At 70.7% G+C, this 57,271-nt stretch carries 63 protein-coding genes (1 of these 63 cut by a window edge); 56 read left to right on the top strand and 7 right to left on the bottom strand.

All coding sequences use genetic code 11. From position 1 onward, the window contains the following. From H8R17_RS01730 to H8R17_RS01510, 45 genes are all read left to right on the top strand, one after another. On the top strand, positions 1-118 hold the end of the coding sequence (locus H8R17_RS01730) for a DUF6238 family protein (RefSeq protein ID WP_187821293.1). It extends 344 nt beyond the left edge of the window; the window shows 118 of its 462 coding nt (coding positions 345-462); the start codon falls outside the window, past its left edge; it ends in the stop codon at positions 116-118. A 28-nt stretch (positions 119-146) separates the two neighbouring features. Further along, on the top strand, positions 147-1,661 hold the full coding sequence (locus H8R17_RS01725; protein WP_187821292.1) for a VirB4 family type IV secretion system protein: 1,515 nt from the start codon (positions 147-149) through the stop codon (positions 1,659-1,661). 14 nt (positions 1,662-1,675) lie between these two features. Beyond that, a complete protein-coding gene (locus H8R17_RS01720; protein ID WP_187821291.1) occupies positions 1,676-2,245 on the top strand; it encodes a hypothetical protein in 570 nt (189 codons plus the stop codon). Between the two features lie 121 nt (positions 2,246-2,366). Next, the gene (locus H8R17_RS01715) at positions 2,367-2,534 is read left to right on the top strand and encodes a hypothetical protein (protein ID WP_187821290.1); all 168 of its coding nucleotides are present in this window, start codon (positions 2,367-2,369) and stop codon (positions 2,532-2,534) included. After that, a complete protein-coding gene (locus H8R17_RS01710) occupies positions 2,524-3,468 on the top strand; it encodes a hypothetical protein (RefSeq protein WP_187821289.1) in 945 nt (314 codons plus the stop codon). Before H8R17_RS01715 ends, H8R17_RS01710 begins: the two co-directional genes overlap by 11 nt. Before the next feature lie 208 nt (positions 3,469-3,676). Beyond that, positions 3,677-4,456 (top strand): hypothetical protein, encoded by a 780-nt coding sequence (locus H8R17_RS01705; protein WP_187821288.1) that lies wholly within the window; start codon positions 3,677-3,679, stop codon positions 4,454-4,456. A gap of 202 nt (positions 4,457-4,658) precedes the next feature. After that, a complete protein-coding gene (locus H8R17_RS01700; protein WP_187821287.1) occupies positions 4,659-5,243 on the top strand; it encodes a hypothetical protein in 585 nt (194 codons plus the stop codon). Between the two features lie 125 nt (positions 5,244-5,368). Further along, entirely contained in the window at positions 5,369-5,749 is a 381-nt protein-coding gene (locus H8R17_RS01695; RefSeq protein ID WP_187821286.1) for a hypothetical protein, read from the top strand. A 17-nt stretch (positions 5,750-5,766) separates the two neighbouring features. Then, positions 5,767-6,561 (top strand): hypothetical protein, encoded by a 795-nt coding sequence (locus H8R17_RS01690; protein ID WP_187821285.1) that lies wholly within the window; start codon positions 5,767-5,769, stop codon positions 6,559-6,561. 50 nt (positions 6,562-6,611) lie between these two features. Further along, positions 6,612-7,121 (top strand): hypothetical protein, encoded by a 510-nt coding sequence (locus H8R17_RS01685; protein WP_187821284.1) that lies wholly within the window; start codon positions 6,612-6,614, stop codon positions 7,119-7,121. Between the two features lie 32 nt (positions 7,122-7,153). Beyond that, positions 7,154-8,221 carry a hypothetical protein gene (locus H8R17_RS01680; protein ID WP_262504922.1) on the top strand — a complete coding sequence of 356 codons (1,068 nt, stop codon included), beginning with the start codon at positions 7,154-7,156 and terminating at the stop codon, positions 8,219-8,221. A 156-nt stretch (positions 8,222-8,377) separates the two neighbouring features. Then, positions 8,378-8,893, top strand: coding sequence for a hypothetical protein (locus H8R17_RS01675; RefSeq protein WP_187821478.1), 516 nt, complete (start codon positions 8,378-8,380; stop codon positions 8,891-8,893). Between the two features lie 50 nt (positions 8,894-8,943). Then, positions 8,944-9,687 carry a glycosyltransferase gene (locus H8R17_RS01670; RefSeq protein ID WP_187821477.1) on the top strand — a complete coding sequence of 248 codons (744 nt, stop codon included), beginning with the start codon at positions 8,944-8,946 and terminating at the stop codon, positions 9,685-9,687. Next, positions 9,680-10,399, top strand: a complete 720-nt coding sequence (locus H8R17_RS01665; protein ID WP_262504920.1) for a hypothetical protein — start codon at positions 9,680-9,682, stop codon at positions 10,397-10,399. Before H8R17_RS01670 ends, H8R17_RS01665 begins: the two co-directional genes overlap by 8 nt. Further along, complete coding sequence (locus H8R17_RS46180; RefSeq protein ID WP_262504919.1) at positions 10,360-10,785, top strand: hypothetical protein; 426 nt, start codon at positions 10,360-10,362, stop codon at positions 10,783-10,785. The genes H8R17_RS01665 and H8R17_RS46180 overlap by 40 nt, the downstream gene beginning before the upstream one ends. 38 nt (positions 10,786-10,823) lie before the next feature. Beyond that, positions 10,824-11,282: a hypothetical protein gene (locus tag H8R17_RS01660; protein WP_187821283.1), complete on the top strand. Its 459-nt coding sequence runs from the start codon at positions 10,824-10,826 to the stop codon at positions 11,280-11,282. Further along, entirely contained in the window at positions 11,279-12,469 is a 1,191-nt protein-coding gene (locus tag H8R17_RS01655) for a hypothetical protein (RefSeq protein ID WP_187821282.1), read from the top strand. The genes H8R17_RS01660 and H8R17_RS01655 overlap by 4 nt, the downstream gene beginning before the upstream one ends. Positions 12,470-12,728: 259 nt before the next feature. Further along, complete coding sequence (locus H8R17_RS01650; RefSeq protein ID WP_187821281.1) at positions 12,729-13,757, top strand: MFS transporter; 1,029 nt, start codon at positions 12,729-12,731, stop codon at positions 13,755-13,757. Between the two features lie 48 nt (positions 13,758-13,805). Beyond that, complete coding sequence (locus H8R17_RS01645; protein WP_187821280.1) at positions 13,806-14,303, top strand: hypothetical protein; 498 nt, start codon at positions 13,806-13,808, stop codon at positions 14,301-14,303. A 144-nt stretch (positions 14,304-14,447) separates the two neighbouring features. Further along, positions 14,448-15,380 (top strand): hypothetical protein, encoded by a 933-nt coding sequence (locus H8R17_RS01640; protein WP_187821279.1) that lies wholly within the window; start codon positions 14,448-14,450, stop codon positions 15,378-15,380. Next, positions 15,377-16,084 (top strand): hypothetical protein, encoded by a 708-nt coding sequence (locus H8R17_RS01635; protein WP_187821278.1) that lies wholly within the window; start codon positions 15,377-15,379, stop codon positions 16,082-16,084. Before H8R17_RS01640 ends, H8R17_RS01635 begins: the two co-directional genes overlap by 4 nt. After that, positions 16,081-16,614 (top strand): hypothetical protein, encoded by a 534-nt coding sequence (locus H8R17_RS01630; RefSeq protein WP_187821277.1) that lies wholly within the window; start codon positions 16,081-16,083, stop codon positions 16,612-16,614. The genes H8R17_RS01635 and H8R17_RS01630 overlap by 4 nt, the downstream gene beginning before the upstream one ends. 419 nt (positions 16,615-17,033) lie before the next feature. After that, on the top strand, positions 17,034-17,378 hold the full coding sequence (locus H8R17_RS01620) for an effector-associated constant component EACC1 (protein ID WP_187821276.1): 345 nt from the start codon (positions 17,034-17,036) through the stop codon (positions 17,376-17,378). Positions 17,379-17,385: 7 nt separating this feature from the next. Then, entirely contained in the window at positions 17,386-19,086 is a 1,701-nt protein-coding gene (locus H8R17_RS01615) for a caspase, EACC1-associated type (protein WP_187821275.1), read from the top strand. A gap of 118 nt (positions 19,087-19,204) precedes the next feature. Then, positions 19,205-19,642: a hypothetical protein gene (locus H8R17_RS01610; RefSeq protein WP_187821274.1), complete on the top strand. Its 438-nt coding sequence runs from the start codon at positions 19,205-19,207 to the stop codon at positions 19,640-19,642. Further along, positions 19,639-20,484: a relaxase/mobilization nuclease gene (locus tag H8R17_RS01605; protein ID WP_187821273.1), complete on the top strand. Its 846-nt coding sequence runs from the start codon at positions 19,639-19,641 to the stop codon at positions 20,482-20,484. The genes H8R17_RS01610 and H8R17_RS01605 overlap by 4 nt, the downstream gene beginning before the upstream one ends. A 13-nt stretch (positions 20,485-20,497) precedes the next feature. Continuing rightward, a complete protein-coding gene (locus tag H8R17_RS01600; RefSeq protein ID WP_187821272.1) occupies positions 20,498-21,193 on the top strand; it encodes a hypothetical protein in 696 nt (231 codons plus the stop codon). 23 nt (positions 21,194-21,216) lie between these two features. Beyond that, entirely contained in the window at positions 21,217-21,975 is a 759-nt protein-coding gene (locus H8R17_RS01595; RefSeq protein WP_187821476.1) for a hypothetical protein, read from the top strand. Beyond that, on the top strand, positions 21,972-22,619 hold the full coding sequence (locus H8R17_RS01590) for a hypothetical protein (protein ID WP_187821271.1): 648 nt from the start codon (positions 21,972-21,974) through the stop codon (positions 22,617-22,619). Before H8R17_RS01595 ends, H8R17_RS01590 begins: the two co-directional genes overlap by 4 nt. Positions 22,620-22,635: 16 nt before the next feature. Further along, entirely contained in the window at positions 22,636-23,043 is a 408-nt protein-coding gene (locus tag H8R17_RS01585; RefSeq protein ID WP_187821270.1) for a hypothetical protein, read from the top strand. Positions 23,044-23,319: 276 nt separating this feature from the next. Continuing rightward, positions 23,320-23,703, top strand: coding sequence for a hypothetical protein (locus H8R17_RS01580; protein ID WP_187821269.1), 384 nt, complete (start codon positions 23,320-23,322; stop codon positions 23,701-23,703). Continuing rightward, entirely contained in the window at positions 23,700-24,503 is an 804-nt protein-coding gene (locus H8R17_RS01575) for a DUF317 domain-containing protein (RefSeq protein ID WP_187821268.1), read from the top strand. Before H8R17_RS01580 ends, H8R17_RS01575 begins: the two co-directional genes overlap by 4 nt. Positions 24,504-24,528: 25 nt before the next feature. Further along, positions 24,529-24,885, top strand: a complete 357-nt coding sequence (locus H8R17_RS01570) for a hypothetical protein (RefSeq protein ID WP_187821267.1) — start codon at positions 24,529-24,531, stop codon at positions 24,883-24,885. Continuing rightward, positions 24,876-25,697: a DUF317 domain-containing protein gene (locus tag H8R17_RS01565; RefSeq protein ID WP_187821266.1), complete on the top strand. Its 822-nt coding sequence runs from the start codon at positions 24,876-24,878 to the stop codon at positions 25,695-25,697. Before H8R17_RS01570 ends, H8R17_RS01565 begins: the two co-directional genes overlap by 10 nt. A gap of 169 nt (positions 25,698-25,866) precedes the next feature. Next, entirely contained in the window at positions 25,867-26,283 is a 417-nt protein-coding gene (locus H8R17_RS01560) for a hypothetical protein (RefSeq protein ID WP_262504918.1), read from the top strand. A gap of 2 nt (positions 26,284-26,285) precedes the next feature. Continuing rightward, positions 26,286-27,062 carry a DUF317 domain-containing protein gene (locus H8R17_RS01555; protein WP_187821265.1) on the top strand — a complete coding sequence of 259 codons (777 nt, stop codon included), beginning with the start codon at positions 26,286-26,288 and terminating at the stop codon, positions 27,060-27,062. A 32-nt stretch (positions 27,063-27,094) separates the two neighbouring features. After that, positions 27,095-28,891, top strand: coding sequence for a type IV secretory system conjugative DNA transfer family protein (locus H8R17_RS01550; RefSeq protein ID WP_187821264.1), 1,797 nt, complete (start codon positions 27,095-27,097; stop codon positions 28,889-28,891). A 56-nt stretch (positions 28,892-28,947) separates the two neighbouring features. After that, positions 28,948-29,547, top strand: coding sequence for a hypothetical protein (locus tag H8R17_RS01545; RefSeq protein WP_187821263.1), 600 nt, complete (start codon positions 28,948-28,950; stop codon positions 29,545-29,547). A gap of 32 nt (positions 29,548-29,579) precedes the next feature. Then, entirely contained in the window at positions 29,580-30,443 is an 864-nt protein-coding gene (locus H8R17_RS01540; RefSeq protein WP_187821262.1) for a hypothetical protein, read from the top strand. 286 nt (positions 30,444-30,729) lie between these two features. Next, positions 30,730-31,668: a DUF317 domain-containing protein gene (locus H8R17_RS01535; RefSeq protein WP_187821261.1), complete on the top strand. Its 939-nt coding sequence runs from the start codon at positions 30,730-30,732 to the stop codon at positions 31,666-31,668. A gap of 382 nt (positions 31,669-32,050) precedes the next feature. Next, entirely contained in the window at positions 32,051-32,986 is a 936-nt protein-coding gene (locus H8R17_RS01530) for an alpha/beta hydrolase (protein ID WP_316959290.1), read from the top strand. A gap of 23 nt (positions 32,987-33,009) precedes the next feature. Continuing rightward, entirely contained in the window at positions 33,010-33,882 is an 873-nt protein-coding gene (locus H8R17_RS01525) for a hypothetical protein (RefSeq protein ID WP_187821259.1), read from the top strand. After that, entirely contained in the window at positions 33,879-35,153 is a 1,275-nt protein-coding gene (locus tag H8R17_RS01520) for a DNA cytosine methyltransferase (RefSeq protein WP_187821258.1), read from the top strand. The genes H8R17_RS01525 and H8R17_RS01520 overlap by 4 nt, the downstream gene beginning before the upstream one ends. Continuing rightward, on the top strand, positions 35,153-36,271 hold the full coding sequence (locus H8R17_RS01515; protein WP_187821257.1) for a DnaB-like helicase N-terminal domain-containing protein: 1,119 nt from the start codon (positions 35,153-35,155) through the stop codon (positions 36,269-36,271). Before H8R17_RS01520 ends, H8R17_RS01515 begins: the two co-directional genes overlap by 1 nt. Positions 36,272-36,335: 64 nt before the next feature. Further along, entirely contained in the window at positions 36,336-37,706 is a 1,371-nt protein-coding gene (locus tag H8R17_RS01510; RefSeq protein ID WP_187821256.1) for a DUF317 domain-containing protein, read from the top strand. 172 nt (positions 37,707-37,878) lie between these two features. Here H8R17_RS01510 and H8R17_RS01505 read toward each other — a convergent pair whose 3' ends face one another. Together H8R17_RS01505 and ychF are read right to left on the bottom strand one after the other, a co-directional pair. After that, a complete protein-coding gene (locus tag H8R17_RS01505) occupies positions 37,879-38,775 on the bottom strand; it encodes a DUF5655 domain-containing protein (protein ID WP_187821255.1) in 897 nt (298 codons plus the stop codon). Positions 38,776-39,111: 336 nt separating this feature from the next. Then, on the bottom strand, positions 39,112-40,200 hold the full coding sequence (ychF, locus tag H8R17_RS01500) for a redox-regulated ATPase YchF (protein WP_187821254.1): 1,089 nt from the start codon (positions 40,198-40,200) through the stop codon (positions 39,112-39,114). Between the two features lie 175 nt (positions 40,201-40,375). Between ychF and H8R17_RS45545 the strand changes: the two genes are divergently transcribed. Beyond that, positions 40,376-40,972: a DUF6542 domain-containing protein gene (locus tag H8R17_RS45545; protein ID WP_187821253.1), complete on the top strand. Its 597-nt coding sequence runs from the start codon at positions 40,376-40,378 to the stop codon at positions 40,970-40,972. Positions 40,973-41,085: 113 nt separating this feature from the next. On the opposite strand, the gene ppgK is transcribed toward H8R17_RS45545, so the two are convergent. Both ppgK and H8R17_RS01485 read right to left on the bottom strand, forming a co-directional pair. After that, a complete protein-coding gene (ppgK, locus tag H8R17_RS01490) occupies positions 41,086-41,829 on the bottom strand; it encodes a polyphosphate--glucose phosphotransferase (protein WP_187821252.1) in 744 nt (247 codons plus the stop codon). 56 nt (positions 41,830-41,885) lie between these two features. Beyond that, a complete protein-coding gene (locus H8R17_RS01485) occupies positions 41,886-42,914 on the bottom strand; it encodes a 4-hydroxy-3-methylbut-2-enyl diphosphate reductase (RefSeq protein WP_187821474.1) in 1,029 nt (342 codons plus the stop codon). A 283-nt stretch (positions 42,915-43,197) separates the two neighbouring features. Between H8R17_RS01485 and xseA the strand changes: the two genes are divergently transcribed. The 3 genes from xseA to H8R17_RS01470 all read left to right on the top strand — a co-directional run bounded on the left by xseA (position 43,198) and on the right by H8R17_RS01470 (position 45,415). Continuing rightward, positions 43,198-44,406 (top strand): exodeoxyribonuclease VII large subunit, encoded by a 1,209-nt coding sequence (gene xseA / locus H8R17_RS01480; protein WP_187821251.1) that lies wholly within the window; start codon positions 43,198-43,200, stop codon positions 44,404-44,406. A gap of 9 nt (positions 44,407-44,415) precedes the next feature. Next, entirely contained in the window at positions 44,416-44,685 is a 270-nt protein-coding gene (locus H8R17_RS01475) for an exodeoxyribonuclease VII small subunit (RefSeq protein WP_187821250.1), read from the top strand. A gap of 139 nt (positions 44,686-44,824) precedes the next feature. After that, positions 44,825-45,415 (top strand): malonic semialdehyde reductase, encoded by a 591-nt coding sequence (locus H8R17_RS01470; RefSeq protein ID WP_187821249.1) that lies wholly within the window; start codon positions 44,825-44,827, stop codon positions 45,413-45,415. 91 nt (positions 45,416-45,506) lie between these two features. Here the strand turns inward: H8R17_RS01470 and H8R17_RS01465 are convergent, their stop codons facing one another. Further along, entirely contained in the window at positions 45,507-46,031 is a 525-nt protein-coding gene (locus H8R17_RS01465; protein ID WP_187821248.1) for a DUF4245 domain-containing protein, read from the bottom strand. A gap of 127 nt (positions 46,032-46,158) precedes the next feature. Between H8R17_RS01465 and glpX the strand changes: the two genes are divergently transcribed. Further along, positions 46,159-47,193 carry a class II fructose-bisphosphatase gene (gene glpX / locus H8R17_RS01460; protein WP_187821247.1) on the top strand — a complete coding sequence of 345 codons (1,035 nt, stop codon included), beginning with the start codon at positions 46,159-46,161 and terminating at the stop codon, positions 47,191-47,193. A gap of 169 nt (positions 47,194-47,362) precedes the next feature. On the opposite strand, the gene H8R17_RS01455 is transcribed toward glpX, so the two are convergent. Continuing rightward, entirely contained in the window at positions 47,363-47,740 is a 378-nt protein-coding gene (locus H8R17_RS01455; protein WP_187821246.1) for a WhiB family transcriptional regulator, read from the bottom strand. A gap of 175 nt (positions 47,741-47,915) precedes the next feature. Beyond that, on the bottom strand, positions 47,916-48,614 hold the full coding sequence (locus H8R17_RS01450; RefSeq protein ID WP_187821245.1) for a DUF1707 domain-containing protein: 699 nt from the start codon (positions 48,612-48,614) through the stop codon (positions 47,916-47,918). Between the two features lie 171 nt (positions 48,615-48,785). On the opposite strand from H8R17_RS01450, the gene H8R17_RS01445 reads away from it, so the two are divergent. The 6 genes from H8R17_RS01445 to H8R17_RS01420 all read left to right on the top strand — a co-directional run. Continuing rightward, positions 48,786-50,480: a fumarate hydratase gene (locus H8R17_RS01445; RefSeq protein ID WP_187821244.1), complete on the top strand. Its 1,695-nt coding sequence runs from the start codon at positions 48,786-48,788 to the stop codon at positions 50,478-50,480. Between the two features lie 309 nt (positions 50,481-50,789). Next, entirely contained in the window at positions 50,790-52,175 is a 1,386-nt protein-coding gene (locus H8R17_RS01440; protein ID WP_187821243.1) for an aspartate ammonia-lyase, read from the top strand. 73 nt (positions 52,176-52,248) lie between these two features. Beyond that, entirely contained in the window at positions 52,249-52,941 is a 693-nt protein-coding gene (locus tag H8R17_RS01435) for a DUF402 domain-containing protein (RefSeq protein ID WP_187821242.1), read from the top strand. A 280-nt stretch (positions 52,942-53,221) separates the two neighbouring features. Then, entirely contained in the window at positions 53,222-55,492 is a 2,271-nt protein-coding gene (locus tag H8R17_RS01430) for a SpoIIE family protein phosphatase (protein ID WP_187821241.1), read from the top strand. Positions 55,493-56,267: 775 nt separating this feature from the next. Next, complete coding sequence (locus H8R17_RS01425) at positions 56,268-56,741, top strand: hypothetical protein (protein WP_187821240.1); 474 nt, start codon at positions 56,268-56,270, stop codon at positions 56,739-56,741. Between the two features lie 102 nt (positions 56,742-56,843). After that, positions 56,844-57,271: hypothetical protein (locus tag H8R17_RS01420; protein ID WP_187821239.1), on the top strand; the 428-nt coding region annotated here is incomplete at its 3' end.

Genomic DNA, 57,271 nt, shown 5'->3' with positions numbered 1-57,271 from the left:
GCCCGAGGGACCGCCCGTGCTCACGATCTGCCAGCGCCACCTCGCCGCCGGACACATCATCCGCCGCAAGACCACCCCCACCGACCTCCGCCCGCACACCACGGCCTGCGTGCGATGAGCACCACCCGCAGAAACGAGGGCCACCGATGAGCCACCGGCCCGCCCGTCGCGCACGTCGCGCGTCCGCCAGCCCGCTCTTCACCCCCCACGGCACCGACCGCGCCAGCCGCAAGGCCGCCCGTCGCCAGCTCGCCGAGGCCACCGCCAAGGCCCGCGCGGAAGCCAGCGCCCACCAGACCGAGAGCACATCCGCCGAGCACGAGATGCCCGCCGCGCTCTACCCACCGAGCGGACGTCCCGGACCCGCCTCCGCGCGTAATAACCGGCTGAAGCTGCCCGCCCACCGCATGACGACGGCCGTGGCCGCCGGCGCATACCCCTTCCTGGCCGAAGGCGGCCTCGGCGCCGAGGGCATCTACATCGGGCGCGACGTCCACGCGGAAGCGTCCTTTGTCTTCGATCCGTTCGCGCTGTACGGCAAGGTCGAGGGATTCACCAACCCGAACCTCTTGCTCGCCGGGGTGATCGGCCAGGGCAAGAGCGCGCTCGCCAAGAGCTTCGCGCTGCGTTCGGTGGCCTTCGGATACCGCGTCTACGTCCCGTGTGACCCGAAGGGCGAGTGGACGCCGGTGGCGGAGGCCCTCGGCGGCCGGTCCGTCGCTCTCGGCCCCGGACTGCCCGGACGGCTGAACCCTCTGGACGCGGCCCCGCGCCCGGAGAGCGTCTCCGAGGCCGACTGGGTCGGCGAGATCCGCAAACGACGCCTGCTCCTGCTCGGTTCCCTGGCCCGGACCGTCCTGGGCCGGGACCTGATGCCCATGGAGCACACCGCCCTGGACGTCGCCCTGGACGCCGTCGTCACCCGCGCCGTCGACACCGGCCGCACCCCGCTCCTCGGTGACGTCGCCGCCACCCTCAACAATCCGAGTGCGCTCAACGAGGCCGCCGGGATGATGTCGGGCCAGCTCGGCGACGCCGCCCGCGACCTGGCCCACGCGATGCGCCGCCTCGTCCACGGTGACTTGGCCGGCATGTTCGACGCCCCCTCCACCGTCGCCTTCGACCCGAACGCGCCGATGCTCACCATCGACTTGTCCCGGCTGGGCGGCTCCGGCGACGACACCGCTCTCGTTCTGGCGATGACCTGCGCGAGTGCCTGGATGGAGTCCGCCCTCTCCGATCCGTCCGGCGGCCGGCGCTGGATCGTGTACGACGAGGCGTGGCGATTGATGAGGCACGTCGGTCTGCTGCAGCGCATGCAGGCCCAGTGGAAGCTGAGCCGCGGCCTCGGCATCGCGAACCTCATGGTGATCCACCGGCTCAGCGACTTGCTCACCGCCGGCGACGCCGGATCGCAGGGCCGGGCTCTGGCCGAAGGACTCCTCGCGGACTGCTCCACCCGCATCATTTACCGCCAGGAGACCGACCAACTTCATGCCGCAGCCTCGCTGCTCGGCCTGACGTCCGTCGAAATGGACGCCATCGCCCACCTCAACCGAGGGCGTGGCCTGTGGAAAGTCGCCGGACGATCTTTCATCGTGCAGCACCTTCTGCACGCGCACGAGCTGGCGCTCTTCGACACCGACGCCCGCATGCACTGAAAAGCAAGAGGCTCATGAATTCCGATGCCCAGCGCGAACTGATACCTCGCGACGCCACCCTCCGCCTTATCGGCGCGCTCGACGGCATGAAGGCCAAACTCCTCGACGCCGCCGAGCAGTGGCAGCTGCTGGACGAGACCGGTCATGTGCCGGCCACGCCGTCCTACGCCGATCTGCTTCAGCATGCCGCCGACGCGCAGGTCCTCTCCCGCGACGTCGTCCGCATGACTGCCGAATTCGCCCGGACCGCCCACAGCACGAACCGCGCCGGCAGCGCCGTACTCGCCCACCTCGCGGCGGCGGCCACCATGTCGAGCCACGCAGCCCCGTACTTCGCCGAGACAGCGGAGAGGGCCCTTTCCCTGCCCCGGTCCTCCAGCCCGACCGACCGGCACCACCGGGATAACCGCATGGTCATCGACCACGCCACGGCGCGCGCCTATCTGCGGCGCACGTCGGAATCGCTCCGCGACGCGGTCAAGGAACTCGACGCCCACCTCGACTTCCACCGCTTCTTCCCCGCGCCTTCCCGGCGGGAGAGCCCGGCGCCCCCGCCGCCCCGGCCGAGCGCACGCCACCGGTAGCCCGCACCGAAGCATCCACGCCGGCATCACCCTCTCAAGGAGTCCCCTGAACCGCCCCGCCCACTTCAGCGACGCCGACTGGGCCGAGTACCAGCAGTGCCAGGCAGAGCACGACGACCTCATGGCGCAGGTCGCCGAGCGCGAAGCCCAGTTGGAGCACGGCTTGATCAACGCCTACGACGAGTACGAATTCGACTTCACCCCTCTTCCGGAGCCAAAGCCCGGTCCCACGCGCCGGACCCCGCCGCTGCGCCACGCACCCTCGCGCGGGAGAAGCCGTGGTCGCTGAGGACAAGAACACCCCGCCCGCCTCCCACGCCGACGCCCGCCGCACGTCCGTCGACGCGTCTGCGTTTGCGCCGCTCCCCGACCACCGCAACGTGGACACCGCCTGGTGGCAGGAGCTGTGGCGCCGCCACGCGCACATCACCACGCCGCTGCGGCAGCGCGGGCTGGAGTGCGACATCGAGTTCGGCCTCAGCGCGTACATCGTGCGCGTATCACTCCCCGACGACAGTTACCTGATCATCGGCCCGCCGCAGGAGCCCCCCTGCGACCGTCCGCCAGGTGACCCGCAGGGGTGGACCGTGACCCGCCAGCATCCCGACGACCAGGCCCTGTTCGAAGTGATCTACGACTCGGCCCCCTCCACCGACCCCGGTGCCCCTGAGCGGCCCGAAGCCCGCCACGGCGCCAACGCCACGCACCTGATCGAGGCGATCGACCAGCGGCTCATCCAACTCGGGCTGCTGCCCGCTGTCTCCTCGTCCACCGCAAGCGCGCTGATGTCCGCAGCCACGCCGACGCCCCGCGCCCCCAAGACCCCGGACGTCTCCGACAACGCGGACCGCACCTCCGCCTACGGCGATGCGCTCCTCGCTCTCACCGACCGGCTCAACGCAACCGAGTCGCATGCGGACGCCGCCGCCCTGCTGCACCAGATCCTGGACCCCACCAGCGGCCTGCTGGAGCGGCTCGGCGAGTTCTTCGAAGCAGCCGGGGAGAAAGCCAAGGAAGCCGAGCAGGACGACGGATTCGACCTCCACTACGACCTTGAGGACGCCGCGGCCACCGTGCGCAGTCTCGGTGAGGACCTGCACACCGCTGTCGACCGCATGCGTGCCCTGGCCCCCGCGCGCCAGACCCCCAGCGCTGCCCTCCCTTCGGGCCCAAGCCCGGGGCTGCCGACGGCGAAGATCCCCATGCCGGGTCGCACCCGGTGACCCAGGCCCGCCCGACGCTCACTGCGCAGTCGTCTGCCTCGAAGACCTGGAACGTGTCGCCTTCCCGGATTGTGAGGTCCACGAGCCGCGGGCCCGACGTCGTGGCCTCCCGCCTGGCCGGGGGCCCGGATGACGGTCCGCGTCGCCGCCGGGGAGGTGCACGCTGCGCTACCTCGGCACTCCCTCGGGGCCTGAGATACGGGCCGCGATGAGTGCCGGACGCATCGGCTGCATGACCACCCCCGCGCAAGGCAGCCGGATCCCCGAGGGCGCGCTGTATGCCTGTGACAACTCCAAGTTCGGCAGCGACGGCAAGGGCCGCTACTGGCCCGGCGCCGAAGCGTGGTTCGCCTGGCTGTACCGGACCGTTGAACGGTACGGGCCGGACCGCTGCCTGTGGGCGCTCGCCCCGGACCAGCCGTTCGACGCCGCCGGCACCCTCACCGAGTCCCTGCCGTGGCTGGCCCGCATCCGCGAACTGGGCATCCCCGCGGCCTACGCGGCCCAGGACGGCTGCGATGCACCCGGGCTGCTGCCGTGGGACAGCTTCGACGTCCTGTTCCTGGCCGGATCGACCGAGTGGAAACTCGGCCCCGTCGCCGAACGGCTGGCCCGCGAGGCGAAGGCCCGCGGCAAGGGCGTGCACATGGGACGCGTCAACTCCCGGACACGTCTGGGGATAGCCGAGTGGTTCCGCTGCGACAGCGCCGACGGCACCTACCTCGCGTACGGGCCCGACAAGAACCTGCCCAAGCTCCTCAACTGGCTCGCCGAACTCGACGGCCGCCCCTCCCTCATCGGCGGCACACAGCCCTTCGCCGTCCCCGACGCACCGTCGACGGCTCCGCCTCCGCGGGCAGACCTCCGACGACGCGTACTGCCAGGTCACGAGGCTGCCATGAGATCGAAGAAGCACCCGCCCACGGCGGCAAGCGATGCAGCTCCCGCATTCCCGACATCACGGGGTCCACGTGCCAGAACCCGCTGAACAGCCGAAGGCCGCACCGGGTTGCAGCAGCTGTCCTCGAACCTCGCGGCGCCCTCCGAGCCCCTCGGACTGCTCGACAACACCGGCCACGTTCCCGCCGCCGGCCCCGGGAACCGGCACCGCGCCCATGCCCCGCTCGCACTGAACCCTCGTCACTCGTCCGCCCAGACGGCACAGTTGCTGCGCTCTTGGCGGGCGAGACATGAGGCCAACGGCGACCCCATCACGAGAGGAAGCCGGGCTGAACCCCGATTTCGAGCTGTACGACAACGTCGGCCGCACCGCTGAACAGATCCGCGCCTACCACACCCGATCCGCCACGTCGGATGACCTGCACCGCTGGGCCAAGCGCGACGCCGAAGGCTTCCGCACCCAACACCCCTTGCCCACACAGCCGTTGCCCGTGCCGGATCTGGCCCCCTACCTGACCGCACTGGCCGCTGCCGAGACGCCCGCCGAATTCAGCACGGTCACCAACGCGCTGCTGGAGGCCGCCGAGCCTCTCCTCCACACCGTCGTCGACTACCTGGCCGCCGCCGCGCAATGGCGGCGCCAGAACCGCGGAGCCGCCCAGGGCTCTCCGCCCGTGCTGCTGAGGGACGCCGCCAGCCGGATCCTGACCGCCCTGGCCATGGCCGCCGACGCCGACCTGCAGATGCTCCGCGCCCACTACGACCCGTCCCCGGACATCGACACGCTCCTGAAGCAAGCCCAGGGATCCCGCGGCACGCCTCCTGCCCCGCCCCCCACTGGGCAGCATCCCGGTTCCGGCGGACCACGACGCTGACCGCCCGCAGCGCCGTCCCCGGCAATGCCTCACCCGTTCCTGCTTCGTCCCGACTCCGTCTCCGAGGAGGCACCCACCTGCCGCCCCAGTCCGACACCCCGACAGACCCGTACGCCGCCCACGCCGTGCGCGATCTCACCGACCGGCTCAACGCGGCCCGCTCGTACGACGAAGCCGCCCAACTCCTCGACCAGGTCCTGGAGCCGACGGAGGGACTCCTCGCATCGATCGAAGGACTCTTCGAAGCGGCAGCTATGACGGCCAAGGCATCCGAACGTCACGACGGCTTCGACCTCTACCACCGCTTCCAGCGGGCCGCCGGCACGATGCGCGCTCTCGGTGAAGACCTGCACGTCGCCGCCGACCACATGCGGGCCCTGGCGACCCCGCCGCGCCGGAGCTGGCAGGAGGCCGTGGCCATCTACTACGGCACGGCCCGCACCCCGCCCAGCCGCCCGGCACCTACGCCCCCGTCATCCGCACCGCCCTCTGGCCGTACCCGCTGACAACACCTCAGGAGCCCATGCCTCAGCCCCGCACCGACCTGTCCGCCTTCGCCACCGCCCTCGCCGAGCGCCTGCCTGACACATGGACCAGCGAGTATCACCGCCACGCCGCCTACGAGGACCAGTTCCCCACCATCGAACGGCTCTGGGACACCGGCCACGTCGACTACATCGTCAGCCAGTACGTCCTCGGCCACGACGCCGTCCTCCACGGCCCCGGCAACGAGCAGCTATACGTCACCGACCGGCCCCTGTACCCGCACCAGTTCCTGGTGGCCCCGCTGGAGCCCAAGGGCTTCAAGCCACACCACTTCCGCTACGTGGACGAGCCGAACGGCATCGCCGTCCCCCACGATCCGGTTCGCGCCGCCGCCGCAGTCACGCGCCGTTTGCTGCCCCGCTTCCACGAGGCCCTGGACGCGGTCCACCACAACGCCCGCCTCCAGCCCGAGCCGCCGCACCGTCCTGCCGCACCGGAGGTCGCCCAGAGCCTCACACTGATCTGGTACCCCGACGGCGTGGTGGGAGCGCCGTACGCGAGCGTGCCCGCCGAAGCGCGCACCGTGCTGTACGGCTGCTACTTCCAGTACAGCCCGCACGAGTCGGCGTTCGTGCTGCCCGCCTCCTACAGCACCACCGACCGCGCCCTGCTCATCCAGACCGCCGTTCGGCATCTCACCGCCCAGGGCATCGGCGTCGACTTCCGCCACGCCGCCCCGACCGCCGCCCCCGCCCGGCCGGGCCGCCCGCTCACGGCATCGCTCGGCGCACAGCCGCCACCCACGAACTCACCAGCAGCCGCGCGACGGTAGAGCCCCGCCCCCGCATCCTGGAGCTGCTTCTGTCCGATCTTGACCAGCGGATGCTGCTGCACGACGTAGCCGACCGGCTCAACACCGTGGCCGACCACCTCCCGCTCACCGACCAGATCCGCCCGGACCCGGGGTTGAGCGAGATCCTGGACGATGAAGTCCGCCATCTGGCCCGCCTGCTGGGCTACCTGGTCGGAGAGAGCGCCTTCCGCCACCGGGCCACCATCCGCTACCCCCACCAGCCCACGGCCACCGACCGCCGCACCACCCTCGCGCTGGCCAGCGCCGCCCAGCCAGTCGGTGCCGCGCTCGCCGTCCTCGGCGCCGCCGTCCACCACCTCGGCCTCCTGACCCACCTCACCCACCAGCCGACCAGCCCCGCCGGCGACCGGTCGATCGCCACCGCACACCAGGGGCTAGTGGACCGCATCGGTGACGCCCGTACACACCTCGCCCGCGCCGCGAAGCAACTGCGCGCTGCCGCCGACACCCAGGTGACGCCCGCCGTGACCGCGCCGCGCCCGCCCGCCGCTTCCTCTGCCGCATCCCGTAACCGCTGACCCGCCCCCTTCCCCGGAGCATCCTCATTCCCTTGCACACCTCCGCCCGCCACACCGCCCTGCTGCTCTCCGCCGCCGTGTCCGTCACACTGACCGCGACCGCCTGCGCTTCTTCCGGCAGCGCCGACGCCCCCGCCACCGCCCGGGCCACGCACACCGCCTCCCCCACGCCGACCGCCCAGCCGGCCCTGACGAAGAAGGCGGCACTCGCCCAGATCACCCACTACTCCAAGATCAACAATCAGGCCAACGCCGACCGGAACCGCGCCCTGCTCGACACGGTCGAGGACGGCCCGCTGTACGCGATGTCCGTCTCGGACTACACCGAGACCGAAGGGCTCCCCGCGGCAGACCGCAAGCCGTACAAGCCGTGGTCCTACGACTCCGCGGACGCCAAGCTGTACATCCCGCGCCTGGGAGCCGGACAGGACCGCTGGTTCGCTGCCGCGCTCTCGGACCAGAAGGGCAAGGCCCCCTCGCGGTTGGCCGTGTTCGCGGAACGCCCCCAGCACAAGCGCTGGGAGATGGTCTCCGTCGTCGACCTCGACAGCCCGGACCTGCCGGACATCGCCCTCGACCACGACGGATACGCAACGGCCGTCACCGCCGACGGCAACAAGCACCTCGCTGCCGACGCCAAGCTGCTGCGCACCGCGATCCTCGACAACTTCGCCACCGGAGGCGCGAACACCGGGACGAAGGTCTTCGCCCCGACCAAGGCGAGCAAGCGGCAGATCGAGGTCCACGACAAGACCGGCAGCCGCTTCGGGAAGCAGGGCACCACCGTCTTCGCCGGTGCCGCCAACCGCTACAAGGACGCCTACGCGCTCAAGACCACCGACGGCGGCGCGTTGATCCTCTTCTCTCACACGCACACCCAGACCGACGCCGTCGCGCACTCCGGCCTGCAGATCAACCCCGGCAAGGAGGACCGGGCGTGGCTCCACGACGTGCCGCGCAGCTCCATCCAGTACACGTTCGTGTGCAACGACGCCGCCACCGTCCCCGCGAAGGCCGAACCGTCCCGACTGATCGGCTACACCTGCGCCCGCACCGACGCCTCCGGTCCCCCGGTCGCCTCCTGGTCGGGCCGCGCGTAGACGCACCACCCTGACGCGCCGCGCGCCACCTTGACGGCCGCCCAACGTCCCCCGCTTCCTTGCTCGATCTGGAGATCCCCCCTGTCCACACGTTCCTTCATCGCCCGCCCCACCACCGGCACGGGGTACAGCGGCATCCACGTCCAGCTCGACGGCATACCCAGCCACCGCCTCCCGCTGCTCCTGGCCGCCTACCAGTACAAGTTCGGTCGCGACGTGGAGGCCATGTCCCGTCACCTCATCGACGACGTCGCCGTCGGCTGGGAGGAGCTGGGCACCGATCTCCTCGATGACGCCCCGCCCGCGCTCGTGGCCGCGCTGACCGGCGGCGAGCAGTGGCCCAGCCGTACCCTCGACCACCTGATCGCCCCGGACGGCTCCCCGCCGGTGCGCATGTCGGTCACCGACGAGACCGCGGGCGAGCAGGACATGCAGTGGGGCTACGTCCTGCACCAGGAGGGCATCGAGGTGATCAGCCTCCTCTATGAGGACATCGGCCCCGTCGTGGACTGGGCCATCGACCCGCGCACCGCCTTCAACGACCACCCGGCGGCCTGGTCCTCCCTCGACCCCGCACCGGCTATCCGGGCATCGCGCAGCACGCCGCCCCCGAGCGCACCCGCCGCAGCCCCGGCGAAGGCCGGCACCCCGCGCCCCGCCACGCGCCGCTAGTCCCCCTCTCGTCTCCCCCGGAGCCTTCCCTGCCCCCGCACACCACACCCCTGATCACCGTCGTCATCGCCAGCCGCCTGCGTGAAGACCGGCTCGGCTACCTGACCGCCATGCACGCCAGCCTCACCCGGCAGTCCGTGCCGTGGGAGGCCGTGATCGCGCTCGACGGGGCCTCACCTGATCGCCTGCCGGCCTCGCTCGCGCAGGATTCCCGCGTCCGCACGCTGGTGCTGCCCCGTCCGGTCGGCGCCGCCTGCGCCCGAAATCTGTCCCTCGCCCACGTCCGCACCCGGTACACCAACTGGGCTGATGACGATGACGAGTTCACCGACGACGCCATGTCTGTGCGGCTGAACGCCCTGGAGTCCACCGGGGTCGGCTGGTGTGCGGGATGGAGCGAGGACCAGCACCCCGACGGCTCGACCACCCTGTGGCGATGTCCCACACCGCCCGGCCGCCACGAGGCCGGCGACGTGTGGACGTACTGGAAGTCGCCGGCGAACACCATCCCCATCGGGCCGACCACGATCCTCGCCCGCACCGACCTCGTGCGCGCCGCTCCGATGGGCGGCCTCGTCCAGGGCGAGGACTACTGCGCGGCCCTCGGCGTGACCGCTCTCGCGCCCGGAATCCTGCTGCCGGTCCCCGTGTACAGATATCGCAAATGGGACGGGCAGATGACGGCCCAGGTCGGATACGACCAGCTGGAGGCGGCGGCCCGGGAGCACGCTTGGGCCTACGGCCGCAGCCTGCGCTCCGTCGTGCGCCGCGGTGAGGACCTGGTCCATGGCTGAGGCGCTGATCATCCTGTCGCACAGCCGGGAGTCCGGGATTGTCGCCATCGCCTCGGGCGAGCAGTACCCGTGGGCGCACACCGCCCTCGCGGAGAGCGGATTCCGGCGGGACGACGAGGGCGTCTACCACCTGCCTGCGGACGGCACCGGTACCACCGTGGTCGACCTGGTCAGGTGCGCGAAGCGGCACGGCACCAGCGTGCATGCGAGCAGCCGGCGCTTCATCGGCGATGCCGCCCGCGACTTCGCGTGCCACCTGCCCGGCCAGTGGCATGCCTCGGTCGAGATCTACTCGCATCCCGCCTGGCAGGAAGACCTGGTGCCCTGGGTCTGGGACAGCGGCGGACTCGGCCGTGTCCTGCAGAGCGAGCGGATTCCCTACGCCGCCACGCTCACCGACATGGTGCAGGGCACCATGCTGTTGTTCGTCGAGCGCCCCGGCCGTCAACTCGACTATCTGGTCGGCGCCTTCGCTCCGGAAGGGCTCGAAGAGGGCTACGGCGATCCGCACGCTCCGCGCAGTGTCGTCGTGCCCTCGTTCGCCGGCCGGGCGGCCCAGGCCGTCGCCGACCGGTACCTGCCCTCCTACGAGCAGGCCGTCCACGCCCGCCGACCGCAGCCATCGCCGCCGTACTCAGCGGCATCCGCTCCGAGCAGAACACCTGGCAGACCATGGTCGCTTCCGGCCGCTACAGCGACGCCACCCCGCTGAGCGCCGCCGCCCTCGGCTCCGCGACCGAGGAGTTCCTCGACCACGCCTGGCGCCGTTTCCTCACCGTCGTCGACCACGCCCCGACACTGATCGACCGGTGCCGTCCCGCCAGCAGCCCGTGGCCCGACGACGCCGCGACGCTGTCCCGCCTGGCCGACGCCGTGATTGATGCCGAGACCCTGTTGGACGACGTCGTCCAGGGCAGCCTCCTCGCCCCGCAGGAGCGCCGTGCCCGCGCGTGGCCAGCCATCGAGACCTGGCTCACCGACGGCGGGATCTTCTTGCGCCAGGCCCGCGTGAGCGCACCCCACCGCCGACCGGCCCTCCCCGTCGCCGCGCCGGTCCGCCCCCTCGCTGCGGCCCGCCCCGCGCACCGCAGCCACTGAGAGCTCCACCCCGACAACGTGAGGAGTACCCCGCCCCCTTGCAACCCAGCACCCACTTCGTCTTCGGCGACCACGACACGCACGGCTTCGTCGCCTCCTTCACCGCCTCCATGCCCGCGCACCTCGCCCACTGGTACCTGGAACGCGAGCAGTTCGAGCCCGTTCCCGAAGAACCCGGGCTGTACCGGCTCAGCGAGCCCGAGCGCGACGGCCCCCGCCGCACCCGCCAGGCCGTCCACGATCTGCGCCGCCAGGGCTACACCGTGCAGGCCGACATTCGCCTCGACCCGTCCCTCTCCGCCGGCCCACCACGCCCGGTCCCGCCGAACGGGCTCCAGGAGCGCCGCAGCCGTCTCGCCCAAGCCGCCGCCGGCCGAACGACGCAGCGCGCCACACCGCCCACCACTTCCCCGCCCTCGGCCCGGCCGATCCCGCCGAAGCCCACCTACGCACCGACCGTCCACCTGACGGCCTCGGGCAGTGGACGGTCCCGATGACGCCCGCGAGCAATCCGACCCCGGACGGCTCCGTCCCGGTGACACCGGAACTCACGGACGGTGCACGCACCTTCCGGCTGCGGATGGCGGTCATCGACCGCGAGAGCGAGGTCGCGCTCGACATGACATGCGACCGCTACGGCCGCACCGTCCACGCAGACGCCGCGGCAGCCGCTCGCGCCCACCGCAACAGGGCGGCGGTGGAGGCGTACACCACACACCTCGCCCCGCACGCCGACACTCTGCTCGACGCCGCCCGCCGTGCACTCGACGAGCTGCCACCCGCCCGGTACCTCGCCGGGTGGCGGGCCGTGCTGGACGGCCTGGCCGCCTCCGCCGCCGAGATCCGCCGGGCCCTCGACCGGCCGGCCGCCCCCGGCTCCCCGGCGGAACGCGCGCAGCACTCGGCCCTGTGGCCGCACCTCACCGCCTGGGCGGATCACAGCTTCATCGCCAGCGACCTCGCCGACCAGAACAAACACCACCACCACAAGGCCCCGCTGACCGACGAGGAACAGCAGACGTGGACCGAGAGGGCCCAGGTCGCGCAGAGGCGAGGCGAGTTGGAGCTGACCGAGTCGTGGTACGCCGCCGACGGCCAGCCGATCACCCTCGCCCACCTCATCGAGAACGAGGACTCGACGCTGGTCGCGCTACGAGGCGACCCGGACGCACCGGGCTGGCAGGTGATCGGGCACTACGCCCACGAATACGAGGCAGGAAAGGTACTACCTGCCCCGGTCCCGCCCGGCGTGCTGCGCGCGGACGTCTCCCGGTTCAACCGCCCAGCGCCGGTCCCGGAGGTGTCGCTGCAGGAACTCATCCGCGACGTCGTCGAAGGCCAGACCGCAGGAGACGCCTCCGAAGCTCTCCTCGGCGCCGTCCAGCGCGGCTACACCCCGGGCCCGATGGTCCGTCTCCAGGAACTCCTGGAGACCAGCGGCCAGTTCGCCAGCGCGCTGGAGGCCGTTCAGGGCCGCCAGATCGCCGCCCGTCTCTCGGCGCTGGGCCGGCAGATCGAGTTCCTCACCCGCGAAGTCGAGGAGGCGGCCGAGGACCTCGGCGCGACCGTCGCCGTCCTGCCGCCGCACCGCACCCCCGTGCTGCGCGTCCGCCCGCGTCCGGCCGTGGACACCGCACCACCCACGCCGCCGCCCCGTGCCAGCACGCCCGCCCGCCACCGCTAAGCACGGAGAAAGCACCCGTTGTCCCTGACCGCATCCCCGGCCCCGGCACCGCGCATCTCCTACGGCGCGGTGCTGGGCAGCCCGTACGTCGCCCGCCTCCTCGGCGGCACCCTCACCGGCCGGCTTCCCAACGGCATGGCGCCCGTCGCGATCCTTCTGTGGGCCACCGCGAGCGGCGGCAGCATCGCCTTCGGCGGGCTGCTCAGCGCCCTGTACGGCCTGTCGTCCGCGCTTGGCCCAGCCGGTCAAGGGACGCCTCATGGACCGCCACGGCCAGAGCGCGGTGCACCTTCCGGCCGCCCTGCTCAACTCGGCCCTCCTGGTGGCTCTGCCCCTGGCCGGACCGTACGGCGGACCGGGCCTCGCCACGGGCATCGTCGTCGCCGGCGGCCTGACCACGCCTCCCCTGGAGGCCGGACTCCGGGCGCTGTGGCCGAGCGTGCTGCCAGACCCTCGGCTGCGGCACGCCGCGCTCGCGCTCGACACCGGCACGCAGGGCCTGCTGTACATCGTCGGCCCCCTGCTCGTGGCCGCGGTCGCCTCCGCCTACAACCCCGCCGTCGCGCTCGCCGTCACCGCAGCTCTCGGCCTGGCCGGCACCGCCGCGGTCGCCCTCGCTCCGCCGTCGCGACGCTGGCGACCCGAACCGTTCGTGGGGCAGGACGCGGCCCCGGCTCGGCAGTTGGCCACCCCTGCCGCGTTGTTGCTGCTCGTTTCCCTCACCGGCATCGGGTTCGCGATCGGAGCCATGAACGTGTGGTCCATCTCCATGGCCGAGCACCACCACCAGGACATGCTCTCGGGCATCATCCCCGCCGCGTTCTCCACCGGCGCCTTCCTCGGCGGCCTCATCTACGGAAGCCGCACCTGGACCGGCACCACCACCAGGCGACTGATCATCGCCACAGCCGCGTTCCTGGCCGGGTGGCTCCCGCTCCTTGCCCTTCCGGCCCCGTATGCGGCCACCGCCGCGGTCACCGTGCCCGGTGCGTTCCTGACCATCGTGGTCGCCTGCGCCTACGTCACCACTGACGCCCTCACCCCCGCAGGCCGCTCCAGCGAGGCGTACGCGTGGCTGATCCTCGCGATCGGCGCCGGGCAGTCCGCCGGCACCGCCCTCGCCGGACGCCTCGCCGAGCAGCCTCTCGCCAGCGCTGCGCTCCCCGCCGCCGGCGCGGCCTTCGCTCTCACCGTCCTTCTCGCCGCTCGCCGACGTCTCGGCCCCACCGGACACATGCAGTGCGGCCGGCACCGCCGCCCGCTCCGAGGCCGGCACAAGACGCCCTGATCCGGGCGCAACACCCCCACTTTCCAACCCTTTTTAGGAGATCCATTTATGGCCGTCCGTACGCATTGGACAGTGGAGCACGCGTGCTCCCACCAGGTGGTTCATGACCTGTCCGGCCGTCCTGCCGACAAGCGGGCAGGGTTCGCCCGCTGGCTCTCAGCCAAGGACTGCGCCGACTGCTGGAAGGCGGCGCGCGACGCCGACACCGAGTCCAAGGAGGAGTGGCTCGCGGCCAAGCGCGCCGCTGAGCAGGAGGCTGCCGTCGCGTGGGCGAAGCAGTTCGACATGCCGCAGTTGGAAGGCCCGGCCAAGGCCCTGGACTGGGGCGAGCGCTCCCGCCACCAGCTGATGACGGCCGCGCACACCGCGCTGGTCGTGGAGGGGAGTTGGGACGAGGCGGACTGGGCGGAGCTGGAGGAGAAGGCCCGCGCCATCACCCGCGCCGGGTGGTGGATCGACCAGCGCGACGCAGAGGGCACCGACGTGCTCGAACTCCTCGACGCAGCCACGGAGCAGGACCGCCCGACGGAGAATCCCTTCCGCTGACATCCATCTGGGGACGCAGTCCAACGGATTTCGAGAGCCATGCCCGCCGAATGGGTGAACCGTCCTGCACCGCAGGGGGCCGATTAGGCCGAACGGGTTGTGCAGCACGAAGGATTGTCAGTCCCCCAATCTACGTTCCGAGCCATGACGGATTGGATCGAGCCCAGTGCTCGTGAAGCAGAACCGGCGTACTCCTCTGAACAGGTAGAGCGCGGTCAGAAGCTGGTAGCGCGCGATGACCTCCTGACAAGCGAGAAGCAGCAGACGCGCTTGAAAATCGGAGATCTCCTGCTTGAAGTCGCGCCGATGGGCGACGACGAGTCTTCCAAGGGATCCGATGAAGTGATCAGGAGGTTCGCCGTAGAGATCGGCATTACCGCCGAGATGGCTCGTGAATACCGGCGCGTGTCCTCAAGGTGCGGGGGCGCTCTCAGGCAAGTGCTAGCCGAGTCGGACGTGACGGTGTCCTACTCAGTCGTTCGTGAGGCTGCGCTGGGATTCTCCCTGCCGAAGGAGGTCCGGGACGCCGAGAAGGCGCTGCCGGTGGAGGGCCGCAAGCGGCAGCGCCAGGCCCGTTGGGACATCCTGCTTGGGATGCTCCAGAAGCCCGGCCGCCGCCGTGTGACGGCGCAGGAGTTCCGCGCAGCTATCGGTGCGCGGCCGGTGCCGAACTCCGCCTCCGCGATGACCGCTGAGAAGATCGTGGAGCAGCTCGCTCGTCCCGACGTCAGGTCGGCAGTGATGGCGAGCGTGATGGAGCCGACGTACCTCGTGGAAGCGTTCGCGGCCGATCCGATGGTGGAGCTGAAGGTCCGCGACAGTCTCGCTCAGGTCGCCCAGGTGACAGGCAGCCGCGGGAGCACTTCCGTCGCCGAGAAGACCGACGACCGACTGGTGCTCCAGTTCCGGCGCCGGGTGGACCTGCTCTACGGCCTGGTCGAGATGCACCCCGAGCAGATCATCAACATCGCCGACGAGGAGATGCTCAACGACCTGGAGAAGGCGTGCGAGGGCGTAGTGCACTGGGCACAGCGACTGCACTCAGCCCGGACCGCCGGACAGGCAGGTGTGCGGTGACCGCCTCGCGCTACACCTCTCTGTCGGCCGCAGCCCGCCAGTGGATCACGGACAACTACGGCCCGCTGTTCGCGCAGCACAGCGACAAGAACCGACGGACCGGCGAGTTCATGGATCTCATGATTGAAGGGGTTCAGGCAGGCGAGCTGCCAGCGATCGAGTACTTCAAGGTCGTCTTCGGCACTGTCCTCGGCGCACTGGACAACGAGCTGATGCTCCGCTTCGCCCACAGCGGCATCGAAACGCCGCCAGCCGGAGGATCGAGCAAGGGCGGCGATACGAAGGCACCCGGTGGGGCAACACCACCGATTCCCGGCCTCGGTGGTGACGGAGCAATCTCAGGAACCGCCTCTGACGGCTGCAGCACCGGAGCTGACGTCGGGATCGGCATCCCTGGCCAGCGCTCGTTCCTGCCCGCCGACCTGGTACACGCCCGCATCGTGGAGGTAACCAAACAACTCCTCGCCATCAAGGCGAACCAAAAGCACCTCCGCCAGCAGGAGAAGGACAGCCGCGAGTTCCGGAAAATCCTCACAGGCCAGTACGCGGAGCTGGAAAAACAGCTCCGTGCCCTTCAGAGGGCTCAGGAGCGCATCAAGGAGAACCCGACGATCGGGCTGGACGCGCTGGCTGCGCTGGGCATTGGTGCCGCGGAGCTTGGCATGAGCGAGGCGGATCTGGTGACCCTGGCGGGAGCGGTATGAGCAGCCTCAGCTACTCCTCGACCCAGTGGCACGACTACTGGAAGTCTGTGGTGCCGGCGACCCACCGTGAACAGTGGCGAGGAAACCACATCGCCGACGTGATCGCGGCCGACGGATGTGTGGTTGAGATCCAGCACGCGAGCATGTCCCCGACGAAGATCATGGGACGTGAACTCGACCACGGTCACATGGTGTGGATCTGGGACGGGCGCTCCGCCTACGCCTCCGGCGCCCTCTCACTGACCGCCTTCGCCGACGGGGTCGTGAGATTCAGGTGGAAGAACCAGCGCCGGAACCTCCGTACATGCAGACGCCCCTGCTTCCTGGACCTCTGGGCTCTCGGAGAATCCGGAGAGCGCATGCTGCTAAAGGTCGACGTGCTCAACGAAGACGGCACCGGCTCGGGCCAGTTGGTCACCCACCACTCGATGCGTCTGTGGATGGTCTGTGGCCTTCCCCGTTCACCTCTCGCTGAGCTTCCAGAAGGCTCCAACATCCCGCTGGTGATGCTCACCGCAGCGGTCGCCTAGAACCTGCCGCCCTGGCGGGTTAGTCAGTTGATCCGATGTGTCGTTCGGCTAGCGATCACTGATGCCGTGTGAGACCTGATCAAGCCGTTAATGCCGGCCGATCCAGTCCGGATGCGGCGGTGGGCCGACCACCGCCGCATCCTTGAAGGGATCGCGATCCTGCCGGGCTCTCCAGCATGCCGCCGGGGCTCATGAGATGGAGCATCTGTTCGGTGAGAACCCCACGCTCACACCTCGGCCCTCCTGCGGCGGCATGAGCACGAAGACCTCTCTCGTCAGCGACAGAGCGCCCTCAAGACTCAGCTACGCGCTGCACCACGGCACCGAGCCCCGCCTCGGCCCCAAAGGTCGGCCAGCTCTATGATGGACCGCCAGTTCGCACCCGCAATGGACGCGGACTCAGGGGGAGGAGTCTAAGCATGTCGGAGTACCGCATTTCCGTGGGCGGAAACTCGCCGGGACGGGACCTGCGTCAACTCACGCAGTGGCTCCGTCAGGACACGGCGACCAGGACCGGGGCAACCATCACCCTCCAGCCAGCGCACCCCGCCGAGGGCCAGATGGGCGCAGCCCTCGACGTCATCGCGTTGGTCACTCAGTCAGGTTTCTCGACGGCCAGCCTGGCACTGACGATCTGTGCCTGGCGACGGGCCCGGCCATCGACGCCGGTCGTCACCATCGAACGCAACGGCGTAAGGGTGACGGTGGACTCCGATGACCCAGCCGACGTCACCCGGATCGTCCGGGCACTGGAGAGCGAGTAGCCGACGCATGCCGCTCCCCCGCCCGGAATCCTCACGGGTGGTCCTGATCGGCGTCGCGGACTACGACCACCTGCCGCCCCTCCCGGCCGTCCGGAACAACCTTGCGGCACTCGCCGAGTTCTTCACCTCAGCACCAGGCTGGAGCCTGCCGCCGGAGCACTGCACGGTCGTCACCGACCCCAGACAGTCATCCGAATTCATCAACCCCGTCCAACAGGCAGCCGCCGAAGCCACCGACACCCTCCTCGTTTACTACAGCGGACACGGCCATCTCGACGACGAACTGCGGTACTCGGTCTCGGTCACCAGCTCCCGACAAGACGAGCCGTGGACCTGCCTGCCGTACGCATGGCTGAAGTCCGTGCTGATCCAAACCCGGGCGGAACGCCGGGTGGTGATCCTCGACAGCTGCTTCAGCGGACAAGCCCACGGACTGATGGCAGACGCGGCCGACGCGCTACGGGTGCAAGTGGCGACAACGGGAGCGGTGGTCATCAGTTCCGCCCGCCACGACCTGCCCGCACTCGCACCGATCGGCGAGACCTACACCGCCTTCACCGGTGAACTGCTCCACGTGCTCACCCATGGCATCGCGGGCGGCCCCGCAGAGATCAGCATCGACGCCGCCTACATCCACGTCAAAGCAGCCCTAGCGGCACGGGGCCGCCCAACACCTGACCGCACAGGTACCGACACCTCCGGCGCCTTGGTCATCGCACGCAACCCCGGCTTCCGGCCGCACACCCCCACGGCTGCTCCGCGACCCGCTCCTGGGACACATCTGCAGGCACTGGCCAACCGACTGTTCCCGCCGTCGGCGGACGTGCGAAGCACGAACCGACGCTACGTGGAACCAACCTCGGTCAGTGATCGAGCGGAGCCGACCCCGGTCGGCGAGCGATACGAGATCCTCTCCCCTCTCGGGAGGGGAGGCATGGGAACCGTGCATGTGGCCTATGACCGTCTCCTGGACCGGCGGGTCGCGTTGAAGTCAATTCAGCTTCACGGAGCCGACGAACCCTTCGAGCGGCAAGTCTTCTGGTCCGAAGTACGCGTCGCGGCGGCGCTGAGCCATCCGAACGTGGCTGCGATCCACGACGTAGTCGAGGGCAAGGCCGGGCGGTTCTTCGTGATGGAGCTTGTCCCGGGAATCGATCTGTCGACTGCGCTCCGTGAGGGGCCGCTGTCGCCCGATCAGGCTGCGGAGGCCGTCCATGACGTGCTGTCCGGACTGGAGGCCGCCCACCAAAGTGGGGTGGTCCACTGCGATGTCAAACCAGGCAACATCATGCTGACGCCGAACGGCAGGGTCAAGATCCTCGACTTCGGGGTCTCCCACGTCATCGCAGAGGAGGGGCGGGGGCCCCTGCACCGAGGTGACGGGACCATGGTGGGCACGCCCATCTACATGGCACCCGAAAGTCTCCTCGGCCAACTTCCGACCGTATCCGCCGACATCTATGGCGCGGGGGTGGTGTTCTACGAACTGTGCACCGGACAGCCGCCCTTCCCCGCCGACAATGTCGCCGCGGTGATGTCACGCAAGAACGCGGGGCCTGCCACGCCGCCAAGCCAGATCCTCCCGGCACTGGCCTCTGAGTATCAGACGATCATCATGCGGGCCCTTGAGCGTGATCCCCGGGGGCGGTACAGCAGTGCTGCCGAGATGCGCGCCGCGATCGCAGCCGCCCTTTACGGCGCGAACTGACCCCCGGACGCACCACCGAGCCGGGCGGAACATAGCCGCAGATCGCCGGTTAGCCAAACCGGCGATCCTCCGGACCATTGTTCCTCCCACCGCCCCCGTCTCGCGTGGAAGGATCCGCATGCTCCCGCCGCCCTGGACACCTCCGTCCGCCCCGGCCGTCGCTCTCACACCCGACCCGCTCACCCCCAACCGGGACATCACGCACCAGCACTTCCAGGCCGGCGACATGGTCGTCGTCCTGAAGGGAGTGGCCGGCGGGGAACTCTGGGGAGACGCGATGCGCGTCGTGGTCCCGTCCTGGCACGCCCCGACCGACGAGGACGGGTGGCGGCTGCGTGATGCAACCGGCGGCGCCCAGTCCTACGTCACCGGCCACCCCCGCTACCTCGTGCACCTCTCGCGCCGCTGCCCGGACTGCCTGATCTACCTGCGGGCCATGGAAGACGCGCTCCTGCCGCGGTACGCCGGCCGCAACGAGCTGATCGACTGCGGCTGGTACACCACCACCGCCCTCAACCAGTTGGTGCACATCGCCGACGTCCGGGGCGGCCGGTGATTCCCCGCCTGCACGAGCGGACCCACACGCCGCACGACCCGCTCGCCGAGGCGCTGGGGCGGCCGGTCTCGCCGAACGAGGGCCTGACGGAGTACACGGTAGTCGCCCACTGGCCGGGCCTGGATTACTTCACTCTGGACGACGAGCAGAAGATCTGGACCTCCGTCCAGTGGGCCGAGCACCTCGAAGACCCGTACCTGGAGCACCCGTTCGCAGCCGGCCCGGGCGACGACCGGCGGGCGATCCTCCACCTCGACATCCGGCTTCACGCGGACGACCGGGAGCTGACCGGCCCCGAGTGGGCCGAAACCGCCCACCGGCTCGCGCGGGCCGCCGGCATCGAGATTCCCGGCAAGGAGCACGGCTGCCGGTGGATTGCCGTTCAGGCGCAGCCCGGACGCCTCGATTTGATCGCCAACCTGATCCACCTCGACGGCGCGTGGCACGCCCCGCCCGCAGACATCCTGCGGCGGCTCTCGGACGAGGCGCGCCGCATCGAGCAGGACCTCCACCTGATCCCCGTCCGCACCGGCCCCACGGCGGGGCTCTCCATCCGGCCGGCGCCCACGGCATCGGCCCAGCTCGCGAGGGTCCTCACGCAGCTCGCTGACGAGCAAGTCGGTCCGCTGGCCACGGTCCGCGGACTCGTCGAGCACACCGCGCACCGGATCGCCCGCCAGCCCGGCGCCGTCGGCACCGACGCGGCGCACCGTCTGGAGCTGATCGCCCGCCGCCTCCATGCCATCCAGCAGGACCTGGACAGCACCGCCGCGCAGCTGGTCCAGCTGCGGGTCGCCGCCGTACCGCCCGCCGCCCGGCGCACCGCCCACCGATCGCCGTAGGAGAAACGTCTCTTTGCCCCTTGCCGACCGCTTCCTGGACATCCGCCGGGACCCGCACTCCGACGAACTCCTCGCCCGCGGCGGGGACTCCGAGGCGCACAGCGTCCTGCAGCGCGCGGGTTTCATCGCCGTTGTCCGCGTCCACGAGACCTACCACCGCGCACCCACCGGCCTTACCGAGGACGGCGAGTCCGATCTCGCCACCGACGCCGTCGCCCGCCTCCGGACCGCCGGGTATCACGTCGACTGCGACGAGGGCTTCGACACCGACTACCGCCCGGCCCGTTACCTGCCGCTGGGCTCCTCCGTAGCCCACATCGCCGAGCGCATACGCGAAGCCACCACCACGGAAGAGGCGGCCGACGCGCTGACCGAGCTGACCGCCGCCCACGACGGCATCCTCGCCGCTCTGGGCGATGTCCTCACCGCCACCGCCGACTTCCATGACGGGCTCGGCCAGGCGGCCGACCCCTACATCGCCCGGCGGCTGCGCTACCTCTCCGACGAGCACCTCCGCCTCATCCGCACCGACCTCGCCGACACCCGCAACACCCTCGCCGACCGGCACGCACCGCACCCCGGCCGCAGCGCCTGCACCCAAGAGGTCTCCGCCACCGAACGCGAGCGCTCCGCCGTGTGCGCCTGCCCGCCCCCGCCACGCACGCTCCCGGCCCCGCCGCCACCGGTGGCCGCCGGACTGCGCCGCTGACCCTCACCTCGCCCAAGGACACCATGCACGACTACGACACCTCCGAGCGCCTCGCCTCGTACGCCGACGTCCTCGCCGGCGAACTCCCCGACACCTGGACCAGCACTCACCTTCCGCCGGAGGCCAAGGACGACCTCACCGAACTGGCTGACCGCATCTGGGACCTGGACCTGGCCGCCGCCTCCCTCGCCGAGCACCCGCTCCGGCAGGCAGCCGTCCTGAGCCGCCCCGACGGCGCCCAGCTCGTCCTTCTGGACCGGCACGACGAACGCGACGGATTCCTCATCGCCGCCGTCGCCCCGCGCGCCCTGCCCGACGAGGCGTACCGCGCTGTCCCCGAGCCCAACGGCATCGCCCTGGCGGACGATCCGTTCCTGAGCGCCGAGCACGTCGCCGATGACCTGCTCGCCCGCTACGACAGCGCGCTCGCCCAGGTCCGGCACAACGCCCTGGGCGGCATCCAGCCCTCCCAGCCGGACCGGGTCGTCCTGACCTGGCAGCTGGACGGCAGCGTCGCCACCGCCCCCGTCGACGACCGTGCCGGCGCGATCCTCGTCGCCAACGGCTTTGTCCAGGACCCGCAGAGCGGCACCTACCGCCTCAGCGGCGGCGACACCAGGGCGCAGGCACGCGCCCTGCGCGAGATCGGCCCTCAGCTCGACGCCCTCGGCATCGGCACCGCCCTCCAGCACCCCGCAGGCCGGACCGCGCCCACCTCCGCCCCAGCCTCCATGCCGCCCTCCCCGGCAAGCAACCGTACGCCGACCGCCAGGGCTCGATGAAGCAGTCGGAGCCCGAGTTCTGGGTGCTGGAGTACGTCACCATCGCTAAGGACCCGCGTACCGACCTGGTCGTCGCCATCGGCGGCACCGAGAAGGCGGCGGACATCCTCCAGCGAACCGGCGGCTTCCTCTCCGTCCCCGGACCCCGCGGGGACTACCACCGACTTCCGCACGGCCTGCCCGTCGAGCAGCAGCGGCTGAAGGCGACCACCGCCTTGCATGCCCTGCTCGCCGCCGGTCACAGCGTCCACCTCGACCCCGCTCTGAACGCGCTGGCCACGCCGGACAGCGAACATGACGCGGCCCTGCGCTACCTCGCCCAGCTCGCCGAGCGGGCCTCGGCCGCCAGGACCAGCAGTGCGGTGGCCGAGGTGCTGACCGAGATCGCCGCCCCGGTCAACGGGCTGCTGCCCCTCACCAGGGAAGTGGTCGTCCGGGGCTGGATCGCCGCCAGTGACCTCCAGCGGGCTGCCCCCGGCGAGGAACCCGAACCCCTCGCACGGCTCGGGGACACCGCCAGCTCCCTGAGCCAGGCCGCGCACGTGATCCTCCGCGCCCGCAACCACGCCGCCCGCGCTCCGCAACCGGCGGCCCCCACACCGCCGCCGAGCAACGCCCAGCCCCCGGCCTCCCGCCGCCGTTGAACCCGGAGAGAAACACATGGCCAACCTGGCCGACGAATACGGCACGGACGTCGAGGTCTACATCAAGGCCCTGACGACCACCATCCACGCCGACACCCCCACCGGCGCCCCCGCCAAACTCCACGGCCTGCTGGAACAGCTCGGCCTCGAACGTCACGAATACCCCACGGGCGCGCCGCTGTACATCTGGCACACCGTGCCCGAACACCTCGATGCCGACGAGCAGAAGCGCCTGGCGACCCGCGCCATCCCCGCCCTGCTCCTGGCCGGGTACGAGGTCAACTGCACGCCCGACATCTTCGACGAAGCCACCTACCGGCAGGCCGTGCACGACGTCCGCACCCGTGCGGCTCGCCCTGCCGCGCAGCATCCGGCACCGGCCAGCTCCCCCTCGCGCCCCTCTCCAGCCCGCCGCACCCCGTAAGGCCACCCGGTCGGCCCCGGCACCACGCCGGGGCCGACCACCGCACCGCCCGATCCCCGGAGAAACCTGTAGCAGCCCGCACACCCCCACCGATCAGCAACCGGCTCAAACCCCGACTCGCGACAGCCCTGTTCCGCCGCTACCTGCGCGCCTGCATCCCGACCGGCCCCGACCGCGCCTCCCCGCTCGCCAGCGCCCGCCCGGAGGCCGTCCTCGCCGAGACGCAGCGCGTCGGCCACCGCCACCACCACTGACCGTCCACCGACCCGGAGGAGCATGACCCACCCCGCCCCCTACCCGGTGAAACTGGCCGACGAGATCACCCGACAACTCGGCCAGCTCGCCGACCACCTCTCCCAGCTTCCCCCGCCCCAGGCCGCGCAGGTCATCGCCCGCGTCCTAGACCCGGACGCCGGAATCCTCGGCAGCATCACCCACCTCGTCGCCACCGGCAGCATGTTCGCCAAGGACCAGGCCGAACGAGGCGCTCTCCCCGCGGAGGTGTGGCTCGCGCTGGGCCGCGCCTCGAACGAACTGCACGACATCACCCTCGACCTGGACGAACACAAAGACACCCTCCGGCACGTCGGCACCCAGCCCGCCACCACCGCGCCGAAGCCCCCGGCACCCGCACCGCTCGTCGTCCGGCGGCACCGGTGAAGAAGAAGCAATGGCAGGGCTGGGGGCCAGGCGAACAGGCCGAGCAGCACTACCTCGTCCAGCCCCGTGCCCTCGCCGGCGGCGGCGACATCCGACACGTCTCGGAGTTCCTGCGCGCCTCGGGATGGCGGGACAAGTCCAAGACGAACGGCCCTCTGCTCATGGAGAGCCCCGACCGCACCGTCCGTGTCGCCTACGACCCCAATGTCCTTCCCGGCGGGTGGACCATCCACGGCAAAGCGGACGGCCCCAACGGCGAGTGGACGGCGCACCTGGGCCGACAGACCCCGGTGGAGATCGTCGCCGGCCTGACCGACGCCCTCACCCGACCCCGCTCCGCCCACGCCCCCAACGTCTGGGCGCCCCTGCAGGAGCAGAACTGGCACACGCGTTTCGAGGGCGAGCACTACACCGCGACCAGCCCCGACGGCACCGCGTGGATGCAGTACCACCAGGGCGCCGACGGCTCGGCGATGTGGTGGACCGGAGCGAAGGACCAGAAGGGCAACGGATGGACGGCCAATTTCACGCCGAACACGCCGATGCACCTGGTGCAAGCCTTCTCCACCGAACTCGGCGGCCCCGATCCCGTGATGCGCCCACGCGGACGCGTGCCGCTGAGCGCGCAGATCCGTACCTGGTCGGTCTCCGTCAAGCCCTCCCAGCTCAGTGCGTGGCAGCAGGCCCGGATCACGGCCGCCCGCGCCGCCACCTGGGCCCGCAACAGCGCCCGAAGCACACGGCCGCGCACCACCGCCCGTCCCTATACCCACGCCGGCGGCGCCCGGACCCGCCGCTGACCCGATGCCCGTCCCAAGGAGCCCGATGCCCGCACTCACCCCGGACACCATTCGCACCGCGACCGAGACCCTGTCGGACCTCACCGACTACCTGCGCGAGAACCCTGACCCCGTGGAGGCCCTCGCCCTCGTCGAGCCCCTTCTCGATGAGTACACGGGCCTGCCCGTTCAGCTCGCCGACACCCTGCGCGCCCTCGCTCGTGCCCTGCAGGAGGCCCCGGACGTCCCGCGCACCGCGCAGGTCGACCTTCTGATCACCGAGTTGCGCACGGCCGCGTGGGAGCAGACCGACCAGCACACCCTCCACTACGTCCTAGACGACCTCCGCGACCTGTACGGCAGCGCCGGCACGAGCGAGCCGGGGTACTGCCGGTGCCGCTGAGCGAACGGCAGCTCGCCGCGTACGCCGACAAGCACGCCGGGCGCATCCCGTTCGACACCAGCCCCCGCCACCTCGCCGGCCCCGGAGACGCCCGCCACGTCACCCACGGTCTGACCGCCGCCGGATGGAGCGCCGTCTCCGACCCCCTGAGTGCCGAGATCGTCCTGCGCAGCCCCGACCTGCGCCACCGCCTCCAGTTCGACCCGCAGTCCGCCACCTCGGCGTGGTGGCGGCTGCGGGCGGAGCCCACCGACACCGAGCCCGGCTGGTACGCCGAGTTCGGTGAACTCGTGCCCGCCGAGGTCCTCGCCAGCTTCACGGACGCCCTCATCGTCCCGCCGCCACAGCAGCCGGACCCGTGGCAACCGGTGACCTCGGCGGGGTGGCACCGCGACTCGGACGGCACGGCGCGCTCGCCGGACTCCATGTGTCACATCGAACTGCGCCCGCTGAGCGAATTTCGCGACCGGCCGTCCTGGCACGTCGAGACCCGTGAGCCCGGCCACGGAGAGTTCCACGGCCCGCGCATCTGGCACGCCTACTTCGACGAGCGCACCCCCGCCCACCTGGTCGGATCGTTCCTCACCGCGCTGGCCGACCGTAGCCCGCTCCAGCGCGGCATGTACGACCGCACCGGCCACTACAGCGTTGTGCAGGAGGCCAGCTCACTACGCCCACAGCAGGTGGTCGACGCGCACACCACCCGTATCGAGTCGCTCCGCGCCCGGGCACGCTCCGCCCGCCGGCAGCAGACGAAGCCCACGACAACCCCGGCAAAGGCTGGCCCAGCCCAGCCGGCCGCTCGCCGCTGAACGGACAGGACTCCACCTCATCTCCACCGACCACCACGCACACCGCGACTTCCTCCGCCACCTCGACGACTATCTGAGCGACAGCAAGAAGATCCTCGACGCCTGGGACGCCTACTCCGACGAGCACACCGACCTCGACGGCTGGCCCCACGACGACCACGCCTACGGCATGCGCGCGAGCCAGCGCGACGCAGACACCGCTGAGGCGTTCGAGCCGCTCCGCTACGGCGCCCGTCACCTGCTGGCCACCGCCGAGACACAGCTGGCCCAGCTGCCGGAGAACACGGTGCAGAGCCGCTGGGTCTACCAGTTGGGCGTCCTGCGCGACGCCCTCGACCGGCTCGACGAACTGCACGAGCAGTGGCTGGAGACCCGAGACGCCCTCCCCGTCACCGCCAAGCCAGGCACCGCCGACTTCGACGACGCCCTCGCCGAGCATCACGCCGAATCGTGGAGCTACCTCGATGACTGGGCCACTCACGGCAAGGCACTCCGGGAGATCAACTCCTCCGCTCGCAAGGCCCGTTCGCCTCTGGCCCCCATACCGGTCCCCGCACCCCTCCGACGGATTGCGGCACGGAAGTGAGCATGCCCCCGGCTCCCGAGACCGTCGAGGTCTACTTCATCGCACCGCGGCACCTCGCCGGCGGCGGTGATCCCGCCTGGATCACCGTCCCCCTCCACCGCGCCTGCGGCTGGAGTCACGGCAACGACCCCCTGATGCCACGCGTCCTGCTCTCCAGCCCCGACCAGAAGGCCCTCCTGCGCCTGGAGCCCGAACCCGATGGGCAGTGGTGGACGCTCAGCCACGCTGCGGAACCGGACCGGCCCGCCTGGTACGCGAGCTTCGGCGCCCGCACCCCGGTCGAACTCATCGCCGCCGTCACCGACACCCTCACCGACCCCGCCTCAACAGCGAGTACATCGTCCGACCCGTACGAACCGCTCCGGCAGATCGGTTGGTCACCGTACGGCGACGACGGCCTCGTATCGCCCGACAAGGCGGCGTACGTCGAGCGCCTGGGAACGCCCGGTGATCCGGGAGCCTGGTTCGTCACCGTCACGCTCGGCCTGCATCAGAAGGTGTGGCAGGCCCGCTTCGGCGAGCACACTCCCGCGCGCCTGGTCACCGCGTTCACCGCCGCGCTCGCCGATCCGGCCCCCGTAGCGCGCACCGACAGCGTGCACAGTCTGCCGACCCACGACCCGAACGTCGTCACCCGCCGGACCACAGACGTGCTCGCCGTACTCGTCGCAGGGGCGCTGGAAGAACGCGTCCGCACCCTCGCTGCCCGGCACGCCGTCCCGCCGGCCACACCGATGCCCTCGGCGCCTCCGCCGGTCAAGAACGGCCGCAGCCGCTAATCCCTCCGTCCCCGCCCGGAAGCACGTAGCCCTTGCCCCCTTCCTCCTCCTCGAACAGGTCCACCGACGGATACGACCTCGTCCTGCGCCTCCTCCTCGGCGTACTCGCGATCGTCGTCCCCCTCGCCCACCTCGCCTGGCTCTCGGGCAACATCACCGCCTACCTCACCGGAGCCGACTGGGCGCCATACCAGCCGACCGCCGCCCTACTCCACCCCGAGCAGGTCTGGCCCAATGCGGGAGAAACGTCCCTGCTGATCGGCGCCCGCATCGTGCCCGTCCTTCTGCTCCTGGCCCTCGGGGCGGCGGCCGGCGTCGTATGGGCCCGGCACAAGAGCCGCAGCGGCGGCCGGAAAAAGAAGATCACAGACATGGCCAAGGCCCGGGACATCGAGCCCCTGATGGCCAAGGCGATCACCGACAAGGCCCGCTCCCTGCGGCCGAGCCTGCAGGACACCAAGAACATCGACGCGAAGGACACCGGCATCCTCCTGGGCAACCTGCAGGGCACCAAGCACGAGGTGCGCATGGGGTTCGAGGACGTCGCCGTCGCAATCATGGCGCCCCGCTCCGGCAAGACGACCTCACTCGCGATCCCCTCCATCCTGCACGCCCCCGGACCGGTGCTGCTCACCAGCAACAAGGCCGCCGGCGATGCCTTCACCACGGCCTACGAAGCGCGGGCGAAGGCGGGACAGGTGTGGACCATGGACCCGCAGCAGATCGCCCATGCTGCCCGCGAGATGTGGTGGAACCCCCTGGCCAGCGCGACCACCCTGGACGGGGCGAACCGGCTGGCCGGCCACTTCCTCGCCGCGAGCGTCGACGCATCCCAGCAGGGCGACTTCTGGTCCAAGGCCGGCAGCAACATCCTGTCCCAGCTGCTCCTGGCCGCGGCTCTCGACGAGCGGCCGATCACCGACATCATGCAGTGGCTCGCCTTCCCGGCCGACCGGACCCCACTCGACATCCTCCGTGATCACGGTTTCGCCGCCGTCGCCGCCCAGCTCAAGGGCACCGTCGAGGGCCCGCCCGAGACCCGCGACGGCATCTACGAGACCGCCCGCCAGTACGCCGCCGCGCTGCTCAACTCCGAGATCGCGGCCTGGGTGACGCCGCAGAAGGACGTCCCCGAATTTCAGCCGGCGCAGTTCGTCGGCTCCACCGACACTCTCTTCCTGCTCAGCAAAGACGGAGGCGGCGGCGCCAGTGCGCTGATCGCGGCGTGCGCGGACTCGGTAATGCGGGCCGCGACCGCCCAGGCCGAGCGCGCCGGCGGACGGCTCGACCCGCCGATGCTGGCGATCCTCGACGAGGCCGCCAACGTGTGCAAGATCAGCGACTTGCCGGATCTGTATTCGCACCTCGGCAGCCGCGGGATCATCCCGATCACGATCCTGCAGTCCTACCGCCAGGGCCAGAAGGTCTGGGGTGACGCCGGCATGGACGCCATGTGGTCCGCCTCGACCGTGAAGGTCATCGGCAGCGGTATCGACGACCCCGACTTCGCCGACAAGCTCAGCCGCTTGATCGGCGACCACGATGTCGAGACCACCTCGACCTCGCACTCGGAGTCCGGCAAGTCGACCTCCGTGTCGATGCGGCAGGAGCGGATCCTGCCGGCCGACGCCATCCGGGCCCTGCCCAAGGGCACCGCGCTGTGCTTCGCCACCGGCATGCGCGCCGCGATGCTCGACCTGCGTCCCTGGTACCTGGAGCCCGGAGCCGACGAGCTGTCCGCCGCCTCCGCCCGCGCGTCGAAGGCCATCACCGCCCGCGCCGTCGCCAAGCACGCCCCCCAGCAGGGCGACTACGGCACGGCCGCCTGACCGGGCTGCGCCACACCCCCGGATCGCGCTCACCGTCCCCAACTCTCCGGAGCAGCATGGCTCTGACCGACCACCACGACGTCTTCATCGGCTCGACCGGCGACGGATGGACCTTCGTCGTCCTCAACCGCCCTCTCCGCAACGCCGCCCGCATCCTGACCGGGGCGGGATTCACCGCCCGCGAGCACCAGGGCCGCACCCTCTACCTCCTGCCGCCCGAGACCGCTGAGGACGCGCACGAGCGCGCCGGTGTGGCGGCCTACGGGCTCATGGCCCACACCCTGGACCTCGTCGACCTGGCCTGGACCACGCGCCAGCACGGCGCAAGCCCGGCTGCCCAGCCCGACGTGACCATCCGCTTCACCGACCACGCGGTCACCGCGACCGCGGCCACGGGCCAGGCCGACGCTGTCCTCGTCCAGCACGGCTTCATACCAGCGGGGGCGAAGCGGCAGTACGCACTGCCGTCCGGACTCGGTGAGCGCGACGCACTCAGCGCTGTTGTCCGCGCCGAGGCCCACCTCTACGCAGACGGCATCAGCGTGCGCATCGACCTCGGCATCGCGACCTGGCAGGACATCCCACAGGCAGTGTCCCGCCCCGGTGCCGCCCCCGCACCGCCGCCCACCACACCGGTCCAGCGGCGCAGCCGCTGACCACCGTCCGCTTTTCCCCGGAGCACTGCACCATGCGCCAGATCGACCTTCAAGCCGAGATCGCCCGACTGCGGCAACTCGGCAGCGACTTCGAGGACTTGCACAGCGAGATCCGCTCGCTCGCCCTGACCCCCGGCACCGACGCCCGGCAGCAGCTCACGGCGAAGATCGTGGACACGAACGAGCTGGTCCAACAGGCCATGTTCCGCCTCGCCGCCCTCGACGGCAGCCAGTACACCGCCGTACCCGGCAGCCGCCCGTCCCTGGAACTACTCGCTTCCGTCGTCTCCGCCGCCAGTATCGCCGTATCCGACCTGGCCTGCGCGCTGGAGGCCAACCCGCTGGAGGGCGCCCCATTCCCCGGCCCGCCAGGCGCCCCGTTCTCCAGCTCGCCGGCCGAGGAAGCAGCCGTGCGCACGGCGCGGCACGCGGAGGCCCTCCCCGCCATGGCGGAGCACCTCGCGAACGCCGCCCACCAACTCGACCTCGCCTACACCGGCTGCTACTACCTCGCCAGCGGCATCACCCGGGACCTGAAGCAGCACGCCGAACACAACCAGGCGACACCGGCGCCGAAGATCACGGACAGCCAGTACGCCGTCCTCGCCCGGCTGTCCGCAGGGGGCGGCACCCGTTACGTGATCAGCCGATACGGCGTGCTCAAGGCCATCGACAAGGACCGGGCCACCGTGAACGTCGCCACCCTCAACGCCCTGATCAAGCGAGGACTCGTCGAGGTGGACACCACGACATCCCTGCACCAGGGCCAGCGCCTCCACGTCACCGCCGAAGGCCAGCGTGCCCTCTCCCAGCACAAGCCCGCCACGACCCCCGCCCGAACAGCGGCCGTGACGCCTCCCGCGACCAAGCAGGCCGCCGTGGGACGCACGCGATGACCGGCTTCGCCCCGACGGACCGCGTCCTGGTCGGCCCCGTCTACCTGGCTGGCCCCGGCAATTCCACCGTGGTCATCCGCCCGCTGCACGCAGCCGGTTGGTCTGAGGCGCGCACGCCCGAACACCGGCGCACATGCGCCTTGCCCACCCCACACGATCACGCCGCTGAGCTTCCCGCCCGGCCTCTTCGGCACAGCTCAAGCTCCTGCGCCGCCTGGGCCGTTGGACGCCGACACCTGACGGCGGTCCGAAGCGCTCCGTCTCTTCCCCACCACTGGACTCCCCTGTGCCCGAACCCCGCCCCGACCCCGGCCTGCGCCGCACGCAGCGGGCCGGCCGTGACCGTAGCGATGACGATGTCCTCGTCGCCCCTGGCTACCTCGCCGGCAGTGCCTACTGCGGTGACGACGCCTTCGTCCCGCTGACCCATCACTACTGGCACGCCATGAGTGACGAGATGGGCAACTTCTACGTCACGACCATGGGCAGCCAGCTCCGCGTCGCTTATGTCCCGGAAGCATCCGAACTGATGCCGGACGCCACCGCGTTGTGGCAGATCCGCTGCCGCACGGATCTGCACTCCCCACCGACGTGGACCGCGGCCTTCACCGAGGAGACCCCGCCCGAGATCGTCGCCGCCGTCACCGCCGCCCTGGACGCCGACGTCACCGCGGGCCGATGGGACGACGAGCCCTACCGCGAGCGCGATGACCATCCGGAGACGGTGTGGGAGGTCCTGCACGCCGCCCGCTGGCAGATCACCGTGGACGGCTTGCACATCACCGCGACCTCGCCCGACCGGCTGGCCCGCCTGGAATACCGCCCTCCCTCCTCGTTCGGCGGGCACACAGTGGCCCGGGACGAGGCGTGGCGCGCGAGGATCCTTGCCGCCCCGGATACGCGACGGGCGCTGTGGGAGGCCGACTTCCACAGCGCCACCCCCGCCCACCTGGTCGCAGCCTTCGCCACAGCTCTGGCCGATCCGGCGCCAATCTCCCGTGAACGCGCCTGCGTGCCGCGCGAGTGCCACGCCCACCTGCGCCCGCTGAAGCCGGACGCCCCCGCGGCGCCCCGGGCCGCGGCAGTGCCCACGCCGCTAGACCTCGCCCGCGCCCGGGCGGCTCGCGGTCCTGCACCGGCAACCGTCAGCGTTCCGCGCTGGTCAACCACCACACGGCCACCCGCCGTTGCCGCCCCCGCCATCACGCCGGGCCCGCGCCGCTGAACATCTCCGCCGCCGGGATCCAGCGCGACACAGCCGCCGAAGGCCACCGCGCGCTCACCCGCCACCAGCCCAGCCACAAGCGCCCCCTCGCCGCCTCCTACGCCAACGGAACCACCCGGCCGTGGTACGAGCCGGTAACCGGCAGCGCGTTCCCGTCCCGCCGCCCGAGCACGCGGCCGAAGGCGACAGCCGTGCGGCGCTGGCTGCCCGCGCCCCTTCGGGGTCGCCTCCCCGGTATCCGCCCACCCCCAATGCGGCGGCATGCGCAGTGCGGTGCCGAACGGCCGGTTCCACCGACCCGGCGCGGACGGCGAACGGCTGCCTCCTACTGATCCCCCCTTCCGGAGTTCTACCTGTGCGCAACCCGCCTTCTGCCACTGAGGTGTTGTCGGTCTCCGCCGCGGACGGCACTCGCCTGTCCGTCTACCGCGACACCCCGGTGCGCCCGCGTCCCGGCGGCGCGACGGTCGTGCTGGTGCACGGCGCGTCCGTCACCGCCGACCTGTGGCGCGTCCACGCCCGGCACCTGACCGGCCTGGGCTTGACCGTCGTGCGCTACGACCAGCGCGCGCACGGTCACACCCCGCGCGGCCAGGCACCACTGACGATCCGGCAGCTCGCCGACGACCTGCACCAGATCCTGACCCACCTCGTCCCCGCCGGACCGCTCGTGCTCGCCGGCCATTCCCTGGGCGCCCACGTCCTGCAAGAACTCGCCGCCCTACACCCCCAACACCAGGCCCGCGTACGGGGCATGGTGCTGCTGTCGGCCACCGCACGCAGGGCGAGCGTGCTGCCCGGCCGCAGCCCGCGTGCCCTGCTTCTGGCCGCCGGACGCAGCCTGTTCGCCCTGACCTGCACCCACGCGCCCCAGGCCATGGACGTCCTGCGGCACCGGCTGCCCACCACACACCCCTACAGCCTCGCGCCCCACCCCGACCGGCCGGCCGACGGGCCACCGCCGTGCCGCCACGGCATCCGCCACACCCACACCCGCGATCTCGCCGACCTGTGGCAGTGCCTGCGCCGCTACCAGCCGCGCGACGCCACCGTGCTCAACCAGTTCGGCGACCGGCTGCTGCTGATGGCCGGCGCGGACGACCGGCACATCCCCGCCGCCCACACCAGGCAGCTGGCCGCCCAACTCCCTGCCGCCCGCCTGGAGATCCTCCCCCGCACCACGCACGCGCTGCCCATCCGCCACCCCACGCTCATCAGCGACCGCATCGCCCGCCTCGCCGCCGAACCGGGCCCCCACCCTCCTCACCCCCAGGACCGATCATTTCCGAACTCCCTGCTTTCCGAGCAATTTCACTAGGTGCCGGAATCCAGTCCAGCGCCATGCTCGCCCTCTCCGCACAAGGCATACTCCCGAAGGTCGACTACGCCATTTTCGCCGACACGGGCTGGGAACCGAGAGCCGTTTATTCGAATCTCGACCGGCTGGAGCGAGAAATAGCCAGACCCGCAGGCATACCCGTTCTCCGCGTGTCGTCCGGAAACATACGCAAGGATGCCCTGGACCCCGACCACAGGTTTGCGTCAATGCCGCTCTACGTCCTGAACAAGGACGGAAATCCGGGCATGACCAGGCGGCAATGCACCGGGGAATATAAAATTAAGCCGATCAAGAAAAAGGTCCGCGAACTACTCGGCTACCCCTATCCGACACGCATCCCCAAGGGGATCTTCGTCGAGCAGTGGGTCGGCATCTCCACCGACGAATTCCACCGGGCCAAGGACGCCGACGTCAAGTACATGCGCAACCGGCACCCGCTCATCGACCTGGGCTGGTCACGGGCCGACTGCGTCCGCTATCTGACGTCGCTCGGCCTGGCCGACACCCCGAAATCAAGCTGCCTCGGGTGCCCTTTCCACGGAAACGCTCAATGGCGCAACATCCGCGACAACTCCCCGGAGGAATGGGAGGACGTAGTGGAGTTCGACACGGCCATCCGCAAAGGAAACGCGCGCGCCAACGCCACCGGCAACCGTCTGCTCGGCGAGGCGTTTCTCCACCGCTCCCGCGTCCCTCTCAGCGAAGCTCCCATCGATCACGTCACCGCCGCCGAATGGGCGGCGATGCAGCAAGAACTCACCGACAGCGGACCGGACCTTCAGGAGCTGGAGCAGGGCGTCGTCGACGGCTGTTCCCCGTGGGCCTGCCGCGATGAAGTCGAGCCAGTACAGGACGACTTCGGACTCGCCTCTTGACCATCCTGGACCTGTTTGCGGGACCGGGGGGATGGAGCCACTCACTTAACGTCCTCGGCGTACGGGACGTGGGCCTGGAATGGGATGAGTGGGCCTGCAAAACCCGTGCGGCGGCAGGACAGTTGACCATTCGCACCGACGTGGCGCTGTACCCCGTCTGGCCCTTCCTCGGAAAAACCGCCGGGCTCATCGCGAGCCCGCCCTGCCAGGCATGGTCCATGGCCGGCAAGCGCCTCGGCCTGGTGGACCAGCCCCTGGTCCACCAGGCAGTCGCTGACCTCGCCACCGGCCGCGACACCCGCGCACAACTCCTGGCCGCCTGCCGTGACGAGCGCTCCCTGCTGGCCGCCGAGCCGATGCGCTACCTGCACGCCCTCAACACGGTCGGCGAACCGGAATGGGTGGCCATGGAAGAGGTCCCCGACGTGCTGCCGCTGTGGCGCCAGTACGCGGCCGTCCTGCGCGGCTGGGGGTTCTCGGTCTGGTACGGGATCCTCAACGCCGCCGACTTCGGCGTTCCGCAGACGCGGAGGCGGGCGATTCTGCTCGCCTCCCGGGTCCGTACGGCACAGCCTCCAACGCCGACGCACTCCCAAGTCGCCGAGCCCGAATCGCTGTTCGGTCCGGGCCGCGCCCGCTGGGTGAGCATGGCTGCGGCACTCGGGTGGGGCGCGACCGACCGGCCCGTCCCCACCGTTTGCGCCGGCGGCGGACCCGGCGGCGGGCCCGAGCCTTTCCCTTCGGGCTCCCGAAAGACGCTGTCCGATGCCCGGGAGCGCGGCACCTGGATGCCGCGACCGGACGGAGTGGTTCTGCAGTCCCGCCGCGAAGGCGCAGGGTGGGCGGCGCGGCACGGCACCCGTGAGAACCGTGTCGCCAGCGCTCCGGCGCCGACGTTCACCGCCGAGGCCCACCGTTGGTCTTGGTCGCTGCGCAGCAACAACCAGGCCAACGCCACCGTCCGGTCCGTCGAGGAGCCGGCGGGAACGCTGTTTTTCGGACACCGGGCGAACGAGTGCACGTGGGTCGCGGAACCGGCCGCTGCGCCGACACAGGACACAGAGGCCCTCGCTGTGCCGGAGCCGATCCGGATCACCGCCCGCGAGGCGGGCCTCCTGCAGACCTTCCCCGCCGACTACCCCTGGGCCGGCAACAAAGGCCAGGTCTTCGGCCAGATCGGCAACGCGGTCCCACCGTTGCTCGCCGGCCACCTCCTCGCCCCGCACCTCGGCGTCACCCTCGACCCCGACGATTTCACCCTGGCTGCCTGATGCCCCACAGCCCCGAACCCGACGAAGACGACCTGCCCGACACACATCCGCCGCAGCCCGTGCTCTACGCCGAGCAGGCCCTTCTCGGTGCCCTCCTCCTCGACCCGCATCGGCTCGGCGACGTGACCGGGATTACCGCCGACTCGTTCTCCACCGCCGCGCATGCCGCCCTGTTCGCCGCGATCAGCACCCTGCCCCCGCCCGATCCGGCCGAGCACGCGAAGAACACCAAGTGGCTCGACCAGGTGCTCGCCGCCGGCCGCGAGCAGGCGCGCGGACTGTCCGTCTCATACCTGCACACCCTCATCCAGATCTGCCCCTGGCCCCGCCACGCGCCGGCCTACGCGCGCATGGTCGAGGCCGAACACGCCCGCCGCCGTCTGCAGGCCGCCGCGGAACGCCTCGTCCAGACCGTCCACGATGTCTCCCTCCCGCACCCCGTCCAGACGGTGCTCGCCGAGGCCGACGCGCTCGCCGCGGTCGTGGACGACATCGCGAGCCGCTTCCCGCCGCGCGCCGGCGTCCTGCCCCGCACCACGGCACCGCCACCGACCATCGCGCCCGACTACACCGAGGCGGTCGAGGAGGAGCAGCTGCTGCTCGCGACCGCCACCGCGCACCCCGCAGATATCGAGTCCGTCCGGTGGCTGCTCCCCGAGGACTTCAACCGGCCGCTGCACGCCGGGCTGTGGCAGTGCCTGACCACCCTCGCTCGCCGCCGCGAGCCCGTCGACCCCGTCACCGTTCTGTGGGAAGCCCAGCAGCGCGGTCTGCTGGACGACGGAAGTGAACCGGGCGAGGTGCTCCGCCTGCTGGCCGAACCGGCTGGGTCCGTGGAGCACTGGGGCGAGCGGGCCCTCCAGCGTTCCTTCCTGGCCACCGCCGAGCACACCGGCCGGCACATCGAGGCGTACGCCGGCGACCCGGCGAACACCCCGTTCCAGCTCGTCGTCGGCGCCCGCCGCTCCCTCGCCGACATCGGCGCCGTCCGCACCCGCTGGCAGCACGCCACCGGAACGGTCCCGCCGCAGCGACCGCGCCCGGCGCCCACCACCCGTGCCGGCCCGCCGACCACCACGGCCGCGCGCACCGCCCGCGCCGCGCGAGCAACCCGATAGCCCCCCGCATACGCCGGTGGCCGGACCCGAAGGCCCGGCCACCGGCAGAAGAGACGACACCCACGTGACTCCCACCATCGACGCCCACGTCCGCCTCGACACCCACCCCACCCATCCCAGCGCCGTGACCGCCGTCCTGACCGGCACCCAGGCCCACATTGCCCACCTGGGCCTGGAGGCAGCCGACTGGACCGTCGTCGCCGACAACGTGCTGGTCCTGGTCCGCATCGACCACGAGGAACCCCACTGGGCGCAGGACGCGGCCAAGCACCTGACCGCCGAAGGCATCACCGTCGAGATCACCCCTCGGCTCCGGGAGGCCATTGACGAAGAATGGACCTGGGCCAACTACCCGATGCCCTGGTGCACCCGCAGCGAAATCCGCGAGGTCTCCAACGAGGCCCAGAAGATCCACGACGACATCCGCCACGGCCAGCTCCTCATCCACGCCCACGCCTACAACGGCCACACCACCGTCGCGGTCGGCACCTACCTCGGCCCCAACGGCAAGTCCGTCTACCTCCACGACGAAGACCACCTGCGCCAGATCGCCGACACCTTCGACTCACCCGCTCGGGCCCTGCTCGCCTTCGAAAAGGTCCACGGCGCCGAGATGCGCCCCGGGCCGGCGCCCCTGACCGACACCGAACGCGCCGCCGCCGAAGCCCGCACCCCACTCGCCCTCACCGTAGCCACGACCGAACCGGCCCGCCCGGAGCCGGAAACCGTCCCGGCCTACCTGGCCGATACCGGCGACCACGACGCCCTCCTCGACACCTTCCTCGACGCACACGGCGGCTGGGAGAAGTGGCGGACCTGGTCGGACGAGACAACCCACGCCATCCACGAATCACAGACCCTGCGCATCGAACGCGTCCACGAAACCCCCGCCCACGAAACCGCGTGGACCGTAGCCGCCTACGAGACTCCCGTCTCCGACCGCATGTGGGTCCTCACCGCGACCGGCGCCACCCCCGCCCCGGTGCTGCAGGAGTTGCTGGACCACCTCGCCGACGGCGACGGCTGGGACACGGCCATCGGCGCCCCGGTGGACGAGAAGATGGTCACCGCGGCCACGCAGCCCCTCTCCGACGCCGGATGGAAGCACACTGTGGACGGGCGATGGATCCGCTGGACATCCCCCGCCGGGGACGCAGGCGTCCAGTTCGACGCCTTCACCGCACAGCACCCGAGCCAGAACCTGGCCACCTGGACCGTCTGGGCCGGCCCCGATCCTGACCGGCCCACCTGGACCATCACCGCGTCCCCGCACACCCCGAGTTCGCTGCTGGCCGATCTCTCCGAAACCCTCGCCCACGAAACCGGCCTTCGCCGCCCGCAGACCGCGGGCCCCGAACGCAGGACGACCCTCTTCACCAGCCCACCGGCCGCTCCGGCGGTCACGGCCAGTCCGGCTGCCAGCCGTTCACGCTGATCATCGGCACGCGAGAGCGGGGCAACATAGCGCGGGATCGCCGGTTAGCCAAACCGGCGATCCCGCGCACCATTGATAGTCCACCGCCACGCCCTGCCCGCACGTCGAAAGGCACCACCCGACGACCACAGAGCAGCCACGAAGCAAGCACAGCCGAGAGGCCCACAGGCGATCACGCCGCTGCGTAGCTCGCCCGGAACAGATCCTTCGCCCGCTCCACGTCCTTCGGCGTACGGAGCTGCACCTCCAGATCACCCGTCCCGTGGTGACCGAGACCCGACACGTCCCGGGTGAACCCCGGCACGAGGTCGACGTCCTTCGGGTCGACCTTCAGGTAGACCAGCAGCTTGCTCCGCTGCGGCGGACACAGACAGGCGAAGTTCCGCAGACGCTGATACGCCCGGTACTGCTTGCGCTCAACACGGTTCACACCGTCCCCGAGCCCGAGCAGTGCCTCGTCGACCGCGCCCGCCAGCTCCATCATCGACGCGCCCTGGACGTCAGCTGCTGCCCGAGCAACCGCCTGGCGACGCGCCCGGCGGGCCACCTGCATGCCGCCGCTCACGGACGCCACGGTCTCAAGCCCGAGCAGGTCGCTGCCGAAGAATCGGTAGCGGACCAAGTCGATCGAGCGTCGGTGCTCGCGAACGGCATGCACGTCGTAGCGCGTGAAGTCACCAGCGATACAGATCAGGCGCGGGCCGCTCCACAGCACCTGGGACGCGGCCGTCACCCCGAGCCGGTCGCGGACCAGGCGCTCGAACTCGGCCCGGTGATCCATCAACCACGCCAGGTAGAACAGGCCCTGGTTGATGACGCCGGCATCGACGCCGCGCTTGTACTCGACGATGACCGGCGATCCGTTCTCGTCCAGCCCGAGCGAATCGATCCGGCCCCCGTGGACCGGCCCCGTGCCGTACTCGCTCGCCAGGAATCGGACGCCCAACAGCGTCTCCATGTGCTCCTCGACGAGGCCCTGCACATCTGCCTCGACCTCAGCAAGACGCGGCGTGACCTCGGTCACGCCGCTTTTCGTTGTGCCCGTACGGAACAGCTTCAAGCCGACCACCCCCCGTTATCGCATCGGAGATCGACAACGTCGGGTGGGCAGAGATTTGTTTCCGCAACGGGCGTTAATCACGTGAAGAACGTGTGCTTGGGGCCCAATCGACTAGGTTAGTAGCCCTCACCGCACGGCACGTACACCCGTGGTCCCCGCGCGGTCCGTCGGCATCCAGCACGAATCCAGCACGGTACGGATATGGGAGGTGATGACAGGTGACGAGAGGTCAGAAAATCCAGCACCTATCCAGCACGGTAAAAATCATGGGGCCTGACCCCGAAGAGCCAGACCCCATTTGACCTGCGCGTTTGCCAGATCAGCGAAGTGGTGTTAAGTCACCGGCTAGACATTGAACCGGAACTCCACCACGTCGCCGTCCTGCATCATGTAGTCCTTGCCCTCCATGCGGGCCTTGCCCTTGGCGCGGGCCTCTGCGACTGAGCCGGTTTCGACGAGGTCGGTGAAGGAGATGACCTCGGCCTTGATGAAGCCCTTCTGGAAGTCGGTGTGGATGACACCGGCGGCCTCGGGGGCGGTGGCGCCCTTCTTGATGGTCCAGGCGCGGGATTCCTTGGGGCCGGCCGTGAGGTACGTCTGGAGGCCGAGGGTGTCGAAGCCGACGCGGGCGAGCGTGGCGAGGCCGGGCTCGTGCTGGCCGACTGACTCCAGGAGTTCGAGGGCTTCCTCGTCGGAGAGCTCGGCGAGGTCGGACTCCAGCTTGGCATTGAGGAAGATCGCCTCGGCGGGGGCGACCAGCGCGCGCTGCTCGTTCTTGAAGTCCTCGTCGATCAGCTCGTCCTCGTCGACGTTGAAGACGTAGAGGAAGGGCTTGGTGGTGAGCAGGTGCAGGTCGTGCAGGAGCTCGTTGCTCTCGGTGCCCTGGACGATGCCGTGTGCGAAGAGCGTGTCGCCCTTCTCCAGGATCTCCTTGGCCTCCTCGATGGCCTTGACCTTCGGCGCGATGTCCTTCTTGATCCGGGACTCCTTCTGGAGGCGCGGCAGGACCTTCTCGATGGTCTGGAGGTCGGCGAGGATCAGCTCGGTGTTGATCGTCTCGATGTCGTCCTTGGGTGAGATCTTCCCGTCGACGTGGACGACGTTCTCGTCCTTGAAGGCGCGGATGACCTGGCAGATCGCGTCGGACTCGCGGATGTTCGCGAGGAACTTGTTGCCCAGGCCCTCGCCTTCGGATGCGCCGCGGACGATGCCGGCGATGTCGACGAAGTCGACGGTGGCCGGGAGGATGCGCTGCGAGCCGAAGATCTCGGCCAGCTCGGCGAGCCGGGTGTCGGGGACGCCGACCACGCCGACGTTGGGCTCGATGGTGGCGAACGGGTAGTTGGCCGCCAGCACGTCGTTCTTGGTCAGGGCGTTGAACAGGGTCGACTTGCCGACATTCGGCAGACCGACGATTCCGATCGTGAGCGACACGTTGCGACTTCCCGTACGTGAGGATGAGGACTGGCCGGCTGGGCTGCGTGGGCCGATCCACCAGTCTACGGCGTGCCCGGGCCCGGTTCGGCGGCGTATCGAACGCTTGGCCAAGGCCGGGTTCTCGGCGTGTCAGATGGGCGATTCGGCACATAAACCGACCTAAGTTGGTCCAGTGGAGCAACACAGGACGCGACCCTCGGAGTACGGACCGCGACGCGAGCGGCCGAAGCCGCCGCTGCCCTCGCAGGCCGGGCGCGCCGACGGGGGTTCGGTACGGGCCGCTGCGCGGCGGACGGGGGCGGTACGGCGGCCGCCGGCGGCGGTGCGGTCGGCGGCCGGGCGGTCGCCGGCTCGGGCGGCCGGGGCGGTTGCGGCTGGTCGTGCGGCGCGGGGGATGCCGAATCCACGGCTGACCGGGCTGGGGAGCGGGTTGTTCTGCGGGGTGCTGATGGTGGCGCTCGGAGGGCTGGACCAGGTGCTGTTCGGGGCGTCCCTGACGGTGTACGGAGTGCTGTTCCTGCCGGTGTGTGTGCTGACTGCGGTGTGGGTGCGGCGGGGGGATCTGCTGACCGCGCCCGTGGTGGTGCCGATCGGGTTCGCGGCGGGGTTGCCCGCTGTCTCCGACGATGGGCTGATGGGGCTGGTCACGGCGTTGGCGACGCAGGCCGGGTGGTTGTACGGCGGGACACTCGTCGCGGGTGTGACGGTGATCGTACGCAGGATTCGCCTGGTGAACCGTCGAGTGGCACGGAGCCCCCGGTTGGAGTGACCGGTTTCCCACCCGCCCGGCCGTCACTGTCGGCTGGGCGGGAGTCGTCGAGGTGGGCCCGGTGGCCGACGTTGGGAACCGTCGGCTGTCGGCGTCAGAGGGAGCCGTCGGCTCTACGTCTCCGCTGCTCGCATCGCCGCCCCCACGATGCCCGCGTTGTTCTGGAGCTGGGCGGGGACGATCTCGGCCTTGATGTTCTCGATGTGGGGCAGGAACTTGTGGGACTTGCGGCTCACGCCGCCGCCGATGATGAAGAGTTCCGGCGAGAAGAGCATCTCCACGTGGGCGAGGTACTTCTGGACGCGGTGGGCCCACTGCTCCCACGTCAGGTCGTGGTCCTCGCGGGCCTTGCTGGACGCCCGCTTCTCCGCGTCGTGGCCGTGCAGCTCCAGATGGCCCAGCTCGGTGTTGGGGACCAGCGCGCCGTCGACGAACAGCGCGCTGCCGATACCCGTGCCGAAGGTGAGCAGAACGACCGTGCCCTTGCGGTCGCGCCCCGCGCCGAAGTGCATCTCGGCGACGCCCGCCGCGTCCGCGTCGTTGACCACCGTCACCGGCAGTCCCCCGAGCCGGTCGCTGAACAACGCGCGCGCGTCCGTGTCGATCCAGCTCTTGTCTACGTTCGCCGCGGTGCGGATCGTCGATCCGCCGGTGACCACGCCGGGAAAGGTCAGCCCGACCGGCCCCGTCCAGCCGAAGTGCTCGACGACCTGCCGGACGCCGTCGGCCACCGCCTCGGGGCCGGACGGCTGCGGGGTCAGGACCTTGCAGCGCTCCTCCGCCAGGTCGCCCTTGTCCAGGTCCACCGGGGCACCCTTGATCCCGGAACCGCCGATGTCCACACCGAAGATCTGCATGGCTCTACGTTACGACCTACGACCGACAGTCAGGGACGGACCGCTCACAGCCGCCCTCACGCCTCGGAGTCCGCGGCTCCGGAACCGGCCCCGCCGCGCTCCTCGACCAGCGCCGCCGCCTCCTCGCGCAGATCGCGGCGCAGTTCCTTCGGCAGGGAGAAGGCGATGGACTCCTCTGCCGCCTTGACGAGCTCGACGTTCTCGAAGCCGCGCCGGGCCAGCCACTCCAGGACCTGCTCGACCAGGACGTCCGGCACCGACGCGCCCGAGGTGACGCCGACCGTGGAGACGCCCTCCAGCCAGGCCTCGTCGATCTCGTCGGCGAAGTCGACCAGGTATGCCTCGCGGGCGCCCGCCAGCTTGGCGACCTCCACCAGCCGTTTGGAGTTGGAGGAGTTGCGGGAGCCGACCACGATCACCAGGTCGGACTCGGCGCCCATCTGCTTCACCGCCAGCTGGCGGTTCTGCGTGGCGTAGCAGATGTCGTCGCTGGGCGGCGAGATCAGCTGCGGGAACTTGTCCTTCAGGGCGTCGACGGTCTCCATCGTCTCGTCGACGGACAGCGTGGTCTGGGACAGCCAGACGACCTTCGACGGGTCGCGGACCTCGACGTTCGCGACGTCATCGGGGCCGTCGACGAGCTGGATGTGGTCGGGGGCCTCGCCGGAGGTGCCGATGACCTCCTCGTGGCCCTCGTGGCCGATCAGGAGGATGTCGAAGTCGTCCTTGGCGAACCGGACGGCTTCCTTGTGGACCTTGGTGACCAGGGGACAGGTCGCGTCGATGGTGGCGAGCCTGCCCCGCTCGGCCTCTTCGTGGACGACGGGGGCCACGCCGTGCGCCGAGAACATGACGATGTTGCCCGGCGGCACCTCCTGCGTCTGTTCGACGAAGATGGCGCCCTTCCTCTCCAGGGTCTGCACGACGTACTTGTTGTGGACGATTTCGTGCCGGACGTAGACGGGAGCCCCGTACTGCTCCAGGGCCTTCTCGACGGCGATCACGGCGCGGTCCACACCCGCGCAGTAGCCCCGGGGGGCGGCGAGCAGGACACGGCGGCCAGGCGAAGCAGTCATGCTCACCATCGTAAGGCCGCGCTCGGGGGTCAAAGATCGCATCCGCGTCGAGTCCTTGGGGAGGCTGACCGTGGGGCGGGGAGGGCGGGAAGTCCGGGGCAGGACGTGATCGCCACGGTGGCGATGGCGTTCACCGCGCTGGCCGGGCAGGCGGCGGCTTGGTGCGGCAGAAGGGCGGGTGGGTGGGGTCAGCGGGTCGGCGACCCCCGTACCTGGCCCGCGCAGGAAGCTCGCCCTCGTCTGAGGGTGGCGGGTTCGTGGGGTTGTCGGTCGGGGCCGTTACGCTCGCGGCATGGCTGTGAACACGTCTCCGGAATCTCCGTTGCCCGTGGGTGAGGTGTCGCGGCTGATCGGAGGGTGGATCGACCGGCTCGGGGCGGTGTGGGTCGAGGGGCAGATCACGCAGTTGTCGCGGCGGCCGGGGGCCGGGGTCGTGTTTCTGACGTTGCGGGATCCGTCGTATGACATCTCCGTGAGTGTCACTTGTTATCGGCAGGTGTTCGATGCCGTCGCCGATGTCGTCAGCGAGGGCGCCCGGGTCGTCGTGCTCGCCAAGCCGGAGTGGTACGCGCCGCGTGGGCAGCTGTCGCTGCGGGCCGCCGAGATGAGACCGGTGGGGGTCGGGGAGCTGCTCGCGCGGCTGGAGCAACTGAAGAAGGCCCTCGCGCGGGAGGGGCTGTTCGCGGCCGAGCGGAAGCGGCCGTTGCCGTTCCTGCCGCAGCTCATCGGGCTGGTCTGCGGGCGGGCCTCCGCCGCGGAGCGGGACGTGCTGGAGAACGCCCGGCACCGCTGGCCCGCCGTCCGCTTCGCGATCCGCAACGTCGCCGTACAGGGTGTGCACGCCGTGCCGCAGGTCGTCCAGGCCGTGAAGGAGCTGGACGAGATCGACGACGTGGATGTGATCATCGTCGCGCGCGGGGGCGGCAGCGTGGAGGATCTGCTGCCGTTCTCCGACGAGCAGCTCATCCGTGCCGTCGCGGCCTGCCGTACGCCCGTCGTGTCCGCGATCGGGCACGAGCCCGACAACCCGCTCCTCGACCACGTCGCCGACCTGCGCGCCTCCACCCCCACCGACGCCGCCAAGAAGGTCGTACCGGACGTCGGCGAGGAGTACGAGCGCGTAAGGCTGCTGCGCGACCGCGCGCGGCGGTGTGTCGAGGCGTTCATCGAGCGGGAGGAGCGCGGTCTCGCCCACGCGCTGGCCCGGCCGTCGATAGAGGACCCGCACCGGATGATCGACGTGCGGGCCGACGAGGTGGCCGCGCTGCTGGACCGGGCCCGGCGGTGCCTGCGCCATCACCTCGACCGCGCCGAGTCCGAGCTGACGCACACGCACGCGCGCGTGGTGGGCCTCTCCCCCGCCGCGACCCTGAAGCGCGGGTACGCCGTGCTGCAACGGGCCGACGGCCACGCCGTGCGCGATCCGGATGAGGTGGAGGCCGGCGAGGCGCTGCGGGCCCGAGTCTCCGAGGGCGAGTTCACAGTACGAGTCGACACATAGGGTGGGTGGATGACCAGCGAGGCGGAGGAGACGGCGGCCGTGACCGAGGCGCTCGGGTACGAGCAGGCACGGGACGAGCTGATCGACGTCGTACGACGGCTCGAGGCAGGCGGTACGACGCTGGAGGAGTCCCTCGCGCTGTGGGAGCGCGGCGAGGAGCTGTCCAAGGTGTGCCGCCGCTGGCTCGAGGGCGCGCGGGCGCGGCTGGACGCGGCGCTGGCCGAGGAGGACGCCGGGGCGGAGGGGGAGCGGCCGGAGGGATCCGGGGACGCCGGGTAGCGGTTTTCCGGTGGCTTGTGAAGCCCATCACCATGCCCCCACTTTGATTGAACGTTGAACTTTGGCCGCGTAGCGTCGTTCGTGTCAGCCGGTCACCTGTCCGGCTTTCCGGACCCGCACCTCGCAAGAAAGTTCACCCATGCCCCTCGTTCTTGACCCCGCCGCCCAGGACCTGCTGTTCCGCGAGGCCCGCACCGCCAACACCTTCACCGACGAGCCGGTGACCGACGAGCAGGTCCAGGCGATCTACGACCTGGTCAAGTACGGTCCGACGGCCTTCAACCAGACCCCGCTGCGCATCACCCTGGTCCGCTCCCCCGAGGCCCGCGAGCGCCTGGTGCAGCACATGGCCGAGGGCAACCAGGCCAAGACGGCCGCCGCCCCGCTGGCCGCGATCCTCGCCGCGGACAACGAGTTCCACGAGGAGCTGCCGCACCTCTTCCCGGCCTTCCCGCAGGCCAAGGACGTCTTCTTCGCCGAGCGCACGGCCCGCGAGGGCGCCGCCGGGCTGAACGCCGCCCTCCAGGCCGCGTACTTCATCGTCGGCGTGCGCGCCGCGGGCCTGGCCGCCGGCCCGATGACCGGCTTCGACCCCGAGGGCGTCCGCAAGGAGTTCCTGGACGACGACCACACCCCGCTGATGGTCGTCAACATCGGCAGGCCGGGCCCGGACGCCTGGTACCCGCGCTCCCCGCGCCTGGCCTACGAGCAGGTCGTCACCACCGTCTGAGCCACACCCGACAGCAACGTCCGAGCCACACCGGACGGCAACAAGCAGGCCCCCGGCGTTTCGCCAGGGGCCCCTGTCGTGTCCGTGCGGCTCATTTCGTCCTGAGCGCCCCGGCCATCCGCGTCAGCTGCTCGAACGACGCCGTGCCGGTCACCACCGTCGTCGAGCCCTTCGTGCCCTGGAGTACGAGCGCGTCGTACCGGCCGCCCTTGTACCGCGTCCACGTTCGGCCGTCGATCTTCTGGGTGACGTTGGTCCGCTCGGCGCCCTGGGTCGTCTCGTCGATGAAGACGGCGGGCTTCTGCGCGGACTGCTCGACTCCGACGTACTGCCCGTCGGGGGCGTGGAAGCCCAGGTGCCAGGCGTCGAAGTTGTCGCCCTGGAAGCGGACGGACGTCGCCTTCCAGCTACTCGGCAGGCCCTCGGGCGCGGCCACCGGGTACGACGCGGCGCGGCGCGCCGTGAGCAGCTCGACGCGGTAGTCGACGCGCTTGATGTCGGGAGCGCTGTCGTCGTGCGGGATGAAGAGGTAGATGACTCCCGCCACGAGCACGACGATCCCCATGGAGAGGATCATGTCCCGCACCGTTTTCTGCTTGCCGTTCGAACCTGCCACGCCCTCTATCGTCGCAGGTGCCCGGTCCGCTCATCCGTGGGGGCCCCTGCTCATTTTGCCTGCCTAACGATAGAGTCGGACAACAACACCCTCATCCGGCCGTCGTCGTACAGAAAGGTGCGCTCCGATGACCGAGCATCATCATCTGCCGTCCGAACTGGATGTGCCCTCCGAGGCCCCCGACCGCAACCTCGCCCTGGAACTGGTGCGGGTGACCGAAGCCGCGGCGATGGCCGCCGGCCGCTGGGTGGGACGCGGGGACAAGAACGGCGCCGACGGTGCCGCGGTGCGTGCCATGCGGACCCTCGTCTCCACCGTCTCGATGAACGGCGTGGTCGTCATCGGAGAGGGCGAGAAGGACGAGGCCCCGATGCTGTTCAACGGGGAGCGTGTGGGCGACGGGACCGGGCCCGAGTGCGACATCGCCGTCGATCCGATCGACGGTACGACGCTGACCGCCAAGGGCATGTCGAACGCGATCGCGGTGCTGGCCGCCACGGAGCGCGGTGCGATGTTCGACCCGTCGGCCGTTTTCTACATGGACAAGCTGGTCACCGGTCCCGAGGCGGCCGACTTCGTGGACATCAACGCGCCGGTGGAGGTGAACATCCGGCGGATCGCCAAGGCCAAGCGGTCGTCGCCGGAGGATGTCACCGTCGTCATCCTGGACCGGCCGCGGCACGAGAGACTCATCCGGGATGTCCGGGAGGCGGGGGCCCGTATCAAGCTGATCTCCGACGGTGACGTGGCGGGCTCGATCTACGCGCTGCGGGAGGGCACGGGCGTCGATCTGCTGCTCGGGGTCGGCGGTACGCCGGAGGGGATCATCTCGGCCTGTGCCGTGAAGTGTCTGGGCGGGACGATTCAGGGCAAGCTGTGGCCGAAGGACGACGAGGAGCGGCAGCGGGCGGTCGAGGCCGGGCATGACCTTGACCAGGTGCTGACCACCGACGATCTGGTGTCCGGGGACAACGTGTTCTTCGCGGCGACCGGGATCACCGACGGGGAGTTGCTGCGGGGGGTGCGGTACCGGGCGGAGACCGCGATGACCTCGTCGATCGTGATGCGGTCCAGGTCGGGGACGGTGCGGCGGATCGACTCCGAGCATCGGCTCAGCAAGCTGCGGGCGTACAGCGCGATTGATTTTGATCGGGCCAAGTGAGATCGAGCAGCGCCTGATCGGGGGCTGCGGGGCATTTGGCGCCTGCGGGTTGTTCGTGGCTTGTCGCGCCCACGCGGCGGAGCCGCACATCGATTACAGCCCCGCGCCCCTTCGGTGGGATGGCGCCCCCGGTGCGGCGGGGGCGCCCCACGTTCATGAGAAGAGGCGTTCAGCCTGCCTGAGCTATGCGGCCTGCCGACCGGGCCGCCTTCTTGAGTTCCATTTCGCGGCGGCGGCGTCGGGCCAGGACCACGCGGCGTTCGGCAGCGGTGAGGCCGCCCCAGACGCCGTACGGCTCGGGTTGCACCAGCGCGTGCTCGCGGCACTCGACCATGACGGGGCAGCGGGCGCAGACACGCTTCGCCGCCTCCTCGCGGGAGAGCCGGGCGGCGGTGGGTTCTTTCGAGGGTGCGAAGAACAGGCCGGCCTCGTCGCGCCGGCACACCGCCTCGGTGTGCCAGGGTGCGTCTTGGTCCCTGTCCCGCACTGGCGCCCGCTGGGCCGGAACGGCAGCTACCTGCAGGGACGAATGCGGCGGTTGCAGCACGGTCTACTCCTGACGACGGCTTCGCGAGCGAGAGACGATGCAGCAAGGTCTACCCGCTGTGCGCGCGCCTATGCAGTGAGTCCCGAACGGCTGGAACTGCAGGGGTCGTTGGGCCCCGAAGGGCAGGGAACAGGCCGCTGAGGCGGGCGAGTCGACGCGCCCGAATTCACATCTGTCAACGGTCGAGATGCTTGCGCAAACTCCTGTCGAGCTTGGCGTGCACGCGATCGAGGATGTCCGAGACGATCTTGCCCCGCTTGGGCCGCGCCTCGATGTTGCCCAGCACGGCCCAGCCGTCCACATAGACGACCGGCGCCTCGGGCTCGCCCGAGTCGAGCGTGTCCACCTCGAAGTTGCCGAGCACTCCGCCGCCCATGCCGCGCAACGACACGTTCTCCGGGACGCGGACCTCGACGTTGCCGAACACCGATATCGCCTTGATCACGACCTGCTGGTACTCGAAGAGCGCCTCGCTGAGGTCGATCTCCACGCTGCCGAATATGGCGTACGCGTGGATACGGCGGCCCGCGCGCCAGCGGCCCTTGCGAACGGCACTGCTGAACACCGCCACCACGTTCTCGTCGGGGTCCATCGGGATGGCGCCGGCCGTGGGGCGGCTGGGTGCGGCGGCGTGCGGTGGGGTCCGGCCGTGCGCCGCGGGCAGGTCCCGTATGAAGACCTCCAGCTCGCCGACCGTCTTGGCGGCCAGCACACCCTCGACGCGCTCGGCGTGCTCGTCGGCGCTGAGGCGGCCCGCGGCAAGGGCCTCGCGCAGGATGTCGGCAATGCGGTCGCGGTCGGCGTCCGAGGCGCGTAGCTCGGCGGGGTGCGGCTCGGTGCGCTTCTGGAGGTCCACCTGCTTCTGAAGGTCCACGGCAGCAGCGTAGCGAAACACGATAGATCGCGACACCCCTGTGGACGACGAAGCCCGGCCGGGACGAACTGAGCCTTACCTCACAAGCTCGCTGCCGGAGGCAGGTTCTACGCTGGTGGACGCTCGCCGATGGAGGCGGGCCGCCGTCTGCCGAGTGAGGAATGGGCTGAGATGCCGCATAGTTCCCCCCCACCCAACCCTGCGTTCGCGTACACCGATCTGCTCCCCATGGGAGAGGACACCACCCCGTACCGGCTGGTGACCTCCGAGGGTGTCTCCACCTTCGAGGCCGACGGGCGGACGTTCCTCAAGGTGGAGCCGGAGGCGCTGCGCAAGCTGGCCGAGGAGGCCATCCACGACATCCAGCACTACTTGCGCCCGGCCCACCTGGCGCAGCTGCGGCGCATCATCGACGACCCCGAGGCGTCGGGCAACGACAAGTTCGTGGCGCTGGACCTGCTGAAGAACGCGAACATCGCGGCGGCGGGCGTCCTGCCGATGTGCCAGGACACGGGTACCGCGATCGTCATGGGCAAGCGCGGGCAGAACGTGCTGACGGCGGGCGACGACGAGGAGGCCCTGTCCCGGGGCATCTACGACGCGTACCTGAACCTCAACCTGCGCTACTCGCAGATGGCTCCGCTCACCATGTGGGAGGAGAAGAACACCGGCTCCAACCTGCCGGCGCAGATCGAGCTGTACGCGGCCGACGGCGGCGCCTACAAGTTCCTGTTCATGGCGAAGGGCGGCGGCTCGGCCAACAAGTCGTTCCTGTACCAGGAGACCAAGGCCGTTCTGAACGAGGCCTCCATGATGAAGTTCCTGGAGGAGAAGATCCGTTCGCTGGGTACGGCCGCCTGCCCGCCGTACCACCTGGCGATCGTGGTCGGCGGTACGAGCGCCGAGTACGCGCTGAAGACGGCGAAGTACGCCTCCGCGCACTACCTGGACGAGATTCCGGCCGAGGGGTCGCCGCTCGGCCACGGGTTCCGGGACAAGGAGCTGGAGGAGAACGTCTTCGAGCTGACGCAGAAGATCGGGATCGGGGCGCAGTTCGGCGGTAAGTACTTCTGCCACGACGTGCGGGTGGTGCGGCTGCCGCGGCACGGTGCTTCCTGCCCGGTCGCCATCGCCGTCTCCTGCTCCGCCGACCGGCAGGCCGTTGCGAAGATCACGGCGGAGGGTGTCTTCCTGGAGCAGCTGGAGACGGACCCTGCGCGGTTCCTGCCGGAGACGACGGACGAGCATCTGGAGCAGGACGGGGACGTCGTAAAGATCGACCTGAACCAGCCGATGGAGTCCGTCCTCGCAGAGCTGACCAAGTACCCGGTGAAGACGCGGCTGTCGCTGACCGGTCCGCTGGTCGTGGCGCGGGACATCGCGCACGCCAAGATCAAGGAGCGGCTGGACGCGGGTGAGGAGATGCCGCAGTACCTGAAGGATCACCCGGTGTACTACGCGGGCCCGGCGAAGACGCCCGAGGGCTATGCGTCGGGTTCCTTCGGCCCGACGACGGCCGGCCGCATGGACTCCTACGTCGAGCAGTTCCAGGCGGCGGGCGGCTCCAGGGTGATGCTGGCCAAGGGCAACCGCAGCAAGCAGGTCACCGACGCGTGCCACACGCACGGCGGCTTCTACCTGGGCTCGATCGGCGGTCCGGCGGCCCGCCTCGCCCAGGACTGCATCAAGAAGGTCGAGGTCGTCGAGTACGAGGAGCTCGGCATGGAGGCCGTCTGGAAGATCGAGGTCGAGGACTTCCCGGCGTTCATCGTGGTCGACGACAAGGGCAACGACTTCTTCAGCCCGCAGGAACACTCTCAGCCGACATTCACCAGCATCCCCGTGCGGGGTCCTGGCCTGGACTGACCGGCAGCGACACTCGTAGTGAGCCCCTGGCGAGTTGCCGGGGGCTTCGTCGTTCTCCTCGGCGGGCCAGGAGCAGCGGCATCGCGAGGAAGGCTCCCATGCCGCGGCTGAGAAGCGGTTTCGGAGCTGGGGCGGTCCTTACCCGCACACAGGCCCGAACAGTCGCTCTTGACCGGCATCGGCTTGCTGCCCCTCAAGGGAAAACGGCAATGCGTGCTCGCAATATGCGACGGCAGCGGCCACTTCAGTGCGGCACCCGGGCGGCCGAGCGGCCGGAACATCCCCGGCGTCCCGTTCGCTGTACAGGGCATGAGCGAATACCGCATCGAGCACGACTCCATGGGCGAGGTACGCGTCCCGGCGGACGCGAAGTGGCGGGCCCAGACGCAGCGGGCCGTGGAGAACTTCCCGGTCTCCGGGCAGCGCATCGAACGCGCCCACATCGAGGCGCTGGCGCGCGTCAAGGGCGCCGCGGCGAAGGTGAACGCGAGCCTCGGTGTGCTCGACAAGGACGTCGCCGAGGCGATCCAGGAGGCGGCCGGTGAGGTCGCCGAGGGCCGGTGGGACGAGCACTTCCCGGTCGACGTGTTCCAGACCGGCTCCGGGACCTCGTCCAACATGAACACCAACGAGGTCATCGCCACCCTTGCCACCGAGCGGCTGGGCCGGGCCGTGCACCCCAACGACCACGTCAACGCCTCCCAGTCGTCGAACGACGTCTTCCCCTCCTCCATCCACATCGCGGCCACCGCCGCCGTCACCCGTGACCTCGTGCCGGCCCTCGACCACCTCGCCGGCTCGCTGGAGCGGAAGGCCGAGGAGTTCGCGGACGTCGTGAAGTCGGGGCGGACTCATCTCATGGACGCCACCCCGGTGACCCTGGGGCAGGAGTTCGGCGGGTACGCGGCCCAGGTCCGCTACGGCATCGAGCGGCTGCGGGCCTCCCTCCCCCGGCTCGCCGAACTGCCCCTCGGGGGCACGGCCGTCGGCACCGGCATCAACACGCCCCCCGGGTTCTCCGCCGCCGTCATCGAGGAGGTCGCCCGGGTCACCGGGCTGCCGCTGACCGAGGCGCGCGACCACTTCGAGGCGCAGGGCGCCCGGGACGGGATCGTGGAGACCAGCGGGCAGCTGCGGACCATCGCCGTGGGGCTGACGAAGATCGCCAACGATCTGCGCTGGATGGCGTCCGGGCCGCGCACCGGGCTCGCCGAGATCAGCCTGCCCGACCTCCAGCCCGGGTCGTCGATCATGCCGGGCAAGGTCAACCCGGTGATCCCGGAGGCCGTGCTCATGGTCGCCGCGCAGGTCGTCGGCAACGACGCGACCGTGACCACCGCCGGGGCGGCCGGCAACTTCGAGCTGAATGTGATGCTTCCGGTCATCGCGAAGAACGTGCTGGAGTCCATTCGGCTGCTCGGCAACGTCTCGCGGCTGCTGGCCGACCGGACCGTGGACGGGATCGTGGCGCACCGGGACCGCGCGCGCGAGTACGCCGAGTCCTCGCCGTCTGTCGTCACCCCGCTCAACAAGTACATCGGGTACGAGGAGGCCGCGAAGGTCGCCAAGAAGGCGCTCGCGGAGCGCAAGACGATCCGTCAGGTGGTCGTCGAGAGCGGGTACGTCGAGCGCGGCGACCTGACCCTCCAGCAGCTCGACGAGGCGCTGGATGTCCTGCGGATGACGCACCCGTAACGGCTCGCGCCCCGCGGGCAGAACCGTGACACGCACCGCAGCGTCGTATGCCGGTGACACCTAATATCTGTGCATGGCAGACGGTGAAGCGGTGAGACGCGTGACGGCGGGCGGTGCGACGGGCTCCTGGGCGCCCGGGAGTCAGATCCTGTGGCGGTACCGGGAGAACAGCGGCGCGCGCGTGCACATCGCGCGCCCCGTCACCGTCGTACGCGACGACGCGGAGCTGCTCGCCGTGTGGATGGCGCCCGGCACCGAGTGCGTGAAGCCGGTGCTGGCCGACGGGACGCCCGTGCACCTGGAGCCGCTGACGTCGCGTTACACCAAGCCGCGCACCGTACAGCGGGACCGCTGGTTCGGCACCGGCGTGCTGAAGCTGGCCCGGCCGGGCGAGCCGTGGTCGGTGTGGCTGTTCTGGGAGCCGGGCTGGCAGTTCAAGAACTGGTACGTGAACCTTGAGGATCCGCTGGTCCGTTGGGACGGCGGAGTCGACTCGGAAGACCACTTCCTGGATATTTCCGTCCATCCGGACCGGACTTGGCGCTGGCGGGACGAGGACGAGTTCGCGCAGGCCCAGCGGGACGGACTGGTGGACGCGGAGCTGGCCGGACGGGTGCGGGAGGCCGGGCTGGCCGCGGTGGAGGTGATCCGCGCCTGGGGGCCCCCGTTCTCGGACGGCTGGCAGGACTGGCGCCCGGATCCGTCCTGGGCGGTACCGTCGTTGCCGGAGGACTGGGACCGTACGCCCGCGCATCTGTCCTCATGAGACCCTTGATGCGCCCCCGGGCAAGAAACGTAGGATCGTCCTCCGCAAGGGTGCGCGGCGGCAACTGACGGAGCACGCGCTGAGCTTGACCGATCGTCACCGAGGGGCGACACGACGTGAGCGAGGGGCAAGAGGACACCACGGGTACGGACCCCAGACGGTCCGCTCGTGGCACAGGAACATCCCCTGACCACGCGGGAATTCCGTTCCTGGGGCACGTATTGCGGGTATGGGCCTCTGAGCGGGACGAACTGCACACGCGGTGGGGGACCCCGGACGGATGGATTCGACACGCGTGACGGAGCAGCCGACCTCCTTCGAGCGCCCCCAGGGCGCCGACCCCGCGGACCCTCGCGGGGCGCTCCTGCGTTCCTCGACGACGCCCCCGCGTACGCCGGGCGCGCCGACGGGGGCCCCTGCCTTACCGGCACAGGGGCGCTCGGGAGAGACGCCCCCCACGGCCGCCATGCCCGATACGCCGGGTACGCCGGGTGCGGCCCCGGTCTGCTGCCCCGGCCAGGATCCGGCGGACACCGTCGGCGCCGAGCACGGCGCGGTCGGTCCGGAACACGGCACGGTCGGGCCCGAACACGGCACCGTCGCCCCCGAACACAGCACTTTCGATCCGGAGCACGGAATGGTCGGACCCGAGCACGCCCAGCCCGGCGCCGAGCAGGCCGTGCCGCCCGACACGCACCGGCCGCGGCCCGCCCCCGAGGTCATCCCGGCCCAGCCGGTCGGCTCCGGCGCGGAGCAGCCGGCCGCGGAGCCCGAAGCCCCGGACGGCCACGACGGTCCGGAGCGCCGGTCCGGGCAGGCGCTGCCGCCCGGCCGTCCCACGCCGATGCGGCGGGACGGCGACCGGCTGCGGTTCGTCGGCGCGGCGACCCGGCGGATCGCCCGCGGCATGGACCTGGACGAGATCGTGATGGGGCTGTGCCGGGCGACCGTGCCCACCTTCTCGGACGCGATCCTGGTCTATCTGCGCGAGCCGCTGCCGGTGGGCGACGAGCGGCCCACCGGTCCGCTGGTGCTGCGGCTGCGCCGTACCGACCGGATCCCGGCGGAGCGCGACACCGAGGGCGGGTTCATGCCTGCCGTCCAGCCGGACCTGTCCGACCTGGGCTCGGTCGGCACCGAGCTGTGCGAGGTGCGGCCGGGCAGCGCGCTGGCCGAGGTGCTGCGCGGGGTGCGCCCGGTCTTCACCGACGCCCCTGCCGCCCGCGCCGCGCTGCCCGAACTCCTCGGCGAAGACAGCGAGTTCGCCGTGCCGAACGGCCAGCGCGCGATCCTCGCTCCGCTGCGCGGCCGGCGCCGGGTGATCGGCGCGGCGTTGTTCCTGCGCCGCCCGGAGCGCATCCCCTTCGAGGCCGACGACCTGCTGGTCGCCGCCCAGCTGGCCACGCACAGCGCCCTGGGCATCGACAAGGCCGTGCTGTACGGCCGCGAGGCGTACATCGCCGACGAGTTGCAGCGCACCATGCTGCCCGAGACCCTGCCCCGCCCGACCGGCGTGCGGCTGGCGTCGCGCTACCTGCCGGCCGCCGAGACCGCGCGGGTCGGCGGCGACTGGTACGACGCCATCCCGCTGCCGGGCAGCCGGGTCGCCCTCGTCGTCGGGGACGTCATGGGCCACTCCATGACCTCCGCCGCGATCATGGGCCAGCTGCGTACCACCGCGCAGACCCTCGCCGGGCTCGACCTGCCGCCGCAGGAGGTGCTGCACCACCTCGACGAGCAGGCCCAGCGGCTCGGCGTGGACCGCATGGCGACCTGCCTGTACGCCGTGTACGACCCGGTCTCGCACCGCATCACCATCGCCAACGCCGGCCACCCGCCGCCCATCCTGCTGCACCTGGGCGGCCGGGCCGAGGTGCTGCGCGTGCCGGCGGGCGCCCCGATCGGTGTCGGCGGTGTGGACTTCGAGGCCGTGGAGCTGGACGCGCCCGCCGGCGGCACTCTGCTGCTGTACACCGACGGTCTGGTCGAGTCCCGCCTGAGGGACGTGTGGACCGGCATAGAGCAGCTGCGCGAGAAGCTCGTCGCGACCGCGCAGCTGACCGGAGCCGATCATCCGCCGCCGCTGGAAGCCCTGTGCGACGAGGTGCTCGACATGCTCGGCCCGGGCGACCGGGACGACGACATCGCGCTGCTCGCCGCCCGCTTCGACGGGATCGCGCCGAGCGACGTGGCGTACTGGTTCCTGGAGCCGGAGGACGCTGCCCCCGGCCGGGCCCGCCGCCTGGCCCGCCGGGCGCTGTCCCGCTGGGGCCTGGAGGAGCTCAGCGACTCGGTCGAGCTGCTGGTCAGCGAGGTCGTGACCAACGCCGTGCGGTACGCCTCCCGTCCGGTCACGCTGCGCCTGCTGCGCACCGACGTGCTGCGCTGCGAGGTCGGCGACGATGTGCCGCAGCTGCCGCGCCTGCGGCAGGCACGCGCCACGGACGAGGGCGGACGCGGGCTGTACCTGGTCAACAGGCTGGCCCGGCGCTGGGGCGCGACGCGACTGAGCACGGGCAAGGTCGTCTGGTTCGAGCTCAACCGCAGCTGACCCGCGGCAGCAACCGCGGCCAGCGCCCGGCCGGGCCAACAGCCGGACGCCCGACCGGACCCGCGGCCGGCCGGGCCCGCGGCCCAACCCGCGACCGGGCGCACACCGGCCGCGGCTCCCGCCCGGCCTGGCCGCGGCACCCCGCCGAGCCCGCTGGCCGGAGGTGCCCGCGACTCCCGGCCCGCGCCCGTCACGGACCAAGCCGCGCGTGGGTCGTCCTTGGCCTGGTGAAGGGGCGGCCGGAGCCGGACGACCGGCTGAGGAAGGCGCCGCCGGTCAGCATCTTTCAGCCCGTCCGAGCGGTCCGGGAGCCGCTCGGCGGGGGCCGATCTCTGCGCGGCGCTGCGGGCGCGCAGCCACGCGTCGGCCGGCGGTGGCCCCGCTGCCCGTCGGCCGGGCCGCGCCGCACGCTCGACCTCGCCGGCCCGGGACGTGCACAAGCGCGGGCGGCCTCCGTCCGCGGTGAGTCCCGGTGGACAGCCGCGGAGGACGCGCGGGCCGACGGCTTCACCTCCCGCTGGACAGCCGCGGTAAGCGCGCGAGCCCGCGGTGTGGCACCCCGCTGGAAAGCTGCCGTGAACGCACGGGCCCGTGGCGTGGCCTCCCGGTGGGTGGCGGGTGGGCCGCGTTCCACGGACGGCCGCATTCCGTCCGCCTGGTCGAGTGGCATTTGCGGCCCCGCTGCGCAAGGCGCGTTGCACGGCAGGGATCCGGCGCCTGGAATGACTCGCCAGTGCTTCTGGGGCCAATGCCCACAGCCACACCAGGAGGATGCATGCCCTCTGCCACTTTCCGCCGCGCCGTGACCGTCGGCGCCCTGACCACCGCAGTCACCCTCTCGCTGATCCCGCAGGCCACGGCCGATGCCGGGGACGAGGACGTCGTACGGATGAAGCTCGCCGGCGTCACCAAGGCTGACAGCCGCGACCGGCACATCGCGCCGGGCGACAGCTGGACCACCTACCTGAACCTGTACACCCCCAAGCACAAGTTCGCCGGCGACGCCAGCTCGCGGTGCACGGCGGTCGAGGCCGACCGGAAGCGGCTGACTGCCCTGTGCACACGGGTGCTGCGCCTGAAGAAGGGGGAGATCACCCTCCACGACATGATCACCCGTGAGGGCGACAAGCCCGTCACGGCGAAGACCTCCATCGCGGGTGGCACGGGCGTCTACAACGACGCGGAGGGAGAGGGCTACATCACCCTGGTGGGCGACCGCGTCCTCTTCGACCTCTACGTCGATGACTGACCGGTACGTCTCTCCTGACGGCATGCCGGACGTTCCGCTGCACGACCAAGACCCGCCCGTGCTCCGGGAGGCCTGGGGCACCCTGTTCGGCCTGGAGGTTCCGTGATCAAAACGGCTGTCCGTGGTGTTGTCGTCACCGCCCTCACCACGACGCTGGCCCTTCTTCCCTCCCTGGCACACGCCGAGGGGAAGGACAAGGACAACGACATCGAGCGGGTGGAGCTGACCGGCATCACCTGGTTCGACACCTCGCCCAAGAGCATCGACGAGGGCGACAGCTGGACGACCCGTGTGCAGCTGTACACCCCCCAGAAGACGAAGACGAAGAAGAAGCGACTGCGGTACGCCGGTGACGGTCAGTCGGACTGCAGCGCGGTCCGGGCCGACGACGACCGGGTGACCGCGCAGTGCACGCGCGTGCTGCGTCTGAAGAACGGGACGCTGACGCTCAGCGACATGATCGCCTACAAGCGCGGGGAGCGCGTGACGGCCAAGACCGCCATCATCGGCGGCACCGGCCATTACCGCTC

This window comes from Streptomyces sp. TRM68367, from assembly GCF_014495685.1.
Classification (GTDB): domain Bacteria; phylum Actinomycetota; class Actinomycetes; order Streptomycetales; family Streptomycetaceae; genus Streptomyces.
The sequence above is the reverse complement of the archived record's forward strand: the minus strand, read 5'-3'. Positions and strand labels throughout refer to the sequence as shown.

Coding starts and splice junctions, on each gene's coding strand:
- H8R17_RS01725 (WP_187821292.1), top strand. CDS start 147: ATGAGCCACCGGCCCGCCCGTCGCGCACGTCGCGCGTCCGCCAGCCCG.
- H8R17_RS01720 (WP_187821291.1), top strand. CDS start 1,676: ATGAATTCCGATGCCCAGCGCGAACTGATACCTCGCGACGCCACCCTC.
- H8R17_RS01715 (WP_187821290.1), top strand. CDS start 2,367: ATGGCGCAGGTCGCCGAGCGCGAAGCCCAGTTGGAGCACGGCTTGATC.
- H8R17_RS01705 (WP_187821288.1), top strand. CDS start 3,677: ATGAGTGCCGGACGCATCGGCTGCATGACCACCCCCGCGCAAGGCAGC.
- H8R17_RS01700 (WP_187821287.1), top strand. CDS start 4,659: ATGAGGCCAACGGCGACCCCATCACGAGAGGAAGCCGGGCTGAACCCC.
- H8R17_RS01690 (WP_187821285.1), top strand. CDS start 5,767: ATGCCTCAGCCCCGCACCGACCTGTCCGCCTTCGCCACCGCCCTCGCC.
- H8R17_RS01685 (WP_187821284.1), top strand. CDS start 6,612: ATGCTGCTGCACGACGTAGCCGACCGGCTCAACACCGTGGCCGACCAC.
- H8R17_RS01665 (WP_262504920.1), top strand. CDS start 9,680: ATGGCTGAGGCGCTGATCATCCTGTCGCACAGCCGGGAGTCCGGGATT.
- H8R17_RS46180 (WP_262504919.1), top strand. CDS start 10,360: ATGGTCGCTTCCGGCCGCTACAGCGACGCCACCCCGCTGAGCGCCGCC.
- H8R17_RS01655 (WP_187821282.1), top strand. CDS start 11,279: ATGACGCCCGCGAGCAATCCGACCCCGGACGGCTCCGTCCCGGTGACA.
- H8R17_RS01650 (WP_187821281.1), top strand. CDS start 12,729: ATGGACCGCCACGGCCAGAGCGCGGTGCACCTTCCGGCCGCCCTGCTC.
- H8R17_RS01645 (WP_187821280.1), top strand. CDS start 13,806: ATGGCCGTCCGTACGCATTGGACAGTGGAGCACGCGTGCTCCCACCAG.
- H8R17_RS01640 (WP_187821279.1), top strand. CDS start 14,448: ATGACGGATTGGATCGAGCCCAGTGCTCGTGAAGCAGAACCGGCGTAC.
- H8R17_RS01630 (WP_187821277.1), top strand. CDS start 16,081: ATGAGCAGCCTCAGCTACTCCTCGACCCAGTGGCACGACTACTGGAAG.
- H8R17_RS01620 (WP_187821276.1), top strand. CDS start 17,034: ATGTCGGAGTACCGCATTTCCGTGGGCGGAAACTCGCCGGGACGGGAC.
- H8R17_RS01615 (WP_187821275.1), top strand. CDS start 17,386: ATGCCGCTCCCCCGCCCGGAATCCTCACGGGTGGTCCTGATCGGCGTC.
- H8R17_RS01610 (WP_187821274.1), top strand. CDS start 19,205: ATGCTCCCGCCGCCCTGGACACCTCCGTCCGCCCCGGCCGTCGCTCTC.
- H8R17_RS01595 (WP_187821476.1), top strand. CDS start 21,217: ATGCACGACTACGACACCTCCGAGCGCCTCGCCTCGTACGCCGACGTC.
- H8R17_RS01590 (WP_187821271.1), top strand. CDS start 21,972: ATGAAGCAGTCGGAGCCCGAGTTCTGGGTGCTGGAGTACGTCACCATC.
- H8R17_RS01585 (WP_187821270.1), top strand. CDS start 22,636: ATGGCCAACCTGGCCGACGAATACGGCACGGACGTCGAGGTCTACATC.
- H8R17_RS01580 (WP_187821269.1), top strand. CDS start 23,320: ATGACCCACCCCGCCCCCTACCCGGTGAAACTGGCCGACGAGATCACC.
- H8R17_RS01570 (WP_187821267.1), top strand. CDS start 24,529: ATGCCCGCACTCACCCCGGACACCATTCGCACCGCGACCGAGACCCTG.
- H8R17_RS01560 (WP_262504918.1), top strand. CDS start 25,867: ATGCGCGCGAGCCAGCGCGACGCAGACACCGCTGAGGCGTTCGAGCCG.
- H8R17_RS01555 (WP_187821265.1), top strand. CDS start 26,286: ATGCCCCCGGCTCCCGAGACCGTCGAGGTCTACTTCATCGCACCGCGG.
- H8R17_RS01545 (WP_187821263.1), top strand. CDS start 28,948: ATGGCTCTGACCGACCACCACGACGTCTTCATCGGCTCGACCGGCGAC.
- H8R17_RS01540 (WP_187821262.1), top strand. CDS start 29,580: ATGCGCCAGATCGACCTTCAAGCCGAGATCGCCCGACTGCGGCAACTC.
- H8R17_RS01525 (WP_187821259.1), top strand. CDS start 33,010: ATGCTCGCCCTCTCCGCACAAGGCATACTCCCGAAGGTCGACTACGCC.
- H8R17_RS01515 (WP_187821257.1), top strand. CDS start 35,153: ATGCCCCACAGCCCCGAACCCGACGAAGACGACCTGCCCGACACACAT.
- ppgK (WP_187821252.1), bottom strand. CDS start 41,829: ATGCAGATCTTCGGTGTGGACATCGGCGGTTCCGGGATCAAGGGTGCC.
- H8R17_RS01485 (WP_187821474.1), bottom strand. CDS start 42,914: ATGGTGAGCATGACTGCTTCGCCTGGCCGCCGTGTCCTGCTCGCCGCC.
- xseA (WP_187821251.1), top strand. CDS start 43,198: ATGGCTGTGAACACGTCTCCGGAATCTCCGTTGCCCGTGGGTGAGGTG.
- H8R17_RS01475 (WP_187821250.1), top strand. CDS start 44,416: ATGACCAGCGAGGCGGAGGAGACGGCGGCCGTGACCGAGGCGCTCGGG.
- H8R17_RS01470 (WP_187821249.1), top strand. CDS start 44,825: ATGCCCCTCGTTCTTGACCCCGCCGCCCAGGACCTGCTGTTCCGCGAG.
- glpX (WP_187821247.1), top strand. CDS start 46,159: ATGACCGAGCATCATCATCTGCCGTCCGAACTGGATGTGCCCTCCGAG.
- H8R17_RS01445 (WP_187821244.1), top strand. CDS start 48,786: ATGCCGCATAGTTCCCCCCCACCCAACCCTGCGTTCGCGTACACCGAT.
- H8R17_RS01440 (WP_187821243.1), top strand. CDS start 50,790: ATGAGCGAATACCGCATCGAGCACGACTCCATGGGCGAGGTACGCGTC.
- H8R17_RS01435 (WP_187821242.1), top strand. CDS start 52,249: ATGGCAGACGGTGAAGCGGTGAGACGCGTGACGGCGGGCGGTGCGACG.
- H8R17_RS01430 (WP_187821241.1), top strand. CDS start 53,222: ATGGATTCGACACGCGTGACGGAGCAGCCGACCTCCTTCGAGCGCCCC.
- H8R17_RS01425 (WP_187821240.1), top strand. CDS start 56,268: ATGCCCTCTGCCACTTTCCGCCGCGCCGTGACCGTCGGCGCCCTGACC.